A 56811-nucleotide genomic window follows, 5' to 3' on the forward strand; every position below is an offset into this window, starting at 1 on the left:
GCAGATCGGCTGCGCGGCAATGATTTCGATGGACGAGCTACGCCGGACTCGGCGGCTCGTCCTCGCTCCCGAAGCCGAAACGCTCCAGGGCAGTTGGGGTCATGCAGCAATATCAACCCATCCCGGATCCCCGGGCAATACTCCCGGCCCCGGTTTGACGGATCCTTGACAGTCATCAACCCGTGAAATGCCAAGGGCCCCGGTCACCCTCGTGAGCGAGGTGACCGGGGCCCGGGTGTCGGCTGATCAGGCCTTGAACGGGTACTTGCTGTCCAAGTCGTAGTTCAGGTCGACGACATTGACGGTGGGCTCACCCATGAAGCCCAGGGCGCGGCCGCTCTTGTGGGCGTCCACCACGGCCTTGATCTGGTCGGGAGAGACGTTGCGGGCCTTGGCGACTCGTGCGATCTGGATGGCCGCGTACTCCGGGGAGATCTGCGGGTCCAGGCCGGAGCCCGAGGCGGTGACCGCGTCGGTCGGGACCGGGGTGTCGACCGAGGCGTTGCCGCGGATCGGGACGATCTGGCCGTTCGAGTAGTCCTCGCCGCGCTTGGCGCACTCGACCTTCACACCCTCGTACGCGTCCAGGAACGGCACGGTCGGGTTCTTGGCATCGGTCGAGCAGGCCTCGTTGATGCTGATCACCTGGGTCGGGTGGGTCACCTTGCCGTGCGCGTCCCGCTGACCCATGAGCGCCAGCACCGAACCGACGCCACCGGAGGTGCAGTACGGACGACTGCCGTCCACACCCTCGAGCTGGCCGACCGCCGCACTGCGCGAGCACACCGTGCTGAGCAGGCTCTGCTTGTCCTTCTTCGGGTCACTGGCGTCCAGGGTGTCCACCACGGACTCCGGGCCCATATTGCCGAAGGAGGTGTTGGTCGGGTCGTAGCCGTCGGGAATGCTGCCGTCGGACGGGGCGGAGTTGGACGGGCGCGTCTGGAAGTACTGCACCAGCACGTTGCCCTTGCCGTCGGTGAACGCCTGCCCGATCAGGCTGGAGCCCACCAGCTTTCCGTCCTTGGTGATCAGCGAGCCGTCGGCCTTGTCCTTGAGCCCGGGTATCTGCGAGATACCCAGGATCACGGCCGGGTAGATGAGACCGGTGATCACCGTGAGCACCAGCAGCGCGCGCAGCGCCGCCACATGTTGCCTGATCCAGGCTGACATACGCATTAGGACATCCCGGGGAAGAATTGAATGACAAGGTCGATGAGCTTGATCCCGATGAACGGCGCGACGATGCCGCCGATGCCGTAGATGTAGAGATTGCGGCTCAACAGTTTCGACGCACTCGACGGCCGGTAGTTCACACCGCGCAGCGCCAGCGGGATCAGACCCACGATGACGAGCGCGTTGAAGATGACCGCCGACAGGATCGCCGACTGCGGCGAGTGCAGCCGCATGATGTTGAGGACGTCCAAGCCCGGGAACAGCGCCACGAACATCGCGGGAATGATCGCGAAGTACTTGGCGATGTCGTTGGCGATCGAGAACGTGGTGAGCGCACCACGGGTGATCAGCAACTGCTTACCGATCTCCACGATCTCGATCAGCTTGGTCGGGTCGGAATCCAGGTCGACCATGTTGCCGGCTTCCTTGGCTGCGGAAGTACCGGTGTTCATGGCCACACCCACGTCGGCCTGCGCGAGAGCGGGAGCGTCATTGGTGCCGTCGCCGGTCATGGCGACCATGCGGCCACCCGCCTGCTCCTTCTTGATGAGCGCGAGCTTGTCCTCCGGAGTCGCCTCCGCGAGGAAGTCGTCCACGCCCGCCTCGTCGGCAATGGCCTTGGCGGTCAACGGGTTGTCGCCGGTGATCATCACCGTGCGGATGCCCATCTTGCGCATCTCGTCGAAGCGCTCCCGCATGCCCTGCTTCACAACGTCTTTCAGATGAATGACGCCGATCAGCTTGGCGGTGCCCTGCTTGATCTCCGCCACCACCAGCGGGGTGCCACCGGAAGCGGAGATGCCGTCGACGGTCACGCCGACCTCGTTGGGGATCTCCCCGCCGTTGCTGCGCACCCATTCGGTGACGGCGCTGGCCGCGCCCTTGCGCAACTGGAGACCGTCGGCCAGGTCCACACCCGACATCCGGGTCTGGGCGGTGAATTCCACCCAGGTCGCGCCGGTGAGCTCACCGGGGGTGCGCTCCCGCTTGTTGTACGCGGTCTTGGCGTACACCACGATGGAGCGGCCCTCGGGGGTCTCGTCCGCGAGGCTGGAAAGCTGTGCGGCATCGGCCATTTCGTCGGCGGTGACGCCCGGCATCGGCACGAAGTCCGAGGCCTGACGGTTACCCAGGGTGATGGTGCCGGTCTTGTCCAGCAGCAGCGTGTTCACGTCGCCGGCGGCCTCGACGGCACGACCGGACATGGCGAGCACATTGCGCTGCACCAGGCGGTCCATACCGGCAATACCGATGGCGGACAACAGCGCACCGATGGTGGTCGGGATCAGGCAGACCAGCAGCGAGACCATCACGATGCCGGTGACACCGTTGATGTCGAGCGCCTGGTTGCTGACGATGCCGCCGAGGTTGGAGTAGATGGCCAGCGGCTGCAGGGTCGCCACCGCGAACACGAAGATGATCGTGAGCGCGGCCAGCAGGATGTTGAGCGCGATCTCGTTCGGCGTCTTCTGCCGCGAGGCGCCCTCGACGAGCGCGATCATCTTGTCGATGAACGAGCCGCCCGGCTCCTGGGTGATCTTGACGACGATGCGGTCCGACAGCACCGTGGTGCCGCCGGTGACCGCGGAACGGTCACCGCCGGACTCGCGGATCACCGGTGCGGATTCACCGGTGATGGCCGACTCGTCCACCGACGCAATGCCTTCCACGACGTCACCGTCGCCCGGAATGACCTGCCCGGCCTCGACGACCACGAAGTCGCCGCGCTGCAGTTCCGGAGCCGCGACGCTCTCCTCGACCACCCGCGCCCCGGGGGACCAGTTCACGAGGCGGCGAGCGACGGTGTCGGTCTTGGCCTTGCGCAGTGCGTCGGCCTGCGCCTTGCCGCGGCCCTCGGCCACGGCCTCGGCCAGGTTGGCGAAAATGACTGTCAGCCAGAGCCATACGACGATGGCCCAGGAAAAGAACGTCGGCTTGGTGATCGCCAGAATGGTGGACCAGACCGCGCCGATCTCGACGATCAGCATCACCGGATTGCGCCACATAGTGCGCGGATCCAGCTTCTTCACCGCGTCCGGCAGCGCCTTGACCAGCATCTTGGGGTCGAACAACCCCGCCGAGACACCGCGTTTGGCGTTGCCTGGCGCGTCCTTCACCGGCGCGGAATCGATTACGGGAGTGCTCATGAGTGGATTCCTTCAGCGAGCGGGCCGAGCGCCAGCATGGGCAGGAAGGTGAGCGCGACCAGGATGATGGTGACGCCCGCGACCATGCCGACGAACTGCGGCCGATGCGTCGGCAGCGTGCCCTCGGAGGCGGGGGTGTGACCCTGAGCCGCCAGCGAACCGGCCAGCGCCAGCGCGAAGATCATCGGAATGAAACGGCCGAACACCATGGCCAGACCCAGCGCGGTGTTCCACCACTGCGTATTGCCCGACAGACCGGCGAAGGCCGAACCATTGTTGTTGGCCGCGGAAGTGAAGGCGTACAACACTTCCGACAGGCCGTGCGGACCCGAGTTGGCCATTCCGGCGCGCTCGCCCGGCAGGGCCATGGCGACGGCGGTGCCGGTCAGCACGATCAGCGGCGTCACCAGGAAGTAGGCGGCGGCCAGCTTGATCTCGCGCGGGTTGATCTTCTTGCCCAGGTACTCCGGGGTGCGGCCGACCATCAGGCCCGCCACGAACACGGTGATGACCGCCAGGATCAGCAGACCGTAGAGACCCGAACCGGTACCACCGGGCGCGACCTCACCGAGCTGCATGTTGAACATCGTCATCATGCCGCCGAGGCTGGTGTACGAGTCGTGCGCGGAGTCCACCGCACCGGTCGAGGTGAGCGTCGTCGCGGCCGCGAAGGTCGCCGAATTCGCCACGCCGAAGCGGGTTTCCACGCCCTCCATAGACGCGCCGATGGCCGACGGGACCGTGCCGTGGTGCTGCAGCTGGAAGAGGTTCATCAGCGTGACGCTGAAGATGGCCAGGGTGGCCATGACCGCGGCGATGGCCGCGCCCTGCTTCTTGGAGCCGATCATGCGACCGAAGGTGCGCGGCAGCGAGAAGCTGATCACCAGCAGCATGAAGATCTCGACCCAGTTGATCCACGCCGTCGGGTTCTCGAACGGGTGCGCGGAGTTCACGTTGAAGAAACCGCCACCGTTGGTGCCGAGCAGCTTGATCGATTCCTGGCTGGCAACGGGTCCGCCCGGCAGGGTTTGCGAACCGGTATTGCCCACCGTCGAAGCGACCTGGTCGTAGACGTGCAGATTCTGGATGACGCCACCCGCGACGAGCACGATGGCGAACACGACCGCCAGCGGCAACAGGATTCGGATGGTTCCCCTCACCAGATCCACCCAGAAGTTGCCGAGCTCGGAGGTGTGGCGACGGGCGAAACCGCGCACCAGCGCGACCGCCACGGCCATACCGACGGCGGCCGAAACGAAGTTCTGCACGGACAGGCCCACGGCCTGTACGACGTGCCCCATCGTCGACTCACCGGCGTAGTTCTGCCAGTTCGTGTTCGTGACGAAGCTGATCGCGGTGTTCCACGCCAGATCCGGGGTCATCTTGGTGCCCGGATCATTCAGGTGCAACGGCAGTTTGCCCTGAATCAACTGCAGGAAGAAAAGGAACAGCACGCTGATGGCCGAGAAGGCCAGCACGCTGCGCGCGTAGACGGCCCAGGTCATCTCCACGCCCGGCTGCACGCCGATCAGCTTGTAGATGCCCTTTTCGGCCTTGGAGTGCTTCTCGCTGCTGTAAGCCCGGTACATGTAGTCGCCAAGCGGCACATGCACCGCGGCCAGCGCGATGACCAGGGATACTGCGAACAGGATCCCGGCTGTTGTCGTGCTCACTTAGAACCTCTCCGGATACAGCAGCGCTGCCACTAGATAAACGGCGATGCCGATGGCCAGGACCAGACCGATAATGTTCTGAGTCACAGCCGTTCCACCCCGCGTTGGATCAAGCCGAACAGGGCGAAGAGCGCCACTGTCAGCACCGTGAACACCACGACGGACATCTCTCGAAACCTCTCTTCTAACGGCACGTCCCAAGACGAGCCGACGTGAGTCAAGCGCCCGATAAGCCCATTTCCGAGGTCCTTTACGCCTTCTTAGCGTCCCAGACCTCCGCATTGACGCTCCGCTTACGCCGGTCGCGCCGCGCGTCACGCGACGGCGTCCGGCACGGTCGTGAACAACGAAAAGGCCCCGGAGAGCAGGTGCTCTCCGGGGCCGCGGCGACGCGGGGGCAGGTTCAGCCCAACGCGTCCGCCGTCTCCTGTGCCGGGGCCGCCGGGGATGGGGCAGGAGTCCGGTGACCCAGCAACAGGCATGCGGCGATACCGATGATCAATACCGCCGAAGGCAACACCATCGACTGCGACAGCGCGGCGTTGAACGCCGACCGCGCGGAAAGCAGCGCACCGGCGCCCGCGCTACCGAGCACCAGACCCACCTGCCGCGCGGTGTTGTAGACGCCCGCGCCGACCCCGGCCTGATGCATGGGTAGCCCGTAGGTTGCGATGGCCGCCAGCGGCGACCACACGCACGCGTTCGCGGCACCCATGCACACCAGCGGCAGCAGCAGCTGCCACAGCGGCGTCTCCGGCTTCAGCACCAGACCGAACCAGGCGATGCCGACCGCGAATCCGGCGAAGCCCACCGTCGGCACCACCCGGGGATGAACATGGTCGACCAGCTTGCCGACCACCGGCGAGAGCAGCGCGGTGAGGAACGCCATCACGATCCACACCGTCGCGGCCGCGGTCGGCTTCATGCCGCGCACGCTCTCCAGATAGAAGTAGCCCGGCAGCATCATGGCGGTGGTGGCCACGCCCATGGCGGTCATGGCCAGCGTGCTCAGCGCGAAATTGCGGTCCCGGAACAGCGACAAGGGCACCAGCGGCTCGCCGGAGTCGCGCGCCTGGACCGCGAGGAATGCCGCCAGCAGCACCACACCCGCACCGACGCACAGCCAGATCCGCGCCGACCAGTCGTCGGTATTGCCCTGCTGAATTCCGAAGGCCAGCAGGAACATTCCGCCCACGCTCAGCGCCACCGACGGCAGATCGAACCGGTGCCGATGGGTCGGCAGGTTCGGCACGTAGATCACCGCCAGCACGAACGCCAGCACCCCGATCGGCACATTGACCAGGAAGATCCACTTCCAGCCCAGCCCGTCCACCAGCACACCGCCGATGATCGGGCCGATCAGCGAGGCCACCCCCGCCACCGAACCCCACGCACCCATGGCCGCACCGCGCTTGTCCGCCGGGAAGATCCGGGTGATGACCGCCATGGTCTGCGGCGTCATCAACGCAGCCCCGATCCCCTGCACGGCCCGCGCCACGATCAGCATCGTGATACTGCTGGACAGCCCGCAGCCCAGCGAGGCGAGGGTGAACACGACCAGCCCCACCAGATAGATCACCTTGGGCCCGAACTGATCCCCGAGCCGCCCGGTCACCAGCAACGGCACCGCGTAGGCGAGCAGATACGCGCTCGTCACCCACACGACGGTCGAAACCCCGGTATGCAATTCGGCCATGATCGCCGGATTCGCCACCGCCACAATGGTCATGTCGGCCAGCAGCATGAAGAACCCGAAACATAGCGCCCCCAAGGTCGTCCACGGACTCCGTTCGGCCTGGCCGCTCATCTGCTCCACCATTCCCCATTCAATGAAATTCGGTATCCATCAACCTTTTTCGGACCATACGGACCGTGTTGTCCACCGAAAAGCGCCGTGCGCAACGATCGTCACCGCGAAAGTCACCAACGAGTGCCGAATGCGACCTTCTCGCAGGTCATCCAGCATTCACGGACTGGTTCGCGACGTTACGAAACGGCATGGCGGCGATACAGCAGACGTAACGAAATTCCGAATTCGTCACGGGTGCAACCAGATAGCCGAATGGTGTTGCGCGTCCCGGGTGGCCGCACCCGGGGACGCGTGAGAGCATCGGGGAGGCAAGACCTTCGAGAACACAGGAAGTCCGGCTCCCGCGATGCCAATTCGACAGACCCGCACATCCACCGTGCCGCGACTCGCATCCCGGGCCGAGACGCGGGCCACCTATGTCCGCATTCTGGACGCGGCCCAGCGGGCGTTCGCCGAGCAGGGCACCTCCGTGTCGCTGGCCGAGATCGCGCGGCGGGCGGGCGTGGGCGCCGGGACCGTGCACCGCTGCTTCCCGACGAAGGCCGGACTGCTGGAAGCCGTTCTGGAACAACGGATCGACCGGCTCAACGCACTGGCCGCCGATCACCTCGGGCATCGCGATCCGGGCATGGCGTTCTTCGATTTCTGCATCGAAGTGATCTCCTCCGCACCCGCCGAGGAAACTCTCTGCGATCTGCTGGCCCAGGGCGACGGCTGGCCGCGCACCCGCGTACGAGGCGCGGGCACGCGGTTCCATCAGGGCCTGACCCTGCTGCTGGCCGCCGCCCAGCACGACGGCGCGGTGCGCGACGACATCTCGGTCGCCGACGTGTTCGGCATCTTCACTGCGTGCGTGGCCGCCCAGCGGCTGCCCGGACAATCCGAGCCCATCGGCCGGACCGCCGCCCTCATCCTGGATTCCCTACGCGCCGACCGAACTTCGACCGCCATCCTCAACGCCGTCACCGGCACCGGTGAACTCCACGCCGAGGATCGCGACGGCTGCCACATGTGCGGCACCGCGCTGTCCCGCTCGGGCAGCGGCCGCCGCGCCCGCTACTGCTCGCCGGCCTGCCGCCAGAAGGCGCACCGGGAACGCACCCGACTGGCCGGACCGTCCTCGACCGTGGCCTGACAGCCTCTACCCTGGCCCGACAGCCCGGTCTAGCGCACGTAGGTCCGCAGGATCGTCCCGTCCAGGCTCGCGGAAACGTAACCGCCGTCGTCGTATTCGGTGGTGAGGTAGACGCGCAGGACGGGCTGACCGTCGCTGAATGTGCCCGCGGTGTCGACGATGATGTAGCGCGTCGTCGGGTTGGGAACCTTCAGTTGCTGTGCGGCGGTGGCCAGGAGGTTGGGGAGGATATCCCAGTTGATGGAGCTGAGGTCGAGGGTGGGGTCGGTGAGCTGGCCGCCGACGCCGTCGCGCTTGGCGGTGCCGTCGCGGTAGCTGAACTTGTCGTAGTGGTTGGGCTGGTTCGGCACCGGCGCACCCGTGATCACATATCCGGGATAGATGGTGGTCTCGGTGAATTGTTTTCCACCGGAGACCTTTTCGAGGGCTGCGACGGCGGTGCGCATGCCGTCGGGGGTGAGCAGGTCGACGGCGGGGGCGGCGGCGGTGGTCGTCGGCCCGGGGCCGATGGTCACCCCCGGCCCGATGGTCACGCCCGGCCCGATGGTCACGCCCGGCGGCAGACCGGGGGCGCTCGGCCGAGCCGAATTCCCCTGTCCCCCGGACGAATTCGGCCACAGAGCGATGCCCGCGACCACCGCGACGGCGAGCACGGCCGCGACACCGGCGACGATCCACAGGCGCGAATTGCCCTGTGGTGCAGGGGTGATCGAATCCGGCGGGATCAGCGGGAACGGGGCCGGCGCAGGGAATCCGGTCGGCTGCGGCGTCGGGCTGGAATTCCATTGCGCGGTGGGCCGGAGGTCCCGGGGCGGAGGCGTGAAGTCCTGCGGCGAGGTCACCGTCGGGTGCGAACCCGAAGACGGCGGGTAGGCAAGCGGTTCCACCGGGGCCGGGCCGGTCCCGGTCACCTGCGCGAGCATGCGGTCGATCTGGTCGGCGGGCGGGCGCCGGCCCGGATCGGGGACCAGCAGCGCCTGCAGTACCGGGGTCAGCGCGCCGGCCTGCCGGGGCTGCGGGACCGCGCCCTGCAGCACCGCCGCCAGGGTGGCCACGTCGGTGTCGCGACGCATGGGCTGGTAGCCCTCGACGGCCGCGAACATCACCAGGCCCAGCGACCAGAGATCGGAGGCCGGGTTGCCTTCGTGGCCCTGTAGTCGTTCCGGGGCGACGTACGGCAGCGACCCGACCACGTTGCCGGTGGAGGTCAGCCCGGTCAGATCGTTCACCGCGGCGATGCCGAAGTCGGTCAGCACCGGCGAACCGTCGATGCGCAGCAGCACATTCGGCGGCTTCACATCGCGATGCAGTACACCCACGGCGTGCGCCGCGCGCAGCCCGGCCAGGATCCCGCGTCCGACCCAGGCCGCCTGCTCGGGCGACATGAGCCCCTCGGTCAGCCGGTCCCCGAGCGATCCGCCCGCGACCAGCTCCATCACGATCCACGGATGCTTCTCGGCGGGCGTGTCCACGATGTGGTGAATGGCCACCACATTCGGGTGACTGATCCGGGCCAACGCCCGCGCCTCGCGCAGCACACGCTCGCGCTGCACCTCCGCCGAAGTGCCGTCCGCACCCTCGGCGCGCACCTCTTTCAGTGCCACCTCACGATGCAGCGCGACGTCATAGGCCCGCCACACCGTGCCCATGCCGCCGCTACCGAGTGGTTCGATCAACTCGAAACGCCCGTCGACGATTGACCGCCCGGAATTCACGAGGGTCAGCTTAGGGTCGGCATCCTTATAGTGCGAGATTTCGTACCATTTGGTCTGTTTAGACTGTCGTCGAGCCGTAGCGCGCAACCCGATGATCGCGTTACGGTCTTGTGGGCGTACCGATTCGAGGGGGAGCTGCGACTTTGCCGAAACCCACCGACCGCGCCCAGCCCCGAAAGCGCCATTCCGCCGGGAAGCCCGAGCGCCGACCCACCCCGGACGATCATCTCCGTGCGGTCCTCGAGTCCCGTCACCGCGCGCCCCGCGAGCGCCGACGCATCCCGAAGTCGGCGGTGATCATGTTGGCGGCCATGGCCGTCTCGATCGCACTGGTGATCGTGGCCAACAGCCGCCACGGCGCACCGGCCGGCACGCAAACCCTGTCCGGAGAGGGCCAGGCCGCCGTCACCAGCGCCATCGCGACCGCACCGCCGATCGACAGCTACCCGCATGCCACCGCCGGATGCTTCACCACCATCACCGGCGACGCGGTCACCGGGGCCGGTCCCGGCGACCCGGCGACCGGTCCGGGCGCGATCCTCGGCTTCGAATGGGCCTACTACAGCGACAGATCCGGCGCGCGAGCCCGCGAGTGGGTGACCGCCGACGCGCAGGTGCCCACCGCGGAAACCATTCAGGCCGGGATCGATTCGATGCCGGTGGACACGAAATACTGCGTGCACATCACCCGCTCCGCCAGCGACACCTGGAATGTCACCTTGTCCGAGCAATATCCGACCGACCCGACGCCACAGCAATGGGCGCAGACCATCACCACCACCGCCACGGGCGGGCGGGTGCTGATCACCGAAATCCGGAAAGCACAGTGAGAGAGGACGACACACGCATGGAGAACAACCGTGATCGCGTGGTGTGGGACTACCCGGCGGCAGCGGCCTACACCACCGCCGCCGACCGGGCCGCCTCACTGCTGAGCACCGCGCGCGACCACGCCGCCACCGTGGCCGGGCTGGATCTGTCCGGGCTGGGCCTGCTCGGCGCGGAATTCGCCGCGGCCTGGAACCAGGCGTGGGGCGACCACTCCGGGCAGCTCGGCACCGCGGCCGCGGTCACCGACGGCTACAGCCAGGCCGTCACCGGGTGGGGCCGGGTGCTCGGCGCCGTCGATACCGAGTCCGCCGAGCAGATCGCGGGCACAATTCCAGGCACGGACGAAATCCGGGCCTAGGCCGGGACCACGCGAAACCGACAGGGGGACAACGATTTGCAGACCGGAAACCAACCGGACACGAGCGAACCCGCGCTGGTCACGGCGCTGGTCGCGCCGCTGGTGAAACTCCGCAGCAGCCTCGGCGACGGCACCCGGCCGGATGACGCCGGGCTGTCGGCGATGTCGGCGGTGCCGCAGGCGATCCGCGCCTCCGACGACACCCACCGCCTCGGGATCACGCCGCTCGCGGCGACCGACACCGCGGCCGCGGCCGTACCGGTGCTCGAGAAGACCGGCGGTGAGGTCGCGGCGCTCTCCGAGGTGGCACCGGCCTTCTCACCCTTGCTGACCTCTGCCTACGGGGTCCGCGACAAGGCCGCCGCCGCCCTCGACTCGCTGATCTCGAACTTCCGCACCCAGGCGACGCCGCTGGTGAATTCCGCACGCTCCCAGGCCGATCTGGACGCGGTGGTCACCCTGGCCGCCGACCACCTGCAGAGCGGGGTGAGCGTGGTGAAGGCCGCCGATGGCGAAATGGACGCCCTGACCTACCAGCTCAAACAGGACCAGCCACAGGTGAGCACCCCCGGCGCCACGCCGGGCCAGCCCGGACTCGCGGTACCCGCCAGTGGACAGCCGGGGCTCGCGGTCTCGGCCGACACGAAACCCGACGCCGGTGCGAACGAGCAGAATCCGACCCTGGTGGTGGCCCACCCGAAGTCGAGCACCGTGCCGGACTCGGGCGCGGTACCGGACCCGAGTGCCGTCCCGGCCGCCGACACCCCGGCCGAGACCGATCCGCCGGACGACACCGGCGGCGGCGACGGCAGCGCGCCGGATGCCGACACCAATTCCCCACCGGTGCAAACCGATCCGCTGCTGGCCGCCCAGCAGGCCATCCAGAATGCGCTGTCCGCGGCGACCCAGGCCATCACCACCGGCATCCAGCAGGCGGAAACCGCGCTCACGGATGCGTTGGCGGGCGGCACTTCTCCGCAGCCCGACGGAGCGACTCCGGCCCCGGCCGATACAACGCCCCTCACACCGGATCAATCCCCCAGCGCGCCACCGCAATCCATCCCGCCCAGCGCGAGCGTGCCCGACCCCGGCGCTGTTCCCGACCCCAGCCCCCTTCCCGACTACAGCGCCATCCCAGACCCCAGCCCGGTTCCCGACCCCGGTCACGGCGGCGCACCCGTACCGCCGATCACGGCAGACCCCAAGCCCGGCAACGACATCCAACAACCCCGCGACGGTCAGGCGGGCGTCACCTCGATCCCGGCCCCGGGACTTGCGCGGGACGGCCAGGCGGGCGTCACCCCGATCTCGCCCGCTCCCACCGGACATCCCCGCGACGGCCAGGCGGGCGTGACGTCGCCCCCGAACACCCCCTAGGAGCCCTCATGTCCGACTTGTTCGGCGGCCTGCGCGGATTCGCGGGCCCGACCCTGCCGACCGGCCCCACTCCCCCACCGGCCCCCACGCCCGAGCCCGACCCCGCCGAGGAGGACTACGGCCCGGCGCGCAGCATTCTCGACCTAGACGAGGCCCCGGCGGCACGGCCCGGTCAGGCCACGACGCTCTGGGGAGCCCCCGAGCGCGCGGCCGCCCTGTGGGGGCCGATGGCGGCCGCCGAGCCCGTGCTCGGCGGCGAGACCACCGCAATCGCCATGGGGCGCATCGAAACCGAGACCACGTATCACGAGATCGAGGTCACGTCCTCGATCGAGCTGTCGACCACCATCTCCATCGAAATCGAGGCCCATCCTCATGAGCGAGCCAGCGAGCACCGATCTGGTGGCGATCGCGACCAGCAGCAGCCCGGCCGGCACCGTCACGGTGACCTGCACTGATCAGGGCATCGTGACCGATTTGCAGTTCCAGAGCGGCGACTACGCGCACGGCGCGGGCGCCCTGGCCGCCGAGATCGTGCGCCTGGCCCAACGCTCGACCCTGCTCGCCCGCGCCCGCCGCCGCGAAACCCTCGCCGGCATCGGGCTGGCCCCGGTCCTGCTCGACCGCCTCGGCCTGCCCGACCCCGAAACCGTTGCCGCCGAACTCGAACGCCTCGACGCCCCGACCGCCGACGACGTTCCCCACACCTGGGTGCGTGCCCTGTGAGCGCCGATATGCAAGCCCTGATCGCGCAGGTCGCCGACCAGCTCGAAGCCCTCACCCTCGCCTCCGACGGCCTGGCCCGGCTGACCGGCCGCGCCACCAGCCCCGACGGCACCATCACCGCACAGGTCGCCGGCGACGGCACCCTCACCGGCCTGTGGCTGTCGGAAGCCATCACCGCCCGCCCACCCTGGCAGGCCGCCGCCGACATCACCGACACCATCGGCGCGGCCACCGCCGACGTCGCCGGCCAACGCGCCGCCCTCCTGGCGCACCTGAGCGACACCCTCACCTGACCCTGCTGTCACCGGGTGCGCCAATGCCGTCAACATCGCGAGACACGGGCGTAAAGAAACCGTCAGGATCGGTGACTTGACCTGCGCAGCAGGTATGAGTGGAGAGTCCGGCCGCGCCCCTTTCGAACGCGGCCGGACATATACCCGGGCAGATATGTAAGGAGAAGCCGTGCCGCATCTCGCCGTCACCCTGATGGTGATCTTCGGATTCGTCGGATGTGCGCTCGTACTGCGCGTCCTGGCCACCGCCGAAGGGACTCGCGCACGCGTCCGCACGGCGCAGCAGGGCATCCGCGCACCTCGCGCGATGATGGACGAGTGAAACGCGGTCAACTACGGATCTACCTCGGCGCGGCCCCCGGCGTGGGGAAGACCTATTCGATGCTGTCGGAGGCGCATCGACGGCTCGAACGCGGACGTGACGTGGTCGCCGCCATCGTGGAGACCCACGGCCGCAGCAAGACCGCCGAGGCCCTGGGCGGGATCGAGCGGATCCCGCCCCGAATGATCGAATACCGCGGCACGAGCATGCCCGAACTGGATGTCGAGGCGGTGCTGCGCCGACGACCGGCCGTGGTGCTGGTCGACGAACTGGCGCACACCAACGTGCCGGGCAGCAAGAACGAGAAGCGCTGGCAGGACGTGCAGGAGTTGCTGGACGCGGGCATCGATGTGGTGTCCACGGTCAATGTGCAGCACCTCGAGAGTCTCAACGACGTGGTCGAGCAGATCACCGGCATCGTGCAGCGAGAGACCGTGCCGGACTGGGTGGTTCGCTCCGCCGATCAGGTGGAGCTGGTCGACATCACGCCGGAGGCGTTGCGGCGCAGAATGTCCCACGGCAACGTCTATGCCGCCGAGAAGGTGGATGCGGCCCTGCGCAACTACTTCCGCCCCGGCAATCTGACCGCGTTGCGCGAACTGGCGCTGCTGTGGCTGGCCGATCAGGTGGACGCCGCCCTCGCCAAATACCGCGAGGACCACAAAATCACCAAAACCTGGGAGGCCCGCGAACGCGTGGTGGTGGCGGTGACCGGCGGCCCGGAGTCCGAGACCATCGTGCGCCGCGCCAGCCGCATCGCCGCCAAGTCCAGCGCCGAGCTGATCGTGCTGCACATCGTGCGCGGTGACGGCCTGGCCGGGGTGTCCCAGCAGCGGCTGGGACGCCTGCGCGACCTGGCCACCGGCCTCGACGCCAGCCTGCACACGGTCACCGGCGAGGACGTCCCCAGCGCGCTGCTGGATTTCGCGCGCCAGGTCAATGCCACCCAGTTGGTGCTGGGCACCTCCCGACGGTCGCGGTGGGCGCGCATGCTCGACGAGGGCATCGGCGCACAGGTCGTGCAGGAGTCCGGCAAGATCGACGTGCACATGGTGACCCACGAGGAATCCAACAAGGGCGGCGGATTCCGGTGGTCCTCGCTGACCCGCGGCGAACGCAAGATCGGGTCCTGGTCGGCGGCCTTCCTGGTGCCCTCGGTGATCTGCGCCGTCATCTACTTCTGGCTCGACCGCCTGCTGGACCTCAGCGGGGAGAGCGCCCTGTTCTTCATCGGCGTGCTCGCGGTCGCGCTGCTGGGCGGTGTGGCCCCGGCCGCGCTGTCGGCGATTCTGTCGGGCATCCTGCTGAACTGGTTCTTCACCGAACCGCGCTACAGCCTGACCATCGCGCAACTGGACAACTTCCTCACCATCGTGGTGCTGCTGGCCGTGGCCGTCGCGGTGGCGGCCCTGGTGGATGTGGCGGCCAAGCGAACCCGGGAGGCGCGCAAGGCTTCCCGGCAGGCCGAACTGCTCGCCCTGTTCGCGGGCTCGGTGCTGCACGGCGCGGATCTGCAGGATCTGCTCGAGCGCGCCCGCGAGACCTGGGGACAGGAGGCGGTCAGCCTGATCGCCGACGACAAGGTGGTCGCCTCGGCGGGCGAGAACCCGCCGACCAAGGTCGACGACTCCCTGACCGCATTGGAGGCAGGCGATGACATGCACTGGCTGCTACTGCGCGGGCGTCCCGTGACCTCCGGGGACCGCCTGGTACTGGGCGCGGTCGCGAATCAGGCAGCCGGACTCGTGCATCAGACCCAGCTGCAGGAGGAGGCCAGCGCTGCGCAGGCGGTCATGGAGGCCGACAAGCTGCGCCGCGCCCTGCTCTCCGCGGTGAGTCACGACCTGCGCACCCCGCTGGCCGCGGCCAAGGCGGCCGCCTCCAGCCTGCGCAGCGACGATGTCGAGTTCTCCCCGGAGGACACCGCCGAATTGCTGGAAACCATCGAGGAATCCGTGGATCAGCTGACCGCCCTGGTCGGCAATCTGCTGGACTCCTCGCGGCTGGCGGTCGGGGTGATCAAACCGCAGGTGCGCAAGGTGTACCTGGACGAGGTGGTGCATCACGCGCTCATGGGCATGGGCACCCGCGGCATGCGCCGCACCACCATGGACCGGGTGAAAGTGGATGTGGACGCCGTCTCGGTGCGCGCCGATCCGGGCCTGCTGGAACGAGTCCTGGCCAACCTGATCGACAATGCCGCCCGCTACTCCCCCCGCGATTCGGTGGTGCGGGTGGCCGCCGAACAGGTCGGCAAACGGGTGGCGGTTACCGTGGTCGATACGGGTCCGGGTGTTCCGACGGGCCTCGAGGACCAGCTTTTCGAGCCGTTCCAGCGGCTCGGCGACCGCGACAACTCCACCGGTGTGGGACTGGGTCTGTCGGTGGTCCGCGGCTTCGTGGACGCCATGGACGGCACCGTGCATGCGGAGCCCACCCCCGGCGGCGGACTGACAATGGTGATCGATCTGCCCGCCGGGGACGACCCCGCGGGCGCAGCAGAGGAGAACGGGTGACGAACGCGGCGGCAGCGCCGACCAGAGTGCTGGTGGTCGATGACGAACCACAGATCCTGCGCGCCCTGCGCATCAATCTGTCGGTGCGCGGCTACGAGGTGACCACCGCGTCCAATGGCGCGGCGGCCCTGCGTGCCGCGGCCGAGAAGCACCCCGACGTCATCATCCTCGACCTCGGGCTGCCCGATATGGACGGCATCGAAGTGCTTGCGGGACTGCGCGGCTGGTCCCCCGCACCGGTGATCGTGCTCTCGGCCCGCACCGACTCCTCCGACAAGGTGGAGGCCCTCGACGCCGGTGCCGACGACTACGTCACCAAGCCGTTCGGCATGGACGAGCTGCTGGCCCGGCTGCGCGCGGCCGTGCGCCGCTCCGCCAATACCGCCGACGCCGCCGAACCGATCATCGAAACCGGTTCCTTCACAGTGGATCTCACCGCTAAGAAGGTCACCCGCCACGGCCACGACGTCCACCTGACCCCCACCGAATGGGGCGTGCTGGAGATGCTGGTCCGCAACAAGGGCAAACTTGTGGGCCGCCGCGAACTGCTGCGCGAGGTCTGGGGCCCGTCCTACGCCACCGAAACCCATTACCTGCGTGTGTATCTCGCCCAGTTGCGCCGCAAACTCGAAGACGACCCGTCACAGCCGAAACACCTGCTCACCGAGGCCGGAATGGGCTACCGCTTCCAGTCGTAAACCGCTGAAAAAAGATCAGGGAGCTCTCACCGCGTGGAATCGGACAGATTTCCACGCTGAGAGCTCCCTGATCTAGTAGGACCCCTTTAGCTCGGCAGGGCCGCCGTGTGTTCGGATTTCACGGCGTCGAGTTTCTGGGGGTCCAGGCCGAGGCGATCCAGGACGGTGGGGGCCACCTGGGTCAGCGAAACCTGGTCGGTCACATCGTGCTTCGAGATGCCGGAGCCGACGACCAGCAGCGGGACGTGGCGGTCCTCGGGGCTGGAACCGCCGTGCTCGGCGATCTTGGACTTGCCCGCGGTGTAGACCGTGCCGTTGGTGCCCGCGAACAGGTCCGGGACCCGGGTGTCATCGGCGGTGGTGCCGAAGAACTTCACCGCGTCCGCGCCCGCGTACACCTGGGCGGTGTCCACACCGGAGGCGGTGTAGGGCTTCGGATTGCCGGCGATGTCGGTGCCGGTGCCGTTGGCTTCCAGCAGCTTTCGCTTCGCGAAGGCGACGGCCTCGGGCGAGCGGTCGGCCAGCCACCACAGGATGGCGGCGTCGTCGATCGAGTGCGCGATCAGCTTGGGGGTGGCCGGGTGGGTGGCCGCCCACTCCTTGTTGATGCCGTCGATGATCGGCTTGTCGTCCACGCGGGTCAGCGCGTCCGGCTTGATCGGCGACTGCCCGTGCTTGGCGGTCAGCACGATGGTGGTCTTGTCGGTCAGCCCGGCCTTGTCGATGGCGGCGACGAAGCGGCCGATCTGCTGATCCACGAAGTCCAGCGCACCGGTCAACAGCGCACCAGGCTTGCCGTCGGCGCCGTAACCCTTGGACGCGGGCAGCTTCTGCGTGACCGACACGTCCTGGAAGTTCATGCCGAACACCGCGGGCACACCGACCTGCTTGGCGCCGGAGTGATCCTTGCCGTTGATCTCGTTGACGATCGCGTCGGCCTTGTAGGTGTCGTATCGCTTGGTCTGGTCCGAATCCTTGGTCCAGGCGTCACCCTTGGGCGAGTTGCTGTCGATCTCCGGGGTGAACAGGTCGTCGATCGAGCGGCCGCCCTTACCGTTCATGATCTGGTAGGCCGGGTGCTTGTCCGACCAGGCGGTGCGCTGACCGGCGTCGTGCACGACCGAGAAGATCGTGTTCACCTTCAGGTAGTCCGACGGTGAAATCGGCTTGCAGGTAACCGGATCCACCGGCAGCTTGGCCGGATCCAGCACGCTGCTGGGATCGTCGGTCATCGCCGCGATGCCGTCGGGGAGACCGGAAAGGCCCTGACCGCCGTCGAGATCCTCGGTCTTCTTGTCGATCTCCTCGGTCAGCGGAACCTGCGCGCCCTTCTTGGCGGTCGCGCAGTCCTTCGTACCGGCGGGCAGCAGGTCACGAGCCCAGGTGTCGTCGTAGTAGACGCCGGTGGTCTTGGGACTGCCGCCGGTGATCATCGCCATGGTGCCCGGGAAGGAGTCGGCGGGGGTCAGCACCTGCGCGTTGGTGTACTGCGCGCCACGCGCGACCAGCTTGGCCAGCGCCGAATCCTGATGCGCCGCCACATAGTCGGACAGATCCGACTGATGCATGCCGTCGATCGACAACAGCAGCACATGCTGATCGTGCTTGGCCGTATCGCTGCTGCCACACCCGGCGACGGTCAACCCCATCGCTGCACACGCACCGGCCGCGACCAGCCGGTATCCCATCCTGCGCACCTGACCCACTCCATTTCCTCACCTCCGGCTCCCCGACGGGTGAACCGAGATTCGGAAAGGTTTGCGGGCGCGGGTAACGGGCGAGCGTCGCGGCGATGATGGCCGCGCGAACATTAGCTAGGGCTGCACGAACACGGCTATCGCGACAGCCGGATCGGCAGCGACTTCAGGCCGTTGTTCAGATTCGAACGGATGCGCCGGGAATCGCCGGTCTGCTCGAGCTTCGGGAAGCGCGCGAGCAGTTCCTCGAAGAACACCCGGCCCTCCAATCGCGCCAGATGCACCCCGAGGCAGAAGTGCTGGGCCAGCCCGAAGGACAGGTGCGGGTTGGGGTTTCGGTGGATGTCGAAGCGCTGGGCGTCGGCGAAGACGTCCTCGTCACGATTGGCCGAGGTGTACCACATGGCCACCTTGTCGCCCGCCTTGATCGGGACACCGCGGATCTCGGTGTCGGCGGTGGCGGTGCGGCGGAAGTAGTGCAGCGGGTTGGCGTAGCGCAGGATCTCCTCCACCGCACCGGGAATCAGCGCCGGGGTGTCGCGCAGCGCCTGTAGTTGGTCCGGATGCGCCAGCAGCAATTCCAAGCCCGAGGACAGCATGGTCTTGGTGGTGTCGTTGCCCGCGGTCACCAGCTGCGTGAAGAAGCTGCCGAATTCCAGGTCCGACATGGGTTTTCCGCCGAACGCCCCGGACAGGATGAGCCCGGTGAGATCGGTCTGCGGTTCCTGTTCGCGCCGCGCCATCGAGAACTGGATGGCGTAGATCGCCATCTTCGTCAGCTCGGCGGTCACGTCGAAATCGCCGACCAGTTCCGGATCCTGCTGGCTGGTGGACTGTTCGGCCCACTGCCGGATGCTCGGCCAGTCCGCTTCGGGAATGCCGAACATGCCGCCCACCACCTGGCTGGGCAGCACCCCGGCCACGTCGTGCACGAATTCCACGTCGCCGTCGACGCTGTCGAGCAGGGCGCGGGTGAGTTCCCGGATGCGGTCCTCCAGTTCGCCGATCACGCGGGCCTTGAAATGCTCGGCCAGCGGGCGGCGGTAGTCGGTGTGCCGCGGCGGATCCATCATGAGCAGCATGTTGCGGGTCTGCTCGAGGCGTTCGGGCGGCTGGTTCTCCAGGATCACGCCGGCCTGTTCGGCGGAGAACAGTTGCGGATTGCGGGCCACGTGGGCGACATCGGCGTGTTTGAGGATGGCCCAGTAGCCGGGCTCGCCGGGCATCTCCTGCCAGTGCACGGGATCGGTGCGCCGCAGTTGCGCGAAGATCTCGTGGATCGGTCCGGCCACATACAGTTCCGGATCGTAGATGTCGGTGACCGTGCCCACGTCGCACCTCGGTATTCACTTGCGGGTCTGTGTCTTTCGCCTCCGACGCTAAACCCGGGCGATGCGCCGCGAGACGGTTACCGACAAACATCCCATTCAGTGGACACAGTGTCAGTGAACGTACGGCACCCCATGCCACGGCCGCGCGGACGATGAACCACCATGGAGGCCATGCCGATTGCCGCGATCGTGTTCGACATGGACGGTGTGCTCATCGATACCGAGCCCATCTGGGAAGAGGTGCGACGCGAGTACGTCGACGAACTGGACGGCCGCTGGCTGCCCGACACCCAGGACCGGTTCATGGGCATGAGCACCTCCGAATGGTCCGAATACACCAGCCGGGAACTGCTCGACGGCCGCCGCACACCCGACGAGGTGGCCGAGGACGTCATCTCACGCATGGCCGCCCGCTACGCCGAGCACCTGCCGCTCATGCCGGACGCCGCCGAGACGGTCCGACGGTTCGCGGAGTCCTACACGCTCGGGCTGGCCAGTTCCTCGCCGCGCCGGCTCATCGATGTGGTGCTCGACCACATGGGCGTCACCGAGCTGTTCACCGCGACGGTCTCGACCGAGGAGGTGGAGCGCGGCAAGCCCGCGCCCGACGGGTACCTCGAGGCGGCGTCCCGCCTGGGCATCGAGCCCGCCCTGTGCATGGCGATCGAGGACTCCAGCAACGGGCTGCGGGCCGCGCACGCCGCGGGCATGACGGTGATCGCGGTTCCGCATCCCAAGTACCCGCCCGCCCCCGATGCGATCGCCCTCGCGGCCACCGTCGCCGACAGCCTGACCGACGTCACACCCGAGTTGGTGGCGGAATTCCGCTGACGGCGGCGGTGTTCAGAACGACTGGCAACCAGATGGTTGTCCCGGGTGACCCAATGGGAGGATCTTCCTATGTCCGAACAGACCGCCGCACCGCAGACCGCCGCCGCCGACCAGTCCGCCGAACCGGTGCAGTTGTGGGCCGAGCGCACCGGTACCCGCGCCTACACCGGACGCAACAATCGCGGCGGTGAGGTGCTCATCGCGTCCGCGGGCGTACCGGGCGCGTTCACCCCGGGTGAGCTGCTCAAGATCGCGCTCGCGGGCTGCTCCGGACTCAGCGCCGACTTCACCCTCGCCCGCCGTCTCGGCGAGAGCTTCGACGCCACCGTTCACGTCTCCGGCGATGCCGACCGCGAGAACGAGGTGTACCCGGAGCTCACCGAGGAGTTCGACCTCGACCTGTCCGAACTCGACGAGGAAGCGCGCCAGCGCCTGCTGGTCGCCGCCCAGCGCGCCATCGACAAGGTGTGCACGGTCGGCCGCACCCTCAAGGCGGGCACCACCGTCAACCTCACCTTCCGCATCGACGAATGAGTGCGGCACCGGTCCGGCTCAGCGCCTGGGTCCACGGCGACGTACAGGGCGTCGGGTTTCGTTGGTGGACCCGTTCGCGCGCCCTGGAACTGGGCCTGACCGGCTACGCCCGCAACCATCGCGACGGCCGCGTACACGTCGTCGCCGAAGGCACCCGCGAACGCTGCGAAACGCTGCTCGACCTGCTACGTTCCGGTACTACACCGGGTCGGGTAAACCTGGTGGTGGAAGACTGGAACACCGCCCAGGGCGGCATGACAGGATTCGAAGAACGCTAGCGCGCGGCAAGCCCACGGAGTCGACCAATGCCCTCAGACCGACCAGCCGGTCCCCCCACCCCGGACCAGCCCACGCCCGACCCCGCCCACCCCGCCGAATCCCATAGCGCCCCAAGAGATCCGTCCAACCCACCCTACGAACACCACCCGCTCCCCCCATACCCGGAGGACGACCCCACCCCGCCCCCGAGCGGCAGCGAGCCGACCGTGCGCTTCGCGGCGGGGGCGGAGCCCACGATCCGGATCGACACCGGCGACACTCCCGAACCCACGCCCGATTTGCCCGGGACACCCGCTTCTGGCCTGCCGGGCGGCAGCGAGCCGACACTTTCGCTGCCCGCCGAATCCGGGTTCGGCGCAGGCGAGTCCGGGTCGGGTCAGCCGGGTGGATTCCAGCCGACGCCGGCCATGCCGAGCGAATTCGGTGGTGGCGCAGGTGGTTCCGGCGAGGCCGGATCAGCTGGGGCGGGTGGGTATCAGCCGACGCTGCCGTTGCCTGCGGATTTCGGGCAGGAGCACGGCGGCGAGCATCATGCACCGCACCGCTTGGCGGGGGAATCCCACGGCGGACCGGGGGCTTTCGGGGAGCCCGCCGCGGCTACGCCGCCGACGCCGGGCGAGGCCGGGTTCGTGTTGGCGGGGCCGTCGCCGTATCCGGTGGAGCCGCCGCCCGGGCTGGTGGAGGTGCCGCCGGTGCGGTCGCCGCGGCGCGGGAGGATGACCACGCAGGAGGAGGGGGTTACGCAGCCTCGGCCGCCTACGGTGGCGGAGACGCGGGCGCGGGAGAAGGCGCGGCGGCGGGCCGAGGAGCAGGAGCGGGCCGAGGCGGAGGCCGCGGAAGCCAAGCGGCGCAAGAAGAAGCGAGTGCTGATCGGTGGGGCCGCGGTCGTGGGGATCGCGGGGCTGGTCGGCGGCGGCTACCTGATCGCCAACGCGTGGAACGGGCCCGAGGTGACGGCCATGTGCACGGTGGTGGCCAAGCAGGGCGAGGTGGTGCCCACCGGGCCGGGGCAGAGCATCACCGCGACCCAGGACAATCAGGAGGTCGTCGTTCCGGACAACTACTGTTCGGATGCGTCGGATCGCGGTGACAGCGGCATTCATCCGGGCTTCTTCTTCCTGGCCGGACACTCCTACCGCTACTACTACGGCGGCAGCGGATCCATCGGGCACGCGCCCTCCGGCGGCAGCATCAGCGCCCCGTCGGGCGCGACGGTGAAAACCAAGAGCGGCAGCACCATTCAACGCGGCGGACTCGGCGCGAAGGTCCACGGCAAGGGCGGTTCCTAGTGCGACGTGAACGCGGCAACCCGCGACCGGGCTGGCAGCGGACCATCGAGGGGCAGGGGCTGGTCTACGGCTCGCCGGGGCAGTACGCCAACGGTCAGCCGCGGCCGTACTGGGACGAGTCGGTGCACTACGTCTTCGACATGGACGAGATCCTGGCCATGGAGGCGCAGGTCGAGGTGCTGCACACCATGTGCCTGCACGCCGTCGAACAGGTAGTACTGACCGAGCGTTTCGCGGATTTCGGTCTGCCGCAGTGGAGTTGGGAGCACATCACCAAGTCCTGGCACCGCTCCGACCCGCACATCTACGGCCGTTTCGACATGCGCTACGACGGCCGCGGCCCCGCGAAACTGCTGGAGTACAACGCCGATACACCGACCTCCCTGCTGGAGGCCGCAATCGTGCAGTGGCACTGGCTGACCGACACCCACCCCGACGACGATCAGTGGAATTCCCTGCACGAGAAGCTGGTCGAGCGCTGGGGCGAGATGCGCGAGACGCTGCCGGGCAGTCAACTGCACTTCAGCTGGTCGAGCGCGGACTCCTCCGGTGAGGACAATGTCACCACCGCCTACATGCAGGAGACCGCCGCCGAGGCCGGGTTCGACACCGTCGCCCTCCCCATCGAGGACGTCGGATACGACACGGAGCTGGACCGTTTCGTGGACCTGGCCGAGGCACCCATCGAGGCCATCTTCAAGCTCTACCCGTGGGAGTGGGCGCTCGACGACGATTTCGGCAAGCGCGTGGTCACCTCGCTGCCGGAAACCATGTGGCTGGAACCGCTCTGGAAGACCCTGCTGTCCAACAAGGCCATCCTGGCCGTGTTGTGGGAGATGTATCCGGGCCACCCCAACCTGCTGCCCTGCTACCTCGACGACCCGCACGAGCTCACCGAGTACATCCGTAAACCCAAGCTCGGCCGCGAGGGCGCGAACATGACCATTGTCGGCGCGGGCATGGAGACCGCGACCGGCGGCGTCTACGGCGAAGAGGGCTACGTCTACCAATTGCTGGACCCGCTCCCCGAATTCGACGGTATGCGCCCGGTGCTGGGTGCTTGGATCGTGGGCGACACGTCGGCGGGACTGGGCATCCGCGAGACCGTCGGCCTGATCACCGACGACTCCTCGACCTTCGTCCCGCACCGCATCCCGCAGTGACCCGACCTAATCACCCGTAAGGAAAACCGATGACGGTTCTCGCACTCGAAGCAGGCTACTGGCACTCACTCGGACGCGGCGTCGGCGCGATCGTCTGCTACGCCCTGCTCGGCCTGGTGCTGCTACTGCTCGGCTTCCAGGCCGTGGACTGGACGACACCGGGCCCGCTGCGTTCCATGGTGGCCCGCGGCCTGCCCAACTCGGTCATCATCAGCTCCGCCGCCATGCTCAGCGTCGCCTTCATCGTGGTGTTCGCCATCTACGCGCAGGCCGGCAAGCTCACCGAGGGCCTGATCGCCACCACCGTCTACGGCCTGGTCGGCATTGCGGCACAGGTGGCTGCGGCCCGCGCCCTGGAGTACGTGCTCGGCATCGACATCGGCGGGGTGCTGAAGGATCCGGAATTCAGCATCGAGTCGGTGGTGGTCTCCGCCGCGCACATCTCCATCGGCGCGGTGATCGCCTTCGCGATCCTCTGACCCTCAGCTGAACTGCGGGGTCCGCTCGACTACCCGACCGGCCGTCGAGCGCAGCCAGGCGGCCAGCCAAACCATTCCGGCGCCCGCGAACACATGGCCCACCCGCACGATGGGCGCGGGCAGCAAGAATGTCAGCGACAGCGCCGACAGCCCGATCAGATAGCATCCGACCGCGAGCGGCGGCACCGCCCGGGTACGCCACAATGCCACGGCGAACAGCCACGTCCCGACCAGGGTCAGCACTGCCGTCGCCAGAAACGCCCAGCGCGCGGGGCCCGCGAGCAGGTGCTTCAGCACCGCCGAATCCAGGTACACCAGAACGAAATTCATGGTGAAAGCGATCCCCGCGAAGTATCCGAAACTCAGGAAATGCGTGGCGAACGCCCACCCCCCGAATCTTCCCATCCGCTCGTACTGCGCGAGATAGAGCCCGACCGCGAACGCGATACCGAACGGCACGGCCCCGCCGTTGAGCACTTCGGTAGCCGGAAACTTCTGTCCGACAATGGTTTCCAACACCCCCGCGACCGCGATGGCCACCCCGCAGACCACCCCGGCGATCGCCGCGAGCCGAAACAACAATTGACTGTTCATGACTGAATTCCCTTCCGGGCCAGACGAAGTCGTACCGCACCAACGCTAGAAATCGACCTCGCCCCCGGTAAGTGCCCCGCGACCCACACCTCCCGGCACAGCACCGATGACAAAACCATGACCTTCGGACTATTTCCGCGTCTGGCCCTCGCCCACCACCCCGCCCCCTCCCTAGGCTCGACCCATGCCCCGGCCGCAAGCCCTCACCTGGGTAACCTGCTTCACCTACACCTCGGTCCTGGCCGCCGCCTGGTTCGCAGCCCTCACCCACACCGCCCCCACCACCCCCCTCCGCCTGACCACCCTCACCCTCGCCCTCCTCGCCCTCACCACCCTGGACCTCCGCTCCACCTACCCTGGCCGGGCCGAACCGTCCTCCGCGACAACCGAACCGGCTGCCACGAGAGCGGGTGCCACCGCGCATCGTGCGATCCGAGCGGCGGCAGGGGTAGCCGCGCATGCGGGGTTGTTCGCGGTGGCGGCGGCTGTGGATGCGGCGGGTGACGCCAAGATCCTGTTCGTGCTGTTGCCGTTCGAAGCCTTTGTCGCACTGGGGCGGCGGGCAGCCATCGGGGTGGCGGTGGTGATTGTCGCCGTGGTGGCCACGACTATCGCCCTGCAGACGCACACCCGCACCGATGCCGCGCGGCTGGCGGAATTCGTGATGTTCTCGATCGGGGTGGTGTTCGCGGTGGCGTTGGGGGCGCTGGCGGCGCGGGCCGAGGAAGGGCAGCGGCGGGCCGAACGGCTGGTGGCGGAGTTGTCGGAATCGCATGCGCGGCTGCGGGAGTACGCCGATCAGGCGGCGGCGCTGGCGGCGGCGGCCGAACGGGCTCGGGTGGCGCGGGATATCCATGACACGGCCGGGCATCATCTGGCGGTAGTGGCGATCCAGTTGGAGAAGGCCGCCGCGTATCGGAGCGTGGATGCGGTGGCCGCGGATCAGGCCCTGGCCGATGCGCGGGACTCGGCCCGCGCGGCGCTGGAGCAGGTGCGGACGGCGGTGGGAACCTTGCGGGCCGACATCGACGGCTTCACACTCTCGGCGGCGTTGGGTACCCTCGCGCACCGATTGGGCAGCAGCGGTTTTCCGGTGCGGGTCGATATCGACGGCAGTGACGAGCCGGGCGAGTCCGCGGCCTTCGCCCTGTATCTGGCGGCGCAGGAAGGGCTCACCAATGCGTTCCGGCATTCGGGGGCGGCGACCGCGACGGTCCGGGTCGCGCATGGTTCCGCGCACAGCGTGCTCGAAATAGCCGATGGTGGACGAGGTTTCGCCCCGGGCACCGCCGAGGGAAACGGGCTGACAGGCATGCGCGAGCGACTCGCGCTGCTAGGCGGGCAACTCCGGGTGGACACCGGACCGCAGGGGACCCGATTGCGCGCCCGGCTGCCCCGGAGCCCGCGATGACCGAACCCGAGCCCGTACCGATCGGATCGACCGGTGTGCTGGTTGTCGACGACCAGAGGCTGGTGCGCGAAGGCATTGCCTCCCTGCTCGCCTTGCAACCCGGGGTGCGCGTGGTCGGCACCGCCGAGAGCGGCGAGGCGGCCGTCGATCTCGCCCGCGAGCTGACACCGGACGTGGTGCTGATGGACGTGCGCATGCCGGGAATGGACGGCCTGACCGCCGCCGTGGCGCTGCGCGACCGGACCAAGGTCTTGATGCTCACCACCTTCGACGACGACGAATACGTCATCCGGGCCTTGCACGCGGGTGCGTGCGGCTACCTGCTCAAGGACCTCCCCGCCGCCGAGTTGGCGGCAGCGGTGCGGCTGGCGCACTCCGGCGTGGATCAGTATTCGGCGCGCGTGTCCGCCCGCTTGCTCGGCATGCTGCGCCACCTGCCGGCTGCCGGCGGCAGGGTCACGGCGGCCACGCCCGCCTCCTCAACGGCCGAAAGCGGCCTGACCAAGCGGGAATCGGAGGTGCTGCGGCTGCTGGCGACGGGTGCGTCCAACCGGGAGATCGCCCGCGCCCTGTTCGTCAGCGAGGGCACGGTCAAGAATCACGTGTCCAGCGTCCTGGTGCGCCTGGGCGTGCGGGATCGAACCCAGGCCGCGATCTACGCCCTCGACCGGGGTCTGGCGTAGCTCAGCGCACCCGCCCGTATTTGATGAAGGCGACGCCGTCCTCGAAGACGCGGCTGGTGATCACCCGGAAGCGCGACGGTTCGGGGAGTTGCCCGCAGGCGCCGAAGAGCGGGCGGCCGTGGCCGAGCACGATCGGGTAGAGCTTCAGGAAGACCTGGTCGATCTCGGGCAGCAGGGTTTGGGCGAGTTCGCCGCCGCCGCACAGCCAGATGCCGAGGCCCTTCTCGCGCTTGAGTTCCCGGACCCGGTCGAGGGGGTTGTCGGAGATCAACTCCACATCCGAGGCCGGGGCCTCCGGCAGCGTGGTGGAGACCACGAACTGGCGCAGGTGCGCATACGGGCTGGAGGTGCCGGTGCGGACCCCGAAGTCGTGGGTCTTGCGCCCCATGATCACGGTGTCGAAGTTCTGGCAGGGTTTGTCGACGCCGAGCACCTGACGCACCTTGGTCGGCAGCGCCTCGGGATATTGCGCGATGATCGCGGGCCCGTGGTCGCCCCCGACGGGGAAGAAGTCGACCGAGCCCGCATCGGTGGCGATGAATCCGTCGATGGTGGCCGAGACGAAGTAGGTCAGTTTGCGCATCTGTTTCCTCCAGGCGGCACAACGCATGCCGCTAGTGAAAAAGGTAGCGCCTCGGAGCCCTCGATTGGGAGGCTCGATCACATCACGCACGCCGGAGGGGTAATTAAACCTGCTGGTCTCAGCCGCGCGGGCGGGGTTGACAGCGCGGGCAGGAGAAAGACGAACGGTTCATGAACTTCTCCCGGCGCATGATCGCACCGCAGCGCCGGCAGGGCTCGTCCTCGCGGCCGTAGGCGTTCAGCGACCGCTCGAAGTACCCGGACTGCCCGTTGACGTTCACGTAGAGGGCGTCGAAGGAGGTGCCCCCGGCCTGCAACGCCTCACCCATCACGTGCTGGGTCTCGGTGAGAAGAGCATGCAGCGCAGGCTTGCTCAGTTTGGCCGCCTCGCGCTCGCCGTGAATCTTGGCCCGCCACAACGCTTCATCGGCGTAGATGTTGCCGACCCCGGACACCACGGTCTGATCCAGCAGCAGCCGTTTGATCTCGGAGTGCTTGCCGCGCAACGTCTTCACGACGGCCTCGGCGTCGAAACGGGGATCGAGCGGATCGCGCGCGATATGCGCCGCGGACTCCGGCACCCAGGTGCCGTCCACCTCGACCAGATCCGAGAGCATCCAGCCGCCGAACGTGCGCTGATCGATGAATCGCAGTTCATTGCCGTCGTCGAGGGCGGCGATGATGTGCGCGTGCTTCTCCAGCGGCGCGGACGCGGGCTGCACCAGCATCTGCCCGGACATGCCGAGATGCACGACGAGAGAGGTATCGGGCTCATCGAAGGTGAGCCACAGGAATTTCCCCCGCCGCTGCGCGCTGTCGACGCGCAGTCCGGCCAGTCGGGCGGCGAGATCGTCCCCGCCGAGCTCATGCCTGCGCACCGAGCGCGGATGCTTGACGGTCACCCGGTCCAGAACGCGGCCCACCACATGCTCGGTGAGCCCGCGCCGGACGACTTCGACCTCGGGGAGTTCGGGCATCTAGCTCTTCGAGCCGTCTGAACCCTCGGGCGCGTTCTCGGCGTGCAACGCCTTGTAGGCCGCGCCCGCGGCCTTCTGCTCCGCTTCCTTCTTGGAGCGGCCCACCCCCTGGCCGTAACCCTTCCCACCGATCACCGCGGTGGCGGTGAACTCCTTGTCGTGGTCGGGTCCGGTGGAGGTGATCTCGTAGCTGGGCACGCCGATGCCGCGTTCGGCGGTCAGCTCCTGCAGGCTGGTCTTCCAGTCGAGCCCGGCCCCCATGCGGGGACCGCGCTCGAGCAGATCGGCGAACAGCCGCAAGACAACGGTGCGTGCCACATCGATGCCGTGCTCGAGATGCACGGCACCCAACAGCGATTCCATGCCGTCGGCGAGAATGCTCGGCTTGTCGCGTCCTCCGGTGAGCTCCTCGCCCTTACCGAGCAGGAGATGGCGGCCGAGGCCGCCGGGGCCGAGGACCCGGGCCACTTCGGCGAGCGCGTGCATGTTGACCACGCTCGCGCGCAGCTTCGCCAGCTCGCCCTCGGATTTTTCCGGGTGCTCCAGATAGAGGCGCTCGGTGATGCTCAAACCGAGCACCGAGTCGCCCAGGAATTCCAGGCGCTCGTTGGTCGGCAGGCCACCGTTCTCGTAGGCGTACGACCGGTGCGTCAGCGCTAGGCGCAAAAGCTCCGGTTGTACGTCCACGCCGAGAGCCTCGAGCAGGCTGGCATGGTCGGCTGCATCACCTACGGCGGATACATCCGCCGCGTCCTTGCTGGCGGTCACGGTCGCTGCTGTTTGCGAAATCAGATCGCGGAGGTGACCTGACGGCCCTTGTAGGTGCCGCAGGAGGGGCACGCGATGTGCGGCAGGGTCTTCTGGCCGCAGGCGCGGTTCGGGCAGGTGATCAGGGTCGGCGCGGTGGCCTTCCACTGGCTGCGACGCGCGTGGGTGTTGGCACGGGACATCCGGCGCTTCGGAACGGCCACGACTAGCTCTCCTCTGTCTTGCTTGCGGCACCGTTGTGTCCCGCAAGGGTGGAATCTGTTGATGGGTCCGACGCAGTGTCTGCATCGGTCGACTCAGCAGTAGTGAAAGTTGCGAGTCGGGCCCAGCGAGGGTCAAGTATCTCATGACCGTGTCCGGAACCCGCAATCGCCATCTTGACGCCGCATTCCGGGCACAGACCGGCGCAATCGGGCTCGCACAGCGGCTGCAGCGGAAGCTCCAGGCCGACGGCGTCCACGACGACCGGTTCCAGATCGATCATGTCGTCGACGAGACGATGGATCTCGTCTTCCTCGGTGGTCTGCTCGGTCGCGCTGTCCGGGTAGGCGAACAGCTCGGTGAGGTGCAATTCGAGCTCGTCGGTGAACGATTCGAGGCAGCGCGAGCATTCGCCCTCGACGGGCGCGTGCACGGTGCCCATGACGAGCACACCCTCGGAGACCGACTGCAGGGTGAGATCCATTTCGATCTCCGCACCCACCGGGATGGCGACCAGGTCGAGCCCGAGCCGCTTATCGGTGGTGAAGACCCGATGCCGTTCTTTCATCGACCCGGGGGCACGTCCGAGACTGCGGACGTCCAGCACGAAACCCGCGTCGATCACCTGTTGACGATGACGCGAAGGCTTACCGGAATCGGCAGGCACGAAGAACTCACCTCACGGTAGATGGGGAATGGGCAACCACCCCACAATACCGAAAGCCCCGCTCGCAACCCAAACGGGGCAAGCGGGGCACGAGAGTGGTTGCTCAGCGGCGGAATTCGGAGGCGTAATCGGGAATGGGCCCGCCGGAACGCACCTGGTGGCGGCCGCGGCCGACGATGCGCAGGGTGTTGGAGAGGGTTTCCTCGAAGTCGGCGAGCTTGCCGTCGACGTACTCGTCACATTCGGAGCGCAGGCGGTCGGAGTCGGCCTGGGCGGTGTCGATGAGACGGGCGGATTCGGCGTGGGCGGCGCGGACGACCTCGGTCTGGGAGACGAGGCGTTCCTGTTCGGCCTTGCCGTCGGCGACCGAGCGGTCATAGGAAGCCTGGCCTGCGGCGGCGAGGCGGTCGGCCTCGGTGCGGGCGCGGCCGGTGAGCACGTCGTATTCGTTCTTACCGTCGGAGACCGTGCGTTCGGCCTCTTCCTCGGCGGAGGTGACCAGGTGCTCGGCGTGGGCGCGGGCCTCGGCGACCATGCGGTCGGCGTGTGCCTTGGCGTCGGAGAGGATGCGGTCTGCCTCGTCGCGGGCGGAGGTAACCGTGTGGTGCGCTTGCTCGTTCGCGGTCTTGACGGTGGTGTCGGCGCCGTTGCGGGCGTCGGTGACGATCTTGTCGCGGTGATCGAGCACGTCCTGGGCGTCGTCGAGTTCGCCGGGTAGCGCGTCGCGGACGTCGTCGAGCAGTTCCAGGACCTCGCCGCGCGGCACGATGCAGTTGCGGGTCGGTGGGATTCCGCGGGCCTCTTCGATGATGGCCACCAGTTCGTCGAGCGCTTCGAATACCCGGTACATGTGCTACCCCACTCTCCTGCCAGGACTCACGGCGAGACTCTCCGCTGCAGCCAGTCTGCCAATCTCAGCGCTGTCAACAAGGTCCGACACGGCGTGTCGCGGGTTTTCCAAAACATGGCCTGTTTCACAGACAGCAAAAACAAGTGGAGGGAATAGCTCCACTTGGGTTACCGTTGAAGGGCAAGACAGTGCCCGCCCAATGGCGGTGGCCCGGAAGCACTCCCGGACCGCCCGGTCGGCATAGCAGCGTTCGGATGGGGAAGACCATGGCTGTCCACGAGCTCCCGGAGCGGGCGACGTTGCCCGGTGCCGGGCTGGTGAACACCTATGCCTATGGGACCGAAGCCCTCACCCAGGGCGCGGTGGACCTGCACGCCTCGGGCGTCCGGGGACTGGCCCGGTTGGGTGTGTGGCTGCGCGGTGACGCGGTCTTCGCGCAATTGATTCGTTTCGCCTTGGTCGGCGGCCTCAGCAATGTCGGCTACGTCCTGTTGTTCCTCGCGCTCTACGGCGGCGGCCCGCAACTGGCGAACCTGGCCGGGTCCATCGTCAGCACCGCGCTGGCCAATGAGATGCACCGGCGGCTCACCTTCCAGGCGGCCGACCGCGTGCGCTGGTACACAGCGCAATTGGAGGGCGGCGCACTGGCCCTGGCCGGCCTGGCCATCACCTCGGGCTGCCTCGCCATCCTCGAAGTCACCGCGCCGGGCATGAGCGACATCACCGAAGCCCTCGCCGTGCTGGCGATCACCGCCGCCGTCGGCACCATGCGCTTCCTGACCCTCCGCCTCTGGGTCTTCTGACCTACCCCACCCCGAACCTCGCACGCTCACCGGAATGAATTCCGGCACGCCGTGCGAGGTTTCGGCGTGTCCGCACCCGAGTCGGAACCCCGATCGAGCCGGCGACGTCCAAGAAAGCATCCGATCGACGAAAGGGGTTCCGAAATGGACCGTTGGCGCGGATGCCTTGGCGGACGGCGAGATACAGCCACCCCACGCCCCCAACACCCACCCACCCGAGCCTGCGGATCCTGCATCCGTCCCCGCCACCCGCGCCCACCCCACCGGGAGGGCGAATGACCACGGACGAAGCGGTGACCGTGGACAGGGCGGCAGGAGTTGGGCGGCGTTGTGAGGCAACGAGATCGCGACGGGCGCTGCCCGAGGGGCGTGGTGCGCGGCCGGGGCCGGGGCGGCGGGGAGCCCGAGACTCGCACGGGCAGGCGGGCGCGACCGGGCTGGATCGGCGAGAGCAGCATCGGCGGCTGATTTTGGATGTGGTGCCGGAGATGGCGGCAGGAACCGTGGTGAGCCATCAGTCGGCGGCGGTGTTGTTCGGGACCGGACTGTGGCGCGCGCCCTTGGAGCGAGTGTGTGTCACGCGGAATCGCCGGGGCGGCGGGCGGGTGCGGCCGTCCACGAAAATTCATGGGTCGCCGGTGGATTCGGCGGTGGAGGTGGACGGGCTGCTCGTCACCACGCCGGCGCGGACCATCGTCGATCTGGCGCTGGCGTTGCCGTTGGAGGTGGCCGTGGTGGCGGGTGACGCGCTGGCCGGGGCCTTCGGGCTGACCCCAGCCGATCTTGCCGAGGAACTCGGGCTGGCCAAGGGTCGCTATGGGATCAGCAAGGCCAAGCAGGTGATCGGGATGCTGGACGGGCGCAGTCAGAGCATCGGGGAATCATTGAGCCGCCTCATGATTCACCGACACGGACTGCCGCAGCCAGGATCGCAGGGCAATGTGTTCACGCCCGACGGCCGGTTCGTGGCGCGCGTCGACTTCTATTACGAGGCCGCCGGCGTGGTGTGCGAATTCGACGGCCCGACCGCTTACGGCCGCCTACTGCGACCGGGACAGGACCTCGCTACCACCGTCGCCCGCGAACGCACCCGTGAAACCTACTTGCGCACCTTGGGTTTCGAGGTGATTCGCTGGACCTGGGACGAGCTGGTGCGAGGCAATCCGGCGCAGCGGCTGCGGGCTGCGTTGAGCGCGGAGCGATCCCGCCCCGCAGGGCACATCGAACCGGCCGTCGCCCCCGAACCTCGGCGTCTGCCGACTCGGGCGCTATGACCCGCCGACGGACGTTCGCGGGGCCGTAAGGGGTTGCGGCCCCGCGGATGACGTCAGCTCTTGCGTTCGGCGATGCGGGCCAGCAGGCGCTTGTGGACGACCGCGGGCACGAAGTCGGTGATGTCACCGCCGTAGGAGGCGACTTCCTTGACCAGGGAGCTGGAGACGTAGCTGTAGGTGGGATTGGTGGCGATGAAGTAGGTGTCGACGCCGGTGAGTTTGCGGTTCATCTGGGCCATTTGGAACTCGTAACTGAAATCGGTGAAGTCGCGCAGCCCCTTCACCATTGCGGTGATGCCCTGCTGCTTGGCGAAATCGACGAGCAGCCCGCGCCAGGATTCCACGCGCACATTGGGAAGGTGCGCGGTCAACTCCCGGATCAGTTCCATGCGTTCTTCGACGGTGAACATGCCCTGCTTGTTGGGATTCACCACGACGGTTACCACTACCTCGTCGAATTGCTCAGCGGCGCGCGCTATCACATCGAGGTGTCCATTGGTCACCGGGTCGAACGACCCCGGGCACAGTGCTCCAGCCATGGTCGCACGCTACCCTATGGGGTAGGGGCGATTTTCGACCGGCCAATTCGGACAATTCAGTCATGCCTGGTCAGCTATGGATTTGCAACCCTGCAACTGCTCGCCCAACGTTCGCCAAATCACTCACCCAGTTCGCGTACTGTTCGGTTTGCTCCCGTTGATCGTTTGAGAAGCCAATTGCGAAGCTGCATCGGCAATCTCGCTCGATCAGGAAGTACACATATGGCAACGGCATCGTTGGGTCGGAAGATCGCAGTCTCTGTGGCTGTGACCGTGAGCGCGTTCGGCGGCCTGGTGGGCGCGACCGCGTCCGCCGACCCGGGCGGCCACGGGTCAGCACCCGAGCACATTTTTTACGTGATGATGGAAAACCAAGGCGACGAGGACATCCTCGGCAACACCGCCGACGCGCCGTTCATCAACGACTTGGCCAACAAGTACGGCGTCTCCACCGGCTTCCACGGCGTGACGCACCCGTCGCTGCCGAACTACCTGTCCATGTTCTCGGGCGACTTCCAGGGCATCTGGGACGACTGCAAGGCCGGCGCCGACTCCAAGTGCGCCCCCGAGGAATTCGTCCCGAACTCCGGTGACGGCACCTCGACCGCGTCGCTGACCCCCGCGCAGGTCACCTCCGCGACCAACCAGGCGCACATGTTCGGCGGCAAGAACCTGGTCGACCAGCTCGAGGCCAAGGACAAGTCCTGGAAGGCCTACATGGGCGGCATGCCCTCGGCCGGCTTCGAGGGCGAGTTCGCGCCGGGCGTCGTCAACGGCACCCTGGTGAAGCTGTACGCCCAGAAGCACAACCCGTTCATGTACTTCTCGGACATCAACACCCCGGGAAACAAGCGTCTGCAGAACATCGTTCCGTTCGAGAACAACTTCGACGCCGACCTGAAGAGCGGCCACGTGCCGGCCTTCACCTGGATCAGCCCTGACCAGTGCTCGGACATGCACGGCATCTCGCACGACGCCGCCGCGCTGATCAACAAGCCGACCTGCGAGGAGCCGGCCACCGGCGTCGCGCACGGCCCGATCCACCTGGGTGACGACTACCTCAAGGACACCGTCACCAAGATCATGAACTCGGAGACCTGGAAGCACTCGCGTTCCAGCATCGTGATCTCCTGGGACGAGAACGACTACTCGGGCTTCTCCGGCGGCCCGGGCAGCCCGGTCGGCGCGAACAATGTCGTGCTCGGTGGCGGCGACGCCCCGCTCCTGGTGATCAACTCCGACAACGATCACAAGAAGGAAAAGAACAAGAAGGACAACGACCACAAGACCTCGACCGAGGTCTCCGACCACTACTCGACGCTGTCGGCGATCGAGGAGATGTGGCACCTCGGCTGCCTGGCCAACACCTGCAAGCACAAGGCTCCGGAGTCCTTCCGGGACCTGTTCGAAGACTGACGTTTTCGACATTCTCGACCGTTGCCCGCCGTGTCACACACGGCGGGCAACGCCGCGTTCCGACGTCAGCTCTCGATCGTGATCTCGAAGCCGAAGGCCGCGACCAAGCTCGGGTCGTTGAACGAGGTGATGCGGGCGATGCGGCCGCCGATCAGGGTCAGCACCTGAATTCCGTACGCGCCGTAGCGATCTCCGTCCAGATGCTTGTAGGCGACCACGGCGGGCTGACCGTTGGCGCGGGTCGGGCGCAGCAGCCACAGGCGCGGGCGCACGACGCGGGACATGAGGAAGCCGTGCACCGCCGCGCGACCGGTGAACCATGTTGGGATGGGCGGCATTTCCATTTCGACGTCGGCGCGCAGCAGGGCCAGCAGGGCGGCGTGGTCGGCGCGGGTGAACGCGTCGACGTAGTCGTCGAGCAGGCGGCGCTGCCCGGATTCGTCGGGTTCGGCCAGATCCTCTTGCACCGGACCTGATTCGGTCAGGCGCGCGCGGGCGCGCCGCAGCGCGCTGTCCACGGCGATCGTGGTGGTGTCGAGCATGGTGGCGACCTCCGCCGAGCGGAAGGCCAGCACGTCGCGCAGGGTGAGCACGGCGCGCTGGCGAGCGGGCAGAAGTTGCAGTGCCGCAATGAAAGCCAGCCGGATTCCATTGCGCCCGGCCACGATCGCGGCCGGGTCGCCGAAGAGCAGGCTGTCGGGCGCGGGTTGCAGCCACGGCACGCTGGTTTCCCGCGCCGCGACCGCCACCCGATGATCGTCCTCCGGTGCGCCCAGCCCCGACGGCAGCGGCCGCCGCGCCCGCCCTTCGAGAGCCGTCAGACACGCCATGGTCGCAATCTTGTACAACCAATTCCGCAGCGAGGACCGCCCTTCGAACCCCCCGATCCCCCGCCATGCGCGCAAATACGTCTCCTGCACCAGATCCTCGGCATCCTGCACCGACCCAAGCATCCGATAGCAGTGCGCAAGCAATTCCGGCCTGAATCGCTCGGTGAGAGCAGAGAATTCACGCTCGCTGGGCACCGCGGCGGCGCTCACCCCGAGTTCGGGGGTTCCTGCGTCCTCGGCAGCCGATCCGACATCCGACGATGCGGCTGCGATCGAGGACTGCGCAGTGTCGGAAGATACTGCGAGACCTGGGAATGCCGCGCTACTGGGAAATGGCGCGGTGTCCGGGGATGTTGCGGGGTCGATGGGCGAGCCGGAATTTCGGGGCATGGCCGCTGCTCTCAGGGGTGCGGGGATTTTCATGGTGGCGGCCCCTCAGCCGAGCTGTTGCAGTCCGGCGCCGCTCACCAAGTATTCCGCAGCGCTGTCGGGGTCTCCGGCGAGTTCGACCACTGCCTTGCCGACCTGTTCGGGCGTGAGGACCGGGCCCATTCCGGCGATGTAGGTTTCCACGTCTTTGCCCTCGCGGGCTGCGTATGCGGCGACCGCGTCTGCCCCGAGCCCGGTGGTCGGGGTGAGTCGTGGGAGCAGTGCCACGAATCGGATGTCGAGGGCGGCTCGGTCGGATTCCACGGCGGCGTAGGACCGGATGAATCGGATGGTTGATTTGGCTCCGGCGTATCCGCCGCTGAGCGGTGACCCGTTCAGGGCGGCTCCGCTCGACAGGGCGATCACTGTGCTGCCCGGTGCCAGCGGCTCCCGCAATGCGGCTCCCACCCATACGAACGCGTGTTTGGTGTCGACGCTCCAGTTGCGGCTGAAGGTTTCCCAGGTCTGTTCGTGGATGGGGGCGGCGTGCGGCGATGCGCCGGCATTGAGTACCAGCAATCTGGGCTGGTAGACCCGGATCACCTTCTCCGCGACCGCTTCGTCGGTGGCGTCCGCGACCACGGCCACGAATGCGTCGCCGAGTTCGTCGCGCACTTCTCCCAGCGCTTGCTCGTCGCGCGCCACCCCGATCACCCGCATGCCCGCGCCGACGAGGGCGGCGGCGATCCCCCGCCCGAATCCGCGGCTCGCCCCGGTGACGACTGCTGTCTGTACCGATTCCGACATCACGCACTCCCAACTCCGGTCTGTTCCTGTCAGGTATTCAGACCGGCGGGAGTCGGGAAATCCGTCGGCGGTCAGCCTTCGAATTCGGCGAGGTCGATTCGGGTTTCGCCGTAGTCGCGGGACTTCAGGGCCGTGTAGCCCTTGGGCCAGGTGATTTCCGGGGAGCGGATGGAGCGTTCGACGACGATGAGGGCTTCCTCGTGAAGCCAGCCGTTGTCGGCCAATGCCTGCAGGTCGGCTTCGACGTCGGCGACCTCGAGGGCGTACGGCGGGTCGGTGAAGACCAGGTCGTAGCGTTCCGAGGGCGAGGCGGACAGGACCGCGCTGACCGAGTTCTGCCGTAGTTCCGCGCCCGGCAGGCCGAGGTCGCCGATATTGCCGCGGATGATCGCGGCGGCTTTGCGGTCGGATTCGATGAGCAGGGCGTGGGATGCGCCGCGCGACAGGGCTTCCAGGGCGAGCGCGCCGGAGCCCGCGTAGAGGTCGAGGACGTGCAGGCCGTCGAAGTCCATGCGGGCGTGCAGCAGTGAGAACAGCGCCTCACGCACCCGGTCGGAGGTGGGGCGGGTGCCCGCCGGGGGGACGCGTAGTCGGCGTCCCCCGGCGGTGCCCGCCACGATCCGGGTCATTCGGCGGCGGCCTCGTTGAGGTTGACGTCGACCAGCAGGTCGCCGCCTTCCACCTGCTGCACCTTGGCGATGGCCACCCGCCGCACGATGCCCGCGCGCGGCGCGGTGATGGCGGCCTCCATCTTCATGGCCTCGATGGTGCCGACGGTGTCTCCGGCGGTGACCGAATCCCCTTCGGAGACAGCGAGGGTCACGACTCCGGCGAACGGCGCGGCGATGTGCCCGGCATTGGTGCGGTCGGCCTTCTCGGCGGCCGGGACCTCGCTGGAGATGGACCGGTCGCGCACCGAGACGGGCCGCAACTGCCCGTTGAGGATGCACATGACGGTGCGCATGCCGCGCTCGTCGGGCTCGGAGATGGCTTCCAGGCCGATGAGCAGGGTGACGCCCTTGTCGAGTTGGACGCGGTGTTCCTCGTCGTGGCGCAGGCCGTAGAAGAACTGGTTGGCCGAGAGCCCGGTGGTGTCGCCGAACTTCTCACGGTGGGCGAGGAATTCGGCGGTGGGCCCGGGGAACAGTAGCCGGTTGAGGGTGGCGCGCCGCTCGTCGGAGGTGCCGGACAGTCCGGCCTCGTCGGCGGCGGTGAGCTGGGTTTCCGGCTTGGCGGGGCCGCGGCCTTCCAGCGCCCGGCTGCGGAACGGTTCGGGCCAGCCGCCGGCCGGGGTGCCGAGTTCGCCACGCAGGAAGCCGATCACGGAGTCCGGGATGTCGTAGCGGGCCGGGTCGTTGGCGAAGTCCTCGACGTCGACGCCGGTGCCGACGAGTGCGAGCGCGAGGTCGCCGACCACCTTGGAGGACGGGGTGACCTTGACCAGGCGGCCCAGCAGCCGGTCGGCGGCCGCGTACTTGGCCTCGACCTGTTCGAACTGGTCGCCGAGTCCGAGCGCGATGGCCTGCTGGCGCAGGTTGGAGAGCTGCCCGCCCGGAATCTCGTGGTGGTAGACGCGTCCGGTCGGGCCCGGCAGTCCGGACTCGAAGGGCGCGTACACCTTTCGCAGCGACTCCCAGTACGGCTCGAGGTCGCACACGTTCTGCAGGTTCAGCCCGGTGTCGTAGGGCGAATTAGCCGCTGCCGCAACGATGGCCGACAAGGCAGGCTGAGAAGTGGTGCCCGCCATGGGCGCCGACGCCCCGTCGACCGCGTCCGCCCCGGCCTGCCAGGCCGACAGGTAGGTGGCCAGCTGGCCGCCCGGGGTGTCGTGGGTGTGCACGTGCACGGGCAGGTCGAATTCCCGGCGCAGCGCGCTGACCAGGGTCGCGGCGGCGGGTGCGCGCAGCAGTCCGGCCATGTCCTTGATGCCGATGATGTGCGCCCCGGCCTCGACGATCTGCTCGGCGAGCTTGAGGTAGTAGTCGAGGGTGTAGAGGTCCTCGTTCGGGTTGGACAGGTCGCCGGTGTAGGACAGAGCGACTTCGGCCAGGGCCGTACCGGTTTCGCGGACGGCGTCGATGGCCGGGCGCATCTGGTCGACGTTGTTGAGCGCGTCGAAGATGCGGAAGATATCGATGCCGGTGGCGGTGGCCTCGGAAACGAAAGCGCGCGTGACCTTCTCGGGGTACGGCGTGTAGCCGACGGTGTTGCGCCCGCGCAACAGCATCTGCAGGTTGATGTTCGGCACGGCCTCGCGCAGCGCGGCGAGTCGCTCCCACGGGTCCTCGTAGAGGAACCGCAGCGCGACGTCATAGGTTGCGCCGCCCCAGCATTCGATGGACAGCAGTTCCGGCGTCAACCGCGCCACGTGCCCGGCGACGTCGAGCAGGCCGTTGGTCCGCACCCGGGTGGCCAGCAGCGACTGGTGCGCGTCACGGAAGGTGGTGTCGGTGACCGCCACTCCCTCGCGGTTGCGCAGCCACTGCGCGAACCCTTCGGGCCCGAGTTCCAGCAGCCGCTGCCGGGTGCCGGGCGGCGGCGGGACGGTCAGGTCGAGGGCGGGCAGCTTGTCGTGCGGGTACAGCTTGGTCGGGCGCGAGCCGTGCGGCTTGTTCACGGTCACGTCGGCCAGGTAGTTCAGGATCTTGGTGCCGCGGTCGGCCGAGCTCTTGAGCGTCAGCAGCTGCGGCCGCTCGTCGATGAACGAGGTGGTGACCCGTCCCGCGCGGAAGTCCGGATCGTCCAGCACCGCCATCAGGAACGGGATGTTGGTCGTCACGCCACGGATGCGGAATTCGGCGACCGCACGCCGGGCACGCGCCACGGCGGTGTCGAAATCCCGTCCGCGGCAGGTGAGTTTGACCAGCATGGAGTCGAAGTAGGCCCCGACCTCCGCGCCGACGTTGGCGCCGCCGTCGAGGCGCACGCCCGCGCCGCCGGGCGAGCGGTAGCCGGTGATGCGGCCGGTGTCGGGCCGGAAGCCGTTGGCCGGGTCCTCGGTGGTGATGCGGCATTGCAGGGCCGCGCCGCGAATCTGGATCTTGTCCTGGCTCAGGCCGAGATCCGCGAGGCTCTCCCCCGCCGCGATGCGCAGCTGCGACTGCACGAGGTCGACGTCGGTGATCTCCTCGGTCACCGTGTGCTCCACCTGGATTCGCGGATTCATCTCGATGAACACGTGGTTGCCGCGCTCGTCGAGCAGGAATTCCACGGTGCCCGCGCAGGAGTACCCGATCTGGCGGGCGAAGGCGACCGCGTCCGCGCAGATGCGTTCGCGCAGCGCGGGATCCAGGTTGGGGGCGGGCGCGAGCTCGATCACCTTCTGGTGGCGGCGCTGCAGCGAGCAGTCGCGCTCGAAGAGGTGGATGACATTGCCGTGCTGGTCGGCGAGGATCTGCACCTCGATGTGGCGCGGGTTGATCACCGCCTGCTCGAGGAACACGGTCGCGTCGCCGAACGCGGATTCGGCCTCGCGCGCGGCGGCCTCGATGGATTCGCGCAGCTGCGCGGGATCGGCGACCCGGCGCATGCCGCGACCGCCACCGCCCGCGACGGCCTTCACGAAGACCGGGAACTCCATGTCCTCGGCGGCGGCCACGAGGAAGTCCACATCGGCGGACGGTTCGCTCGACCGCAGCACCGGCAGCCCGGCGGCCTTGGCGGCGGCGATGGCGCGCGCCTTGTTACCGGTCAGTTCGAGGACGTGGGCCGAGGGGCCGATGAAGGTGATGCCCTCGCGGGCGCAGGCGGCGGCCAGGTCCGGGTTCTCCGACAGGAAGCCGTAACCGGGGTAGACGGCGTCCGCGCCGGCGGTCTGGGCGGCCTTGATGATCTCCTCGATCGACAGGTACGCCCGTACCGGGTGGCCGGGGGTACCGATCTGGTACGCCTCGTCGGCCTTGAGCCGGTGCACGGAGTTGCGGTCCTCGTACGGGAAAACCGCCACGGTTCCGATGCCGAGTTCGTAGGCCGCGCGGAAGGCGCGAATGGCGATCTCGCCGCGGTTGGCGACCAGGACTTTGGAGAACATGGAAAGAAGGTACCTGCCCTCGGACACGGATCGGGCATCGAAGTCCCGTTCGCAGCAATCTTCACAGTCCCGGCTCGCCGATTGCGAATTTGTGTTAATCACCGTGATACATGCCTGCCGGTGAGGGTTGCGCTCCGCCGACCACCGAATTCGCCGCCTTGCTAAGGAAATGGCCTCCGCTACGGCGCGCGGGCACGATCGCGCACCGATACGCGGCCGCGTCCGGATCGCCGTCCGATCGTGTCCGACACCACAGCACCGACACACCGAGCGGACCGTGCCCCCGCCGCCACCCGAACCATCGCGGACCGCGAGCAGGTCCCAGCACCGCTATTCGTTCGGGTACGAGAAGGCTTGGGGCGCGGTACAATCCGGCGCGAGGAGGGGGTCGTTGAGATCGATCGCGTCGCGAACGCTGCTGCCGGTGATCCTGGCGCTCGTGCTCGCCGCCGGAACGGGCTGCGCCATCAGCATTTCCGGCACTCCCGTGCGGCAGCAGACCGATCCGGCGAGTCTGCAGGTCGGCAACTATCAGACGGTGCCGCGGGTGCTGGGAAACGCCAAGACCGACAAGCAGTCCCGGGTGCGCGAATCACAGCGGCTCTCGGACTATGTGGCGCTGCCGTTCGAGGCCGACCACGACTACACCTACGAGTGCTCGAATGATGTTCACCCGCACCTGGTCACCAATCACAAGGGTCTGGGCGACATCCTGATCAACGACACCTTCGACGAGGTCGCCCACGATCTGCGCGGCGGCTGGATCAATACCTGGTGCACGGGTGCGGAATCCGACGAGCAGCATCGCGAGCTCAGCATCGCGGTCCTGGAGCTGCCGGATGCGGGCCGGGCGGCGGCGGTCGGTCCGGCCCTCGAGCACGACGACTTCACCTACAACGCCGACAACCATCCGGTCACGCTGTCGAAATACCCTGACAGCCGGGCGCATTGGCGGCCGAATGTGGCATCGCTGGGTTCCTGGACGGTGCACGACCGCTATGTGGTGTTCATCAAGATCGTCGATGAACTGTCCGCACCGAACCTGCCGGATCTGACGGCCCGCACCGAGCGGATGCTGGATGTGGCGCTGCCGCTGCTGGACAAGTTCGCGCCGACACCCGCCGACGAGTTCGCGCACCTGCCGCTGGATCCGGACGGCATCCTGGGCCGGACCCTGCCGACCAATCCCGAGGAGACCCTGCGCCCGGACCCGGACGGGGCCTACACCGGCCGTGGCGCGCTGCAGAGCCTCAGCGACGCCGACCTCGATTTCCTGACCGTCGGCGATGTGGATCTGGTCGGCTACGGGGATGCGATCGTGGTGCACAGCCGGACCGGCTCGGCGGCGGAAGCCCTGTGGCAGCGCTGGAATCCGGCCACCGGCAAACCCGACACGCAGCAGAACCTCGCACCGCCGCCGGATTTCCCGGGTGATGTCGGGTGCTTCGCGATCCTGGCGCGCGGGCAGGTCGTCTTCAACCAGTGCACCTTTCACGTGGACCGGTACAACGTGCAGGTGGGGGCGCGCAATGTGCTGGAGCTGTATCAGAAGACCTCCGCACAGTATGTGCTGGTGACGAGTAGGTGAGCGGTGCGGAGAATTCGTGAATCCCGGCGACTGCGTGCCGGTTTGCTGGTGCTCGCGGCGACGGCGGCGGCGCTGACCCTGCTCATCGTGTGGGCGGCCGCCCCGATCGCGGGGCATGCGCGGCCGGGGATGACCGCGCCGGACTGGTCGAAACTCGTGGTGGGCCCGTACCCGTCGGGCCCGACCGACTACAACCCGCTCTACAGTGCGGCAACCGACGCGTACCGCATCGAATCCCGGCGGATGCTCACCTATCTGGTCAGCCCCGACGAGATCGACCCGGACATCACCACCCTGGGCGAGGCCCGCACACTGGACACCTCCGACGGCAATTTCGGTGATCCCGACGACTTCATCGGCAAGAACGCGCCGTTCCCGAAGAACTGGCAGCCGGTCGCGGTGGCGAACCGGTTGATCGCGGGCGCGTACATCTGGCGCACCAACAACAGCGTCCGGGCCCGCAAGCAGATCACGCTGGCGCTGCTGCGATTTCCGACCGAGCAGGCGGCGCGGGCGGCCGCGAACGGGTTCGCCGACACGCTGGTCACGCCCGCGTCGCATGCGATCCCGCTCGACGGTGTGGATGCGCGAGCCTCGGCGGTCACCGATGACCGCGGGCAGTTGTTCGCGGCGCACGGCGTGTATGTGATCGTCACGCACGTGGTGATCCCGCAGGCCGATACCACCGCGCTCGCGGCCCGCTTGAAGGAGGTGCTGCAGGCGCAGCTGACCCGGATGACGGACCTGAAACCGACTCCGTTGGAGGACATCCCGGATCTGGCGGCCGATCCGGACGGGCTGCTGCGGCTGACCCTGCCCAACAAGTTCGACGCCTCCGACGAGGATCACGACTCCTGGGGTTCCGCGCAGGGCGGGCTCTACAGTCCCGCCGGGGCGCTGCATTTCGAACGGGATGTGGTCGCGGTCCGCAAGGCCTTCGACGCGGCCGGGGTGGATGTGGTCGCCCGCAATGCCGCCACCGTCTATCGCACCCGGGATCTGGCGGCGGCGTTCGGATTACAGGCGGCCCTGACGCGGCCGGGTCGCGACGACGATCTGCTGGCGAATCCGCCGGGCCTGGTGGATGCCTCCTGCCTGCAGCTGGACGAGCCGGAACCGATTCGCCGGCACATCTTTCTCTGCGCGGTCGTGGTCGGCCGGTACGTCGCGGTGATCGGCGCGCAGGCGGAGTTCAGCGGCGCGGAGCCGTCGTCGTTCCCGCAGCGGGTGGCGGCGCAGTATTCGATGCTGGCCAAGAGCGGATAGCGTGCCATGAGCCTCCCCCGAGCGAGATCAGTGTGCAGCCGGATCCTGGTGCTGGCGTGCGTGATCGGTCTGACCGCGTGCGGGTCGGGCGACCATCCGCCCGCCGCGCGGGCACCCAAGGTGGCGATCGTCGATGTGGCCCAACTGGATCCGGGCAATTATCCGGTGGTGCCCCGGGAGATCACCGGTCAGCAGCCGGACATCACCGTCGGAGATCTGCTGCAGGAGTCGATCCGGATGGCCGAACATCTGCCGCTGGCAATGGATGTCGACGATCGGCTGGTGTACGGCCACGGCGGGAACGCCGTCACCCCGGACTATCCGGTGCTGGGCGTCGACAAGTTCACCGACTGGACGCCGGGCCTGATCGCCGGTTGGCAGACCGGCGGACGGCACCGTCAGGATGTGACGCTGGGGTTGGGGCTGGATCTCACGGTGCTGCGTTTCGCCAAGCCGGAGCAGGCCGTCTCGGCCGCGAATCACCTGGTGGGAGACCAGAATCCGCAGTATCCGGACAAGGGGCCGGTGACTGTGCCGGGCTATCCGGCCGCGAAGTCCCGGCTCACCAACCTGGATTCGGTGAAAACGTTTGTCACACAGGGCAATTACCTCTACTGGGTCTATGCCTCCGACCCGCTCACCGTGCCCGACGGTCCCGGGTCGCTGATCGACGCGACGAAGAAGCTGCTGGATCGGGCGATCGATTCGATGAAGGACTTCCAGCCCACGCCGATCGACCAGCTCGCCGGGCTCGCCACCGATCCCGAGGATCTGCTCAGCCGCACGCTGGCACCGGGTCAGGGCCAGATCTGGGCGATCGAGGGACTGTATACGCCGCACGCGGCATTGAGCACCGATGATCGCCCGGCCGCCACCAAGGCCGCATTCGACAGTGCCGGAGTCGATCTGGTGGCGCATGCCTTGAGCGGGGTGTACCGCGCCCGCGATGCCGCGGCCGCACAGCGCCTCACCGGAGCTTTCGTCGATGAACTGCTCGACCGCTACAAACCCATCGACCCGCCGCCGGGCCTCCCCACCGCCCGCTGCCTACAGGCCAAGGACGATGACGCGCTGGGCGGCAAATACCTCTGCTACCTGCCCTACGACCGGTATATGGCCGAGGTGACCGCCGATCAGTCCCAGGATCTGCGCCAACGACTTTCGGCACAGTACGAGCTCCTGGCCTATGGTCACATCTGACAATCGACAGTCGGAGGGGACAGCATGCCGTTGCGGCCCGGCACCATTGTGGGCGGCTACCGGGTGATCCGGGTGCTCGGCAGCGGCGGGATGGGCACCGTGTACCTGGTGCAGGATCCGATGTTCCCGCGGCGGCTCGATGCCTTGAAGGTGCTCAGCGCGGATCTTTCGCACGATGAGGTGTATCGCAACCGGTTCGAGCGGGAGGCGAATCTCTCGGCGGAACTGGATCATCCGAATATCGTCACCGTCTACGCGCGCGGCGAGGAGGACGGGCGGCTGTGGATCGCCATGCGGTATGTGCCGGGCACCGACGCCTCGGTCGAGCTGAAGCAGCATCCCGGTGGCCTGCTCCCGCAGCGGGCGCTGCGCATCATCACCGACGTCGGTAAGGCCCTCGATTACGCGCATCGGCGCGGGCTGCTGCACCGGGACGTGAAGCCCGCCAACTTCCTGCTCACCCGCGACGAGGACGATCCCGAGCACGGCGAGGAACGGGCGCTGCTCACCGATTTCGGGGTGGCGACCTCGATCGCGGACAACCGTGAACTGACTTCCGGTGACAGCCTGATGGCGACGCTGGCCTATGCCGCGCCGGAGCGGCTGGTGGCGGGGCCGCTGGATCATCGGGGCGATATCTACAGTCTCGGTTGCGCTTTCGTGAAACTGCTCACCGGTCGGACGCCGTTCCCGGTGACCTCGCTGGCCCAGGCGACGCTCGGGCATCTGCAGGACCCGCCGCCCGCCCTGAGCACCCTGCGCCCCGGCCTGCCGCCCGCGCTGGATGCCGTGATCGCCAAGGTGCTGGCGAAGGATCCGGCGCAGCGCTACGCCACCTGCCGAGAATTCACCGCCGACGCGGCGCTGGCGCTGGCGGGCGGATCGCCGGCGACCGGACCGCAGCCGTTGCAGAGCCGATTGCCGTTCGGCCCAGCGGTTCTCGCGGACGAGCCGCCGACCGAGCTGGTCAACCGCGCGCCCGACCGCTCACGGTCCACCCGAGTGTTGCGAGTAGTCCTCGGTGCGGCAGTGGTGGTGCTGCTGGCCGTTTCGGGCGTGGCCGTCTTCGTCGCCACCCACCACTCGAATACCGGCGGTCCGGCCGCCGTCACGACCACCCCGGTCGATTCCCTGTCCCAGGTCCGCTCGGCCCACCCGGCCTTCCAGACCAAGACCGTCGTGGTCTTCAACCTCGGCGACGGCACCCTGTCCGCCGATCTCGACACCAGCGATCAGGGAAAGTTTCTGCAGGACATCGGCTTCCACTACAGCACCGACTACCGGGCCAAGGCCGACGAAGCCTCACCCCGCCAACTCTCCCCCACCGACGCCCTGGTGCCCGACGTGGACGTGGTCGTTGTCGTCCGCACCGACAAACAGGCGGGCAACGGCGGCCTGCGCGGTCTCCCCGGCAGCTTCCTGTCCTCCTCGCTCACGCACGCCCGCCTCGTCATCGTCGACGATCCGTCCACGGCCCACGCCTTCCAAACCTGGACTGCCACTTCCCCCGACACCTTGGTCCAACGCGTCGTCCCGTCGATCGTCAAGGTGCTTTGAACGGCCGTTCGCGGATTCTTACGCGCTTTTGCCGAAGCGCTGCCGTCGCCTTGTCGATCGCCGCACAGGATCGATAGCAGATCCGGGAGGGCCGGACGGCAGGACGGAAGGAGTCGGTCATGCGGGGTTTGCGAGTCGGCGGCAGGTTTTCGGCGCGGTACCGGCTGAGTGACGGGCGGGGGCACGGGCTGCCGGTCGAGGTGGCGAAGTATTGGGAGGGCCGCCACGTCGTGGTGACCGGCGGCAGCAGCGGGATCGGGCTCGAGGTGACGCGGATGGCGTTGGCGGCGGGTGCGCTGGTGAGCGTGATCGCGCTCGAAGACGCTGCGCTGGCGGCGCTTTCGGCCCGGGTGCCGGAGGAGTCGGGCCGGTTGGCGGCGATCGCCGCCGATGTGACCCGGCCCGAGGACATGCGGGTGGCCCTGCAGCGCGCCCGCGCACAATACGGCCGGGTGCAGGCGGTGATCGTGTGCGCCGGGATCGCCAAGCCAAACTACTTCTCGCGGCTCGAGATCGCCGACTTCGAAAAGCATATGGCGGTCAACTATTTCGGGGCGTTGCATGTGATCCGCGACGTGCTGCCCGATCTGCGGGAAGGGGAGCGTGACAGCATCACCGTCATCTCGTCGATGGCCGGCGTGCTGCCCTGTTTCGGGTACGGCGCGTACAGCCCCAGCAAGTTCGCGGTGCGGGCGCTGTGCGAGGTGCTGCGCCAGGAACTGCGGCCCGCCGGGGTGTCGGTGACGGTGGTGCTGCCACCGGATGTCGATACGCCGCAGCTCTCGGCGGAGGCCGCCACCAAACCGGCGGAACTGGTGGCGCTCAGCGGTTCCGCGCCGATCGCCGCGACCACGGTCGCCCGTGCGTTGATGATCGGGGCGGCCCGGGGCCGCGCCACCGTGGTGCCGTCGCGCAGTGCCCGGCTGCTGCGCTGGCTGGCCGGTGCCGCCCCGCGCCTGATGGCCCGGGTGATGGACGCGATCATCGCCGGTGCGCAGCGCCGCGCTATGCTCGCGAACGCAGTCGGTTCGCCGGGCGCATCGGTCGAGGCTCGGTCTCGGCTCGCGTCCTGCGTCGAAACCGGTTCTTCCGCAAGGTGAATCGGTGAGAGGGAATCCGGTGAGAATCCGGAACTGTCCCGCAGCGGTATGCAGGAACGACCGCCGTCATGAGCACTGGGCGCAGGCCCGGGAAGCGACGGCCAGTAGGTCGGCCCATCGGGGCCGGTGCCTGTGAGTCCGAAGACCTGCCTACTGTGCCGGGTACGCCGTATCCGGCGGTCATCGCCTCGTGGACTGGGCGGACGGGCCGGTGGTTTCCCGCTGCCGTGACAACGGCGGTTGTGGGCTGCCCGGGTTTCGTGCGCTCTTGTGGCGACGGCCAGTGGACTCGGAGCACTGGAGAATACCCGTGACCAGCAATTCCCCCTTCACCGCGACGGTGCTCGGCCTGCCCAGGATCGGGCCGCGCCGGGAACTCAAACAGGCCGTCGAATCCTATTGGGCGGGCCGGATCGACGCCGACGCGCTGCACGCCGTCGGGCGTGAACTCCGCGCGGCGCAACTGCGCGATGTGGTCGCCGCCGGACTCGACTCGGTGCCGGTGGGCACCTTCTCCTACTACGACCAGATGCTCGACACCGCAGCCCTGTTCGGCGCGCTGCCGCCCCGGGTGGCCGGGATCGCCGATCCGCTGGACCGGTATTTCGCGGCGGCGCGCGGGACGGCGGAGGTCGAACCGCTGGAGATGACCAAATGGTTCGACACCAACTACCACTATCTGGTTCCCGAACTGGGCCCGGACACGGAATTCAGTCTGCACCCGGAGAAGCTGCTCGGGGAGCTGGCCGAGGCCCAGGCGCTCGGGGTGCCGGCACGGCCGGTGGTGATCGGCCCGCTCACCTTCCTGAAGCTGGCCAAGGATACCGAGGGCAATGCGCTGCGCCGCTTGAGTGATCTGCTGCCACTGTATCGGGAGCTGTTGCGGCGCTTGGCGGCAGCGGGCGCGGCGTGGGTGCAGATCGACGAGCCGGTGCTGGTGACCGACCTCTCGGAGGTGGAACTGGCGCTGGTGCAGCACGTGTACGCGGAGCTGTCGGCGGGCACGGATCGTCCGGCCCTGCTGGTGGCCACCTACTTCGGTCGGCCGGGTGCGGCGCTGCCGATGCTGGCCGCCACCGATATCGAGGGCGTGGCCTTGGATTTCACGTCCGGCACCACCGTCGAGGACGTGACCTCGGTGCCCGCGCTGGCCGCCAAGCTGGTGGTCGCGGGGGTCGTCGACGGCCGCAATGTGTGGCGCAACGATCCGGATCGGGCGCTCGCCACGCTGGGCACCCTGCTGGGCGGCACCGGGGCGCTGGTGGTGTCGAGCTCCAGTTCGCTACTGCACGTGCCGTATTCGCTCGACGCCGAGTCGGCACTGGATCCGACAGTGCGATCCTGGCTGGCCTTCGGCGCGGAAAAAGTGGCCGAGGTACGGCTGCTCGCCACCGCCCTGCACTCCGGGCCCGACGCGGTCACCGACGAATTGACCACCGCGCGTGCGGCACTGGACTCGCGTCGCACGGATTCACGCCTGCGTGACGACACCGTCCGAGCCCGCCTGGCCGCCCTCGGACCCGAGGCTACCCGCCGCGCGCCCGCCGCGGAACGCCGTGCGCTGCAACACGAACGCCTCCCCCTGCCCCCGCTGCCGACCACCACCATCGGCTCCTACCCGCAAACCGACGCCATCCGCCGCGACCGCACCGCCCTGCGCAAGGGAACCATCAGCCCCGAGCAGTACCGCGACCGCATGCGCACCGAGATCGCGGAAGTCATTGCCCTGCAGGAGAAGCTGGGTCTCGATGTGCTCGTCCACGGTGAGCCGGAACGCAATGACATGGTCCAATACTTCGCCGAACAGCTCACCGGCTTCCTCACCACCGCCAACGGCTGGGTCCAGTCCTACGGCAGCCGCTGCGTCCGCCCGCCCATCCTCTACGGCGACGTCACCCGCCCCGCACCGATGACGGTCGACTGGATCACCTACGCCCAAGCCCTGACCGACAAACCGGTCAAGGGCATGCTCACCGGCCCCGTCACCATCCTGGCCTGGTCCTTCGTCCGCGACGACCAGCCCCTCGCCACCACCGCCGACCAAGTGGCCCTGGCCATCCGCGACGAAACCGTCGACCTGCAAGCAGCGGGCATCCGCATCATCCAGGTCGACGAGCCCGCCCTCCGCGAACTCCTCCCCCTGCGCGCCACCGCCAAGGCCGACTACCTGGCCTGGTCGGTCACCGCCTTCCGCCTCTCCACCTCAGGAGTCTCCGACGCCACCCAAATCCACACCCACCTCTGCTACTCCGAATTCGGCGAGGTAATCGACGCCATCGCCGCCCTGGACGCGGACGTCACCTCCATCGAAGCCGCCCGCTCCCACATGGAAGTCCTCGACGACCTCAACGCCGCAGGCTTCTCCCTGGGCGTGGGCCCCGGCGTCTACGACATCCACTCCCCCCGAGTCCCTTCCACCCGCGAAATCACCGAATCCCTCCGCGAGGCCCTGAAAGCCGTCCCCGCAGACCGCCTCTGGGTCAACCCCGACTGCGGCCTGAAGACCCGAGGCCCCGCCGAAGTCGAAGCCTCCCTCCACAACATGGTCCAGGCAGCCCAAGCCCTCCGCTGACCGTCAGGAACCAGACACTCCTGCGATGAACACATCCCACTCGCCAGGCGCGAAGCTCAACGCCGGGCCAGTGGGATTCTTCGAGTCCCGCACAGCGATCCGACCACCGTCGAGGTGTGCGACTTCGACGCAGTCGGATCCACCCTGACTGTGGCTTGATTTGAACCAGCGGGCCGGGGATAGGTCAGCGTTCACTCTCGTATCTCCTTGCTATCTCACGCAGCAGGTCGCGACTCGAGCGAGGGTCCAAGCTCGATTCCTGAAGTTTCCGAAACGCGTGTCTGAACGTGCGGATGTCCGTGCGCTTTTCGAGATACGCGCTGCCGGCATAGCCCTCGCAGTAGACCTGCGACGGGTCCAGCACCTTCTTGCCCGGGGCGACGTGGTCGAAGTCCATGATCGTGAACGGTGGCAGCGCCGCTCCGAGGGGGAAGCCCGCACGGAAAGGCAGCACACGGATGTCGATGTTCTCGCGAGTGCTGAGATCCGCTACGTGCCTGCACTGTGCCGACATCAGCTTATTGTCCCCCACAACGGTTCTCAGCACATTCTCGTGCAACACCACCGACACACAGGCCGCCTGGTGAGTGCGAGTGAGGATGTGCTGCCGCTGAATACGAACCCGCACACGCCTTTCGAGTTCGTCGACGGTTTCGTCCGGAAAGTAGATCCGGTCGAGCGCCCGCGTGTAGTCGGCCGTCTGAAACAGGCCGTGTATGATCAAGGATTGGAAGATCGTCAAAGTCGTTGCTGTGGACTCCAACCCGACATACAAGTTGGCCCACGCAGGGATCAGATCACCGTAGGCGTGCCACCACGACTTCGCGGGAACTTGTTCGGCCAGCCCTCGCGCCACAGCCGAGGTGTTCCGGTCCACGCCATACGCCTCACAGAGCGCCAGAATGTCGGTGACTCTGATCTTCTCGGTCTCACCCCGTTCGAGGCGGCTCAAGGTCGGCCTGCTCCACTGCACCAAAGCGGCGGCCCGCTCCAGATTCATCCCGGTCGCCGAGCGCGCCTCCCGTAGCAGCCTGCCGAGCTGCCGACGCGGCAACGTGGTCTCCGTATCCTCCGACTCCCTCTCAGCCATTCGCATGCCCTCTCATCAGGTCAACGAACTTCTCTCACCCCAGGAGAGAAGGTATGCCTCGAATGAGATGCACCCTGGGCGTTCTCGCCATTTCCGCAGATTCTCTGCGCGTGCCGCGCGACTGCGCGCGTGTGTCGCACCGTTCCCCCATGACCTGGATCAACGACTTCTGCGAAAACTCCCACGTCGACGACCCCCGCCGAGCCGAGGGCATCCTGAAGATCCACGCCCCCTGCACTCCCCCCTGCCCCCGAGCCCGCGCCGCCGCCGAATGCCTTGCCCGCCAGCCTCGCCCACCCTCGCGGTGCTGACCAAGATCAGGGTGTACTCAGCGCGGAATTTTGTCCCGTTCACCGCGCTGAGTACACCCTGATCTTGAAAGCTCGGGTGATGATGGCGGCGTGACGTTGATGAGGTATTGGCCGGTGGCGGGGTTGCGGGTGCGGACGCCGCGGTTGGAGTTGCGGATGCCCGACTTGGAGGATCTCGGGGCGCTCGGGGCGTTGGCTGCGGCGGGGGTGCATAGCCCGGATGTGCAGCCTTTCACCGCGGAGTGGACGGATGTGGAGCCTGCGGAGCGGGCGCGGCGGGTGTTGCGGTTTCACTGGCAGTGCTGGGCGGACTGGCAGCCCGAGGAGTGGTCGCTGAATCTTGTTGTGCTGCACGATGGGGAGTTGGTTGGGACACAGTCACTCGGCGCGACGAACTTCGCGGTGTGCGCGGAGGTGAATACCGGGTCCTGGCTCGGCTTGGCTCATCACGGGCAGGGCATCGGGACGGAGATGCGGGCTGCGGTGCTGGAGTTGGCATTCGCGCACCTCGGGGCGGAGTCGGCGACTTCGGGGGCGTTCGAGGACAACGTCGGCTCGTATGGGGTCTCACGCAAACTCGGGTACGAGCAGGACGGCATCGCGCTGCACGCGATCAGGGGTAAGGCGGCGGTGATCCGGCGGCTGCGGCTCAGCCGCGCACGGTGGGAAACCCATCGGAGTGTGCCGGTCGAGGTGACCGGGCTGCCGGAATGCCTGCCCCTGTTCGGGATCCGGCCGCCGTCAGGCGGCGCCTAGGCGGCGTGGGGGGACGCCGACGTACTCCGACAACGGGCGGATGAGGGCGTTGGATTCGGATTGTTCGAGGATGTGGGCGGTCCAGCCGGTGATTCGGGACATGACGAAGATGGGGGTGAACATGTCGATGTCGAAGCCGAGGAGGTAGTAGGCGGGGCCGGTGGGGAAGTCGAGATTGGGTTTGATGCCGGTGGATTCGAGCATGGCGGATTCGAGTTCGGTGTACATCGAGAGCCATTGGGTGCCGTGGGTGACGGCGGCGATGTCGGTGAGGGCGGCCTTCATGGTGGGGACTCGGGAGTCGCCGTCCTTGTAGACGCGGTGGCCGAAGCCCATCACCTTCTCCTTGCGGGAGAGGCGCTCCCGCAGCCACTTTCGTGCTTGGTCGGGTTCGCCGATCTCGAGCATGTCGTGCATGACGGCCTCGTTCGCGCCGCCGTGCAGGCGGCCCTTCAGCGCGCCGATGGCGGCGGTGACCGCGCTGTACATGTCGGATTCGGTGGAGGTGACGACGCGGGCGGCGAAGGTGGAGGCGTTGAAACTGTGCTCGGCGTAGAGGATCAGGGAGATCTCGAAGGCGCGGACCAGGCGCGGGTCCAGGTGCGGGGCGGTGGCGGATTCGCCGAAGCACATGTGCAGGAAGTTCTCCGCGAAGCCGCGCGACGGGTCGGGCGGGATGGGGTCCAGGCCGCGGCGGCGGCGCAGGTCGGCGGCGATCACGGTGGGGAGGACGGCGGTCAGGCGTAACGCCTTGGCCAGCAGGTCATCCCGGCCGGTGCCTCGATCCTCCAAGGGGTCCTCCGCGCCGAGGTAGCTGACCACGGTGCGCACCACGTCCATCGGGTGGCAGGTTTCAGGGAGGCGGGCGATGAGCGACAGCAGTGAGCGGTCCGCGCGGCGCAGGGCCCGCTCACGTTCGCACAGGGTTCGCAGTTCGACGGGATCGGGGAGTTCGCCGTACCAGAGCAGATGCGCGACCTCTTCGAAACCGCACTGCCGGGCCAGATCCTGCACGGCGTAGCCGCGATAGGTGAGGGTGCTGGTCTCGGGCACCACCTTGGAAATGGCGGTGGTATCGACCACCACGCCGGCCAGGCCCTTCTTGATCTCGGTCATGGGAATCACTCGCTCACGGTGTAAGTGAAGATATCGGTGTCGAAGGCGTTGTAGCCGCGGTAGTTCAGCAGTTCGTAGAGCCGCGACCGATGCTGCATACGGTCCAGCAGCCCGGATTGGGTTCCGGTGGCGGCAATTTCGCGCAGCCCGGTCTCGATGGCGTACATGGCCAGGCGCAGGGTGGTGACGGGGTAGATGACGGCGTTGTAGCCCAGCGACTCCAGCTGCCCGGCCGACAGCAGCTCGGACTTGCCGAACTCGGTCATATTCGCCAGCAGCGGGATATCCACGGCGGCACGGAATTTCGCGAACTCCCCGGCATCAGCGAGGGCTTCGACGAAGATCAGGTCCGCGCCCGCGTCGGCGTACGCCTTGGCCCGGTCGACGGCCGCGTCGAGTCCTTCGACGCCCCGGGCGTCGGTGCGGGCGCAGACCACGAACCCGGGGTCGCGGCGGGCGGCCACCGCTGCTCGAACCCGGCGCACCATGTCTTCGACCGGGACCAGCGTCTTGCCGTCCAAATGGCCGCAGCGCTTGGGATTCACCTGGTCTTCGAGATGACATCCGGCCAGCCCGGCCTCCTCCAGCAGCGTCACCGTGCGGGCGGCGTTCATCGGCTCACCGAACCCGGTATCGGCGTCGATCAGCACGGGCAGGTCGGTCACCCGTGCGATCTGCCGGCCCCGTTCGACCACCTCGCTCAGCGTGGTCAGTCCGATGTCCGCCAGCCCGAGCTCGGCCGACACCACCGCGCCGGACACGTACACGCCCTCGAACCCGACGTCCTGAACAAGCTTGGCCACCAAGGGATTCAAGGCACCGGGCCACCGCTGAATCCGTCCACTCGCCAAGCCGGCGCGCAATGCGGCCCGCTTGTCCCCCGGCGTCGCCGCTGCGACCATGAGCCCGGTCATCGGAAGATCCCCTCTCGGGTGGCCGGAGCGCGGTTCAGCAACTCCGGGCTGACGGTGAAGGTCAGCCGGTCCAGCTCACCCGCCTGCAACTCCGGCGTGCGCTGCGCGACGTCCAGGAATCGTTCCTGCTCCGCGGGTTCCAGCACACCGTCGGTCAGTGTGCGGAACTTCTCGAGGTATTGGGCGCGACCGAACGGCCTGGCCCCCAATGGATGCGCGTCCGCGACGGCCAGCTCGTCGACGATGGTCTCGCCGCTGCGCAGTGTCACCTCGGCACGGCAGCCGAACGCTTTCTCCGCAGGGTCGGTGGAGTGATAGCGGCGAGTCCACTCCGGATCCTCGACCGTGGTGATCCGCTGCCACAGTTCGACCGTGTCGGCGCGGCGCGCCCGTTCGGGCGCATACGAGCGCTCGTGATGCCAGCCGCCGTCCTGCAACGCGACCGCGAAGATATAAGGAACGGAGTGGTCGAGAGTCTCGCGGCTCGCCGTCGGGTCGTACTTCTGCGGATCACCCGAGCCGCTGCCGATCACCACATGCGTGTGATGACTGGTGTGCAGCACGATCGACGCGATCTGCCCGAGATCGCCGATGCGCGAACGCATCCGCCGCGCCAGGTCGATCGGGGCCTGGCTCTGATACTCGGCCGAGTGCTCCTTGGTGTAGCTGTCCAGGATCGCCCGCTTGGCCTCCCCCGGGCCGGGCAGCGGCACCTGATACTCCACGTCGAATCCGCCCAGCAGCCGGGCGATCACCCCGTCGGCCCCCTCCCAGATCGGCGCCGGCGCACCCTCCCCGCGCATGGCCCGATCCACCGCCTCGATGGCGGCCTTCCCCGCGAAGGCCGGCGCGAACGCCTTCCAACTGGAGATCTCTCCCTTACGCGACTGCCGCGTCGCGGTGGTGGTGTGCAGTGCCTGCCCGACAGCCTGATAGATCGTCTCGGCGTCCAGCCCGAGCAGCGTCCCGATCCCCGCCGCGGCCGACGGTCCCAGGTGCGCGACATGATCGATCTTGTGCTCGTGCAGGCAGATTCCCCGCACCAGATCGATCTGAATCTCGTACCCCGTCGCCAGCCCGCGAATCAACTCCAAGCCACTGCGCCCGGCATGCTGGGCCACCGCCAGAATCGGCGGAATATTGTCCCCCGGATGCGAGTACTCGGCAGCCAGGAAGGTGTCGTGGAAGTCCAACTCCCGCACCGCCACCCCATTGGCCCACGCCGCCCACTCCGGTGAGAACCGCTGCACCTCGGGCAATCCGAAGACCGTCGCCCCCGGCGAATACGGATGCGCCTGCGCCTGCCGCCGCGCGGTGGTCACCGACCGCCGCAACACCGAAGCCGCCGCCACCGCGGCATTGTCGATGATCCGATTGACGATCATCTCGGTGACTTCGGCCGACACCTCGACCGGGTCGACCGCCACCTCGGCGATCCGCAGGGCCAAATGCTCGGAACGCGGGAACTCCTCCGCCGAGGAGCGTGCGCGAACGGGATACGTCTTCATACCTCCGCACGCTACGCACGCCACCGACCTCGAAAAACAGCTCGCAGCAGCGAAGTTCGGCGAGCGAATCCGCCCGGATCCGCGAACCCCGCGAACCCTAGGCTGGCACCATGACCGATCCCGCGCCCCTGCGCTACCGCCTGATCACCGGCCCCGACGACGCGACCTTCTGCCAGCGCATCAGCGCCCTCCTGGACGAGGGCTACCGCCTGCACGGCTCACCCGCCGTCACCTTCAACGGCACATCGGTTATTGCCGCACAGGCGCTGGTCTGGGAGTAGGACTGACCGGCTCAGCGACGGGCCGATGGGAGTCGACGTCGTCACCGACGTAGCCCGCGGCGGCCGGCGGCGACGCTGGGAATGAGGGCGCTCGGGGCGGATGATGAGGATAAACCCAGCGTCGGCTGACAGCGGAGTGCTCAGAAGGGGCGGGGGCGGTGGACGTCTACGCCTGCGCCCAGGCGACGGGCGGCTTCCGCGAGTTCGGTGAGGTAGTGGTGGCGTTCTGGGCGGGTGACGTCCTCGCGGAGAGGGCCGATCTGTAACTCCATGACCGCGTGGCCGCCCGCGTCGAAAACAGGTGCGCTGATATAGCTGATGGGCAGGCTGACATTGCGGTCGAGGGTGCGCTGGTCGTAGGCACTGCCGCCGAT

Annotated in this window: 55 protein-coding genes and 1 riboswitch (1 of these 56 only partly in view); of the genes, 29 read left to right on the forward strand and 26 right to left on the reverse strand. The window is 67.9% G+C overall.

Translation table 11 applies throughout. The features are described from left to right. Positions 1-246: 246 nt before the first annotated feature. The 5 genes from ACFXHA_RS36705 to ACFXHA_RS36725 form a co-directional block, all read right to left on the reverse strand. Positions 247-1176, reverse strand: coding sequence for a potassium-transporting ATPase subunit C (locus ACFXHA_RS36705; RefSeq protein ID WP_379364489.1), 930 nt, complete (start codon positions 1174-1176; stop codon positions 247-249). Next, entirely contained in the window at positions 1176-3320 is a 2145-nt protein-coding gene (gene kdpB / locus ACFXHA_RS36710) for a potassium-transporting ATPase subunit KdpB (protein WP_379364491.1), read from the reverse strand. Before kdpB ends, ACFXHA_RS36705 begins: the two co-directional genes overlap by 1 nt. Next, positions 3317-4993, reverse strand: a complete 1677-nt coding sequence (gene kdpA / locus ACFXHA_RS36715; protein WP_379364493.1) for a potassium-transporting ATPase subunit KdpA — start codon at positions 4991-4993, stop codon at positions 3317-3319. Before kdpA ends, kdpB begins: the two co-directional genes overlap by 4 nt. Then, entirely contained in the window at positions 4994-5275 is a 282-nt protein-coding gene (gene kdpF, locus ACFXHA_RS36720) for a K(+)-transporting ATPase subunit F (RefSeq protein WP_379364495.1), read from the reverse strand. Between the two features lie 121 nt (positions 5276-5396). After that, the gene (locus ACFXHA_RS36725) at positions 5397-6800 is read right to left on the reverse strand and encodes a DHA2 family efflux MFS transporter permease subunit (protein ID WP_379364497.1); all 1404 of its coding nucleotides are present in this window, start codon (positions 6798-6800) and stop codon (positions 5397-5399) included. A gap of 349 nt (positions 6801-7149) precedes the next feature. Between ACFXHA_RS36725 and ACFXHA_RS36730 the strand changes: the two genes are divergently transcribed. Beyond that, complete coding sequence (locus ACFXHA_RS36730; protein WP_379364499.1) at positions 7150-7938, forward strand: TetR/AcrR family transcriptional regulator; 789 nt, start codon at positions 7150-7152, stop codon at positions 7936-7938. A 29-nt stretch (positions 7939-7967) separates the two neighbouring features. Here the strand turns inward: ACFXHA_RS36730 and ACFXHA_RS36735 are convergent, their stop codons facing one another. Continuing rightward, entirely contained in the window at positions 7968-9653 is a 1686-nt protein-coding gene (locus ACFXHA_RS36735) for a protein kinase (protein WP_379364501.1), read from the reverse strand. Positions 9654-9796: 143 nt separating this feature from the next. Here ACFXHA_RS36735 and ACFXHA_RS36740 point away from each other — a divergent pair, with 143 nt between their 5' ends. From ACFXHA_RS36740 to ACFXHA_RS36780, 9 genes are all read left to right on the forward strand, one after another. Next, positions 9797-10483 (forward strand): hypothetical protein, encoded by a 687-nt coding sequence (locus ACFXHA_RS36740; RefSeq protein WP_379364503.1) that lies wholly within the window; start codon positions 9797-9799, stop codon positions 10481-10483. A 17-nt stretch (positions 10484-10500) separates the two neighbouring features. Beyond that, on the forward strand, positions 10501-10842 hold the full coding sequence (locus tag ACFXHA_RS36745; RefSeq protein ID WP_379364505.1) for a hypothetical protein: 342 nt from the start codon (positions 10501-10503) through the stop codon (positions 10840-10842). A gap of 36 nt (positions 10843-10878) precedes the next feature. After that, a complete protein-coding gene (locus ACFXHA_RS36750; protein WP_379364507.1) occupies positions 10879-12219 on the forward strand; it encodes a hypothetical protein in 1341 nt (446 codons plus the stop codon). A gap of 8 nt (positions 12220-12227) precedes the next feature. After that, complete coding sequence (locus ACFXHA_RS36755; protein ID WP_379364509.1) at positions 12228-12677, forward strand: hypothetical protein; 450 nt, start codon at positions 12228-12230, stop codon at positions 12675-12677. A gap of 10 nt (positions 12678-12687) precedes the next feature. Next, positions 12688-12945: a hypothetical protein gene (locus ACFXHA_RS36760; RefSeq protein ID WP_379364511.1), complete on the forward strand. Its 258-nt coding sequence runs from the start codon at positions 12688-12690 to the stop codon at positions 12943-12945. After that, positions 12942-13238 carry a hypothetical protein gene (locus tag ACFXHA_RS36765; RefSeq protein WP_379364513.1) on the forward strand — a complete coding sequence of 99 codons (297 nt, stop codon included), beginning with the start codon at positions 12942-12944 and terminating at the stop codon, positions 13236-13238. The genes ACFXHA_RS36760 and ACFXHA_RS36765 overlap by 4 nt, the downstream gene beginning before the upstream one ends. A 169-nt stretch (positions 13239-13407) precedes the next feature. Further along, positions 13408-13560, forward strand: coding sequence for a hypothetical protein (locus tag ACFXHA_RS36770; RefSeq protein ID WP_379364515.1), 153 nt, complete (start codon positions 13408-13410; stop codon positions 13558-13560). After that, entirely contained in the window at positions 13557-16076 is a 2520-nt protein-coding gene (locus ACFXHA_RS36775; RefSeq protein ID WP_379364517.1) for an ATP-binding protein, read from the forward strand. The genes ACFXHA_RS36770 and ACFXHA_RS36775 overlap by 4 nt, the downstream gene beginning before the upstream one ends. Next, on the forward strand, positions 16073-16774 hold the full coding sequence (locus ACFXHA_RS36780) for a response regulator (RefSeq protein ID WP_379364519.1): 702 nt from the start codon (positions 16073-16075) through the stop codon (positions 16772-16774). Before ACFXHA_RS36775 ends, ACFXHA_RS36780 begins: the two co-directional genes overlap by 4 nt. Positions 16775-16860: 86 nt before the next feature. On the opposite strand, the gene ACFXHA_RS36785 is transcribed toward ACFXHA_RS36780, so the two are convergent. After that, complete coding sequence (locus ACFXHA_RS36785) at positions 16861-18462, reverse strand: alkaline phosphatase family protein (protein WP_379364829.1); 1602 nt, start codon at positions 18460-18462, stop codon at positions 16861-16863. A 146-nt stretch (positions 18463-18608) separates the two neighbouring features. Continuing rightward, positions 18609-19802, reverse strand: coding sequence for a cytochrome P450 (locus ACFXHA_RS36790; RefSeq protein ID WP_379364521.1), 1194 nt, complete (start codon positions 19800-19802; stop codon positions 18609-18611). A gap of 171 nt (positions 19803-19973) precedes the next feature. Here ACFXHA_RS36790 and ACFXHA_RS36795 point away from each other — a divergent pair, with 171 nt between their 5' ends. From ACFXHA_RS36795 to ACFXHA_RS36820, 6 genes are all read left to right on the forward strand, one after another. Next, on the forward strand, positions 19974-20633 hold the full coding sequence (locus tag ACFXHA_RS36795) for an HAD family hydrolase (protein ID WP_379364523.1): 660 nt from the start codon (positions 19974-19976) through the stop codon (positions 20631-20633). Positions 20634-20702: 69 nt separating this feature from the next. After that, complete coding sequence (locus ACFXHA_RS36800) at positions 20703-21167, forward strand: OsmC family protein (RefSeq protein ID WP_379364525.1); 465 nt, start codon at positions 20703-20705, stop codon at positions 21165-21167. Next, positions 21164-21445, forward strand: coding sequence for an acylphosphatase (locus ACFXHA_RS36805; protein ID WP_379364527.1), 282 nt, complete (start codon positions 21164-21166; stop codon positions 21443-21445). Before ACFXHA_RS36800 ends, ACFXHA_RS36805 begins: the two co-directional genes overlap by 4 nt. 27 nt (positions 21446-21472) lie before the next feature. Next, positions 21473-22735 carry a hypothetical protein gene (locus ACFXHA_RS36810; RefSeq protein WP_379364529.1) on the forward strand — a complete coding sequence of 421 codons (1263 nt, stop codon included), beginning with the start codon at positions 21473-21475 and terminating at the stop codon, positions 22733-22735. Then, entirely contained in the window at positions 22735-23898 is a 1164-nt protein-coding gene (locus ACFXHA_RS36815; protein ID WP_379364531.1) for a glutathionylspermidine synthase family protein, read from the forward strand. The genes ACFXHA_RS36810 and ACFXHA_RS36815 overlap by 1 nt, the downstream gene beginning before the upstream one ends. 29 nt (positions 23899-23927) lie before the next feature. After that, positions 23928-24377: a DUF350 domain-containing protein gene (locus tag ACFXHA_RS36820; protein ID WP_379364533.1), complete on the forward strand. Its 450-nt coding sequence runs from the start codon at positions 23928-23930 to the stop codon at positions 24375-24377. A gap of 3 nt (positions 24378-24380) precedes the next feature. Here the strand turns inward: ACFXHA_RS36820 and ACFXHA_RS36825 are convergent, their stop codons facing one another. Then, positions 24381-24971, reverse strand: coding sequence for a hypothetical protein (locus ACFXHA_RS36825; protein WP_379364535.1), 591 nt, complete (start codon positions 24969-24971; stop codon positions 24381-24383). A gap of 184 nt (positions 24972-25155) precedes the next feature. On the opposite strand from ACFXHA_RS36825, the gene ACFXHA_RS36830 reads away from it, so the two are divergent. Next, complete coding sequence (locus ACFXHA_RS36830) at positions 25156-26382, forward strand: sensor histidine kinase (RefSeq protein ID WP_379364537.1); 1227 nt, start codon at positions 25156-25158, stop codon at positions 26380-26382. After that, entirely contained in the window at positions 26379-27065 is a 687-nt protein-coding gene (locus tag ACFXHA_RS36835) for a response regulator (RefSeq protein ID WP_379364539.1), read from the forward strand. Before ACFXHA_RS36830 ends, ACFXHA_RS36835 begins: the two co-directional genes overlap by 4 nt. Before the next feature lies 1 nt (position 27066). Here ACFXHA_RS36835 and ACFXHA_RS36840 read toward each other — a convergent pair whose 3' ends face one another. The 6 genes from ACFXHA_RS36840 to ACFXHA_RS36865 all read right to left on the reverse strand — a co-directional run bounded on the left by ACFXHA_RS36840 (position 27067) and on the right by ACFXHA_RS36865 (position 31110). Continuing rightward, a complete protein-coding gene (locus ACFXHA_RS36840) occupies positions 27067-27648 on the reverse strand; it encodes a dihydrofolate reductase family protein (protein WP_379364541.1) in 582 nt (193 codons plus the stop codon). A 118-nt stretch (positions 27649-27766) separates the two neighbouring features. Beyond that, positions 27767-28624: a bifunctional DNA-formamidopyrimidine glycosylase/DNA-(apurinic or apyrimidinic site) lyase gene (gene mutM, locus ACFXHA_RS36845; RefSeq protein WP_379364543.1), complete on the reverse strand. Its 858-nt coding sequence runs from the start codon at positions 28622-28624 to the stop codon at positions 27767-27769. Then, positions 28625-29392: a ribonuclease III gene (rnc, locus tag ACFXHA_RS36850; protein WP_379364544.1), complete on the reverse strand. Its 768-nt coding sequence runs from the start codon at positions 29390-29392 to the stop codon at positions 28625-28627. 20 nt (positions 29393-29412) lie between these two features. Beyond that, a complete protein-coding gene (rpmF, locus tag ACFXHA_RS36855; RefSeq protein ID WP_120737450.1) occupies positions 29413-29595 on the reverse strand; it encodes a 50S ribosomal protein L32 in 183 nt (60 codons plus the stop codon). 2 nt (positions 29596-29597) lie between these two features. Further along, complete coding sequence (locus ACFXHA_RS36860) at positions 29598-30260, reverse strand: YceD family protein (protein WP_379364546.1); 663 nt, start codon at positions 30258-30260, stop codon at positions 29598-29600. Positions 30261-30363: 103 nt separating this feature from the next. After that, complete coding sequence (locus ACFXHA_RS36865) at positions 30364-31110, reverse strand: DivIVA domain-containing protein (RefSeq protein WP_379364548.1); 747 nt, start codon at positions 31108-31110, stop codon at positions 30364-30366. Between the two features lie 254 nt (positions 31111-31364). Between ACFXHA_RS36865 and ACFXHA_RS36870 the strand changes: the two genes are divergently transcribed. Together ACFXHA_RS36870 and ACFXHA_RS36875 are read left to right on the forward strand one after the other, a co-directional pair. Beyond that, positions 31365-31913: a GtrA family protein gene (locus tag ACFXHA_RS36870; RefSeq protein ID WP_379364550.1), complete on the forward strand. Its 549-nt coding sequence runs from the start codon at positions 31365-31367 to the stop codon at positions 31911-31913. Positions 31914-32188: 275 nt separating this feature from the next. Beyond that, positions 32189-33187, forward strand: a complete 999-nt coding sequence (locus ACFXHA_RS36875) for a hypothetical protein (protein ID WP_379364552.1) — start codon at positions 32189-32191, stop codon at positions 33185-33187. A gap of 53 nt (positions 33188-33240) precedes the next feature. On the opposite strand, the gene coaD is transcribed toward ACFXHA_RS36875, so the two are convergent. After that, complete coding sequence (gene coaD / locus ACFXHA_RS36880; protein ID WP_379364554.1) at positions 33241-33726, reverse strand: pantetheine-phosphate adenylyltransferase; 486 nt, start codon at positions 33724-33726, stop codon at positions 33241-33243. Positions 33727-33993: 267 nt separating this feature from the next. Between coaD and ACFXHA_RS36885 the strand changes: the two genes are divergently transcribed. After that, a complete protein-coding gene (locus tag ACFXHA_RS36885; protein WP_379364556.1) occupies positions 33994-35142 on the forward strand; it encodes an alkaline phosphatase family protein in 1149 nt (382 codons plus the stop codon). A 65-nt stretch (positions 35143-35207) separates the two neighbouring features. Here the strand turns inward: ACFXHA_RS36885 and ACFXHA_RS36890 are convergent, their stop codons facing one another. From ACFXHA_RS36890 to ACFXHA_RS36905, 4 genes are all read right to left on the reverse strand, one after another. After that, complete coding sequence (locus tag ACFXHA_RS36890) at positions 35208-36395, reverse strand: sigma-70 family RNA polymerase sigma factor (protein ID WP_379364558.1); 1188 nt, start codon at positions 36393-36395, stop codon at positions 35208-35210. Between the two features lie 12 nt (positions 36396-36407). Beyond that, entirely contained in the window at positions 36408-37148 is a 741-nt protein-coding gene (locus ACFXHA_RS36895; protein ID WP_379364560.1) for an SDR family oxidoreductase, read from the reverse strand. 71 nt (positions 37149-37219) lie between these two features. Beyond that, complete coding sequence (rsmD, locus tag ACFXHA_RS36900) at positions 37220-37777, reverse strand: 16S rRNA (guanine(966)-N(2))-methyltransferase RsmD (RefSeq protein ID WP_379364562.1); 558 nt, start codon at positions 37775-37777, stop codon at positions 37220-37222. Beyond that, the gene (locus ACFXHA_RS36905) at positions 37774-41178 is read right to left on the reverse strand and encodes a pyruvate carboxylase (protein ID WP_379364563.1); all 3405 of its coding nucleotides are present in this window, start codon (positions 41176-41178) and stop codon (positions 37774-37776) included. The genes rsmD and ACFXHA_RS36905 overlap by 4 nt, the downstream gene beginning before the upstream one ends. Before the next feature lie 391 nt (positions 41179-41569). On the opposite strand from ACFXHA_RS36905, the gene ACFXHA_RS36910 reads away from it, so the two are divergent. The 6 genes from ACFXHA_RS36910 (at position 41570) to metE (ending at position 50461) form a co-directional block, all read left to right on the forward strand. Next, complete coding sequence (locus tag ACFXHA_RS36910; RefSeq protein ID WP_379364564.1) at positions 41570-42766, forward strand: hypothetical protein; 1197 nt, start codon at positions 41570-41572, stop codon at positions 42764-42766. A gap of 3 nt (positions 42767-42769) precedes the next feature. After that, entirely contained in the window at positions 42770-44032 is a 1263-nt protein-coding gene (locus tag ACFXHA_RS36915) for a hypothetical protein (protein WP_379364565.1), read from the forward strand. A gap of 6 nt (positions 44033-44038) precedes the next feature. Continuing rightward, positions 44039-45232, forward strand: coding sequence for a hypothetical protein (locus tag ACFXHA_RS36920; RefSeq protein WP_379364567.1), 1194 nt, complete (start codon positions 44039-44041; stop codon positions 45230-45232). A 24-nt stretch (positions 45233-45256) separates the two neighbouring features. Continuing rightward, positions 45257-46789: a serine/threonine-protein kinase gene (locus ACFXHA_RS36925; RefSeq protein WP_379364569.1), complete on the forward strand. Its 1533-nt coding sequence runs from the start codon at positions 45257-45259 to the stop codon at positions 46787-46789. Positions 46790-46908: 119 nt separating this feature from the next. After that, a complete protein-coding gene (locus ACFXHA_RS36930) occupies positions 46909-47889 on the forward strand; it encodes an SDR family NAD(P)-dependent oxidoreductase (RefSeq protein ID WP_379364571.1) in 981 nt (326 codons plus the stop codon). Then, positions 47854-48058, forward strand: a riboswitch (cobalamin riboswitch). It overlaps the preceding gene by 36 nt. Positions 48059-48199: 141 nt before the next feature. After that, complete coding sequence (metE, locus tag ACFXHA_RS36935; RefSeq protein WP_379364573.1) at positions 48200-50461, forward strand: 5-methyltetrahydropteroyltriglutamate--homocysteine S-methyltransferase; 2262 nt, start codon at positions 48200-48202, stop codon at positions 50459-50461. A gap of 3 nt (positions 50462-50464) precedes the next feature. On the opposite strand, the gene ACFXHA_RS36940 is transcribed toward metE, so the two are convergent. Further along, the gene (locus ACFXHA_RS36940; RefSeq protein ID WP_379364575.1) at positions 50465-50656 is read right to left on the reverse strand and encodes a DUF397 domain-containing protein; all 192 of its coding nucleotides are present in this window, start codon (positions 50654-50656) and stop codon (positions 50465-50467) included. Continuing rightward, entirely contained in the window at positions 50646-51557 is a 912-nt protein-coding gene (locus tag ACFXHA_RS36945; RefSeq protein ID WP_379364577.1) for a helix-turn-helix domain-containing protein, read from the reverse strand. Before ACFXHA_RS36945 ends, ACFXHA_RS36940 begins: the two co-directional genes overlap by 11 nt. Before the next feature lie 404 nt (positions 51558-51961). Between ACFXHA_RS36945 and ACFXHA_RS36950 the strand changes: the two genes are divergently transcribed. Continuing rightward, positions 51962-52618 (forward strand): GNAT family N-acetyltransferase, encoded by a 657-nt coding sequence (locus ACFXHA_RS36950; protein ID WP_379364831.1) that lies wholly within the window; start codon positions 51962-51964, stop codon positions 52616-52618. Here ACFXHA_RS36950 and ACFXHA_RS36955 read toward each other — a convergent pair. Genes ACFXHA_RS36955 through ACFXHA_RS36965 form a run of 3 tightly spaced genes read right to left on the reverse strand, consistent with a single transcriptional unit; the run spans position 52604 to position 56156 of the window. Further along, a complete protein-coding gene (locus tag ACFXHA_RS36955) occupies positions 52604-53734 on the reverse strand; it encodes a bifunctional 2-methylcitrate synthase/citrate synthase (protein WP_379364578.1) in 1131 nt (376 codons plus the stop codon). The genes ACFXHA_RS36950 and ACFXHA_RS36955 overlap by 15 nt on opposite strands. 5 nt (positions 53735-53739) lie before the next feature. Continuing rightward, the gene (gene prpB / locus ACFXHA_RS36960; protein WP_379364579.1) at positions 53740-54648 is read right to left on the reverse strand and encodes a methylisocitrate lyase; all 909 of its coding nucleotides are present in this window, start codon (positions 54646-54648) and stop codon (positions 53740-53742) included. Continuing rightward, positions 54645-56156, reverse strand: a complete 1512-nt coding sequence (locus tag ACFXHA_RS36965; RefSeq protein ID WP_379364581.1) for an MmgE/PrpD family protein — start codon at positions 56154-56156, stop codon at positions 54645-54647. Before ACFXHA_RS36965 ends, prpB begins: the two co-directional genes overlap by 4 nt. A 110-nt stretch (positions 56157-56266) precedes the next feature. Here ACFXHA_RS36965 and ACFXHA_RS36970 point away from each other — a divergent pair, with 110 nt between their 5' ends. After that, on the forward strand, positions 56267-56437 hold the full coding sequence (locus ACFXHA_RS36970; RefSeq protein WP_379364583.1) for a DUF1737 domain-containing protein: 171 nt from the start codon (positions 56267-56269) through the stop codon (positions 56435-56437). Between the two features lie 140 nt (positions 56438-56577). Here the strand turns inward: ACFXHA_RS36970 and ACFXHA_RS36975 are convergent, their stop codons facing one another. Then, on the reverse strand, positions 56578-56811 hold the end of the coding sequence (locus ACFXHA_RS36975; RefSeq protein ID WP_379364584.1) for a helix-turn-helix domain-containing protein. The gene runs 675 nt beyond the window's last position; only the last 234 of its 909 coding nucleotides appear in the window; its start codon lies beyond the right edge, outside the window; the stop codon is at positions 56578-56580.

This window comes from Nocardia sp. NPDC059240, from assembly GCF_042753865.1.
Classification (GTDB): domain Bacteria; phylum Actinomycetota; class Actinomycetes; order Mycobacteriales; family Mycobacteriaceae; genus Nocardia.

Excerpts from the sequence above, each read along its gene's own strand:
- rsmD (WP_379364562.1), bottom strand. The coding sequence starts at position 37,777 with ATGACCCGGATCGTGGCGGGCACCGCCGGGGGACGCCGACTACGCGTC.
- ACFXHA_RS36930 (WP_379364571.1), top strand. The coding sequence starts at position 46,909 with ATGCGGGGTTTGCGAGTCGGCGGCAGGTTTTCGGCGCGGTACCGGCTG.
- ACFXHA_RS36875 (WP_379364552.1), top strand. The coding sequence starts at position 32,189 with ATGACCACGGACGAAGCGGTGACCGTGGACAGGGCGGCAGGAGTTGGG.
- ACFXHA_RS36800 (WP_379364525.1), top strand. The coding sequence starts at position 20,703 with ATGTCCGAACAGACCGCCGCACCGCAGACCGCCGCCGCCGACCAGTCC.
- prpB (WP_379364579.1), bottom strand. The coding sequence starts at position 54,648 with ATGACCGGGCTCATGGTCGCAGCGGCGACGCCGGGGGACAAGCGGGCC.
- ACFXHA_RS36795 (WP_379364523.1), top strand. The coding sequence starts at position 19,974 with ATGCCGATTGCCGCGATCGTGTTCGACATGGACGGTGTGCTCATCGAT.
- ACFXHA_RS36945 (WP_379364577.1), bottom strand. The coding sequence starts at position 51,557 with ATGCGAATGGCTGAGAGGGAGTCGGAGGATACGGAGACCACGTTGCCG.
- ACFXHA_RS36725 (WP_379364497.1), bottom strand. The coding sequence starts at position 6,800 with ATGAGCGGCCAGGCCGAACGGAGTCCGTGGACGACCTTGGGGGCGCTA.
- ACFXHA_RS36965 (WP_379364581.1), bottom strand. The coding sequence starts at position 56,156 with ATGAAGACGTATCCCGTTCGCGCACGCTCCTCGGCGGAGGAGTTCCCG.
- ACFXHA_RS36895 (WP_379364560.1), bottom strand. The coding sequence starts at position 37,148 with ATGTCGGAATCGGTACAGACAGCAGTCGTCACCGGGGCGAGCCGCGGA.
- ACFXHA_RS36970 (WP_379364583.1), top strand. The coding sequence starts at position 56,267 with ATGACCGATCCCGCGCCCCTGCGCTACCGCCTGATCACCGGCCCCGAC.
- ACFXHA_RS36805 (WP_379364527.1), top strand. The coding sequence starts at position 21,164 with ATGAGTGCGGCACCGGTCCGGCTCAGCGCCTGGGTCCACGGCGACGTA.
- ACFXHA_RS36755 (WP_379364509.1), top strand. The coding sequence starts at position 12,228 with ATGTCCGACTTGTTCGGCGGCCTGCGCGGATTCGCGGGCCCGACCCTG.
- ACFXHA_RS36785 (WP_379364829.1), bottom strand. The coding sequence starts at position 18,462 with ATGGGATACCGGCTGGTCGCGGCCGGTGCGTGTGCAGCGATGGGGTTG.
- ACFXHA_RS36950 (WP_379364831.1), top strand. The coding sequence starts at position 51,962 with ATGAGGTATTGGCCGGTGGCGGGGTTGCGGGTGCGGACGCCGCGGTTG.
- ACFXHA_RS36890 (WP_379364558.1), bottom strand. The coding sequence starts at position 36,395 with ATGAAAATCCCCGCACCCCTGAGAGCAGCGGCCATGCCCCGAAATTCC.
- ACFXHA_RS36810 (WP_379364529.1), top strand. The coding sequence starts at position 21,473 with ATGCCCTCAGACCGACCAGCCGGTCCCCCCACCCCGGACCAGCCCACG.
- ACFXHA_RS36830 (WP_379364537.1), top strand. The coding sequence starts at position 25,156 with ATGCCCCGGCCGCAAGCCCTCACCTGGGTAACCTGCTTCACCTACACC.
- mutM (WP_379364543.1), bottom strand. The coding sequence starts at position 28,624 with ATGCCCGAACTCCCCGAGGTCGAAGTCGTCCGGCGCGGGCTCACCGAG.
- ACFXHA_RS36820 (WP_379364533.1), top strand. The coding sequence starts at position 23,928 with ATGACGGTTCTCGCACTCGAAGCAGGCTACTGGCACTCACTCGGACGC.
- ACFXHA_RS36745 (WP_379364505.1), top strand. The coding sequence starts at position 10,501 with ATGGAGAACAACCGTGATCGCGTGGTGTGGGACTACCCGGCGGCAGCG.
- kdpF (WP_379364495.1), bottom strand. The coding sequence starts at position 5,275 with ATGCGGAGGTCTGGGACGCTAAGAAGGCGTAAAGGACCTCGGAAATGG.
- kdpB (WP_379364491.1), bottom strand. The coding sequence starts at position 3,320 with ATGAGCACTCCCGTAATCGATTCCGCGCCGGTGAAGGACGCGCCAGGC.
- ACFXHA_RS36840 (WP_379364541.1), bottom strand. The coding sequence starts at position 27,648 with ATGCGCAAACTGACCTACTTCGTCTCGGCCACCATCGACGGATTCATC.
- ACFXHA_RS36870 (WP_379364550.1), top strand. The coding sequence starts at position 31,365 with ATGGGGAAGACCATGGCTGTCCACGAGCTCCCGGAGCGGGCGACGTTG.
- ACFXHA_RS36730 (WP_379364499.1), top strand. The coding sequence starts at position 7,150 with ATGCCAATTCGACAGACCCGCACATCCACCGTGCCGCGACTCGCATCC.
- ACFXHA_RS36920 (WP_379364567.1), top strand. The coding sequence starts at position 44,039 with ATGAGCCTCCCCCGAGCGAGATCAGTGTGCAGCCGGATCCTGGTGCTG.
- ACFXHA_RS36925 (WP_379364569.1), top strand. The coding sequence starts at position 45,257 with ATGCCGTTGCGGCCCGGCACCATTGTGGGCGGCTACCGGGTGATCCGG.
- ACFXHA_RS36865 (WP_379364548.1), bottom strand. The coding sequence starts at position 31,110 with ATGTACCGGGTATTCGAAGCGCTCGACGAACTGGTGGCCATCATCGAA.
- ACFXHA_RS36905 (WP_379364563.1), bottom strand. The coding sequence starts at position 41,178 with ATGTTCTCCAAAGTCCTGGTCGCCAACCGCGGCGAGATCGCCATTCGC.
- ACFXHA_RS36955 (WP_379364578.1), bottom strand. The coding sequence starts at position 53,734 with ATGACCGAGATCAAGAAGGGCCTGGCCGGCGTGGTGGTCGATACCACC.
- ACFXHA_RS36835 (WP_379364539.1), top strand. The coding sequence starts at position 26,379 with ATGACCGAACCCGAGCCCGTACCGATCGGATCGACCGGTGTGCTGGTT.
- ACFXHA_RS36705 (WP_379364489.1), bottom strand. The coding sequence starts at position 1,176 with ATGCGTATGTCAGCCTGGATCAGGCAACATGTGGCGGCGCTGCGCGCG.
- coaD (WP_379364554.1), bottom strand. The coding sequence starts at position 33,726 with ATGGCTGGAGCACTGTGCCCGGGGTCGTTCGACCCGGTGACCAATGGA.
- ACFXHA_RS36825 (WP_379364535.1), bottom strand. The coding sequence starts at position 24,971 with ATGAACAGTCAATTGTTGTTTCGGCTCGCGGCGATCGCCGGGGTGGTC.